A 57450-nucleotide genomic window follows, 5' to 3' on the forward strand; every position below is an offset into this window, starting at 1 on the left:
CGCGCCCACCACCGCACGGGTCAGGCGAGGGTGAGGCTCACCGTGACGTAGGAGTGCGCCGGGAGGGTCACCTCCAGCCCGCGGTCGTGCGGGCGGACGGCGTCGAGCGCCACCGGGGCGACGGCGTCGGGCGCCTCGGGGGTGTTGTGCGTGGCGAGGCCGGGAGCGCTGAGCACCCGGGCGGAGTGCCCGACGACGTCGCGACCACGCAGGTCGAGCACGACCGTGCGCCCGGCCTGGGCGTCGAGGTTGGTCAGCGAGACCAGGGCGGTGCCGCCGCGCGTGGACGCCGACGCCGAGACCAGCGGCAGCTCGCTCTTCTCCCCGGTCCGGGTGGGGACGCCCTGCAGGTGCACCTCCAGCGAGTCGGCGTCGTGGTGGCCCGTGTTCATCTCGAACACGTGATAGCTCGGGGTCCTGACCAGCGCGCCGGACTCCGGGTCGGTGAGCAGCATCGCCTGCAGCACGTTGACGGTCTGGGCGATGTTCGCCATCACCACCCGCTCGGCGTGCCGGTGGAACGCGTCGAGGTGGACGCTGGCCACCAGCGCGTCGCGCAGGGTGTTCTGCTGGTACAGGAACCCCGGGTTCGTGCCCGGCTCCACGTTCCACCAGGTGCCCCACTCGTCCACCACGAGGCCCACGCGCCGGTGCGGGTCGTAGTGGTCCATGACCTGCCCGTGCCGGGTCAGCAGCTGGTCCATGTAGCGGGCCCGCTCCAGCGCGAGGTACCACTCGTCCTCGCTGAACTCGGTCGCCGAGCCCTTGTCCGCCCACGGGCCGGTCATCGTGTAGTAGTGCAGCGAGACCGCTTGAAACGGCCCGGCAGGGGCGTCCGCCTCCTCGGGGCGGTCGAGCGCGTCGAACGACTGCATGAGGACCTCGGTCCAGTGCAGGTCGGCGTCCGAGGCCCCCGCCGCGATCCGGTACACCTCGTTGCCCGCGTGGTTGCGCACATAGGTCGAGTACTGCCGCGCCAGCGACGCGAACTGCTCCACGCGCAGGTTGCCGCCGCAGCCCCACGCCTCGTTGCCGATGCCGAAGAACGGCACCTTCCACGGTTCGTCGCGCCCGTTCCGACGCCGCAGGTCGGCCATCGGCGAGTCGTCGGCACGGGTGAGGTACTCGATCCACTCGCTCATCTCGGCCACCGAGCCCGAGCCCACGTTGCCCGAGATGTAGGCGTCCGTGCCGAGCAGCTCGCACAGGTCCATGAACTCGTGGGTGCCGAACGAGTTGTCCTCGACCACGTCGCCCCAGTGCGAGTTGACCATGCGGGGCCGCTGGTCCCGCGGGCCGATGCCGTCACGCCAGTGGTAGTCGTCGGCGAAGCACCCTCCCGGCCACCGCAGGTTCGGGATGCGCAGCGCGCGGAGGGCCTCGACGACGTCGGTACGGATGCCCCGCTCGTTCGGCACGTCGGAGTCCTCGCCCACGAAGAAGCCGCCGTAGATGCACCGGCCCAGGTGCTCGGCGAAGTGCCCGTAGACGTGCCGGGAGATGCGCGGGCCCGGCAGGTCGAGGTCGATGATCGCTGTCGTCTGATCCATGGGCAGGAGTTTATCGATATAATCGCGCTGGACGGAAGGGGTTGACCGATACCGTGACGGGCGTGAGGCCGACCATGAGCGACGTGGCGCACGCCGCGGGCGTCTCCACCATGACCGTCTCGAACGTCCTCACCGGACGGCGCCGTGTCAGCACGCAGACCCGGACCCGTGTGGAGCGGGCCGCCGCCGACCTCGGCTACGAGCTCAACCTCACCGCCCGCCACCTGCGGGCCGGGCGCACGCACACCGTGGCGCTCGCCGTGCCCTTCTTCGACCACCCGTACTTCGGCGAGCTCGCCGCCCGGCTCGCCCGGCTCCTCGCGCCGGAGGGCCGCCACCTCGTCGTCGAGCAGACCGGACCCAGCCGCGAGGCCGAGCTCGCCGCCGTCACCCGGGCGCGCTGGCAGCTCTACGACGGCGTGCTGCTGTCGGTGGTCGGGATGACCGCCGCGGACCTCGACGACCTGCGCACGTCCGTGCCCCTGGTGCTCCTCGGGGAGCAGCAGATGCCCGCCCGCTACGACCACGTCCGGATGGACAACGTCGGCGGCGCCCGCCTCGCCACCGCCCACCTGCTGGCCACCGGGGCACGCCGGATCGCCGTCGTCGGCGGCGCCGAACCCTCCGCCGACGCCGGCATGATGCCGGCGCGCACCCTCGGCTGGGCGCTCGCCCACGAGGACGCCGGGGTGGCGGTCGAGCCCGGGCTGGTCGTCCGCGCGCCGGCCGACCTCGCCTCCGGCCGCGAGGCCGTCCGCCGGATCGTGCGGGACGGGATCGCGTTCGACGCCGTCCTCGCCGTCACGGACACGCTCGCCGCCGGCGTCCTCGCGGGCCTCGCCGAAGCCGGCCTGCGGGTGCCCGACGACGTCCAGGTGGTCGGGTTCGACAACCTGGCCTCGTCCGAGCTCACCGTGCCCGCGCTGTCCACGGTGGACCCCGGCCACGAGCACCTGGCCACCGAGGCGCTGCGCCTCCTCGACGTGGCCGTCGCGCGCGGCCCCGGGCGAGGGGCCGACGGCGCGGCGGACGCTCCCCGGCACGTCACCGCACCGGCGGAGCTCGTCCTGCGGGCCACCACCCGGGAGCGGCGCGGCTGAGCGCGGAGTGCCCCCACCGGCCGGTCAGGTACCGGCGGGCTGCTCCTGGCGGATGATCGGGATGCGGCCGCCCATCCCGACCATGTCGAGGACCTCGGTCACGGCGGCGGAGGGCTCGAGCAGCTGGACCGGCGAACCGGTCTCCTGGCCGAGCATGTAGATCTGCAGGATGAAGGCGACGCCCGACGAGTCGAGGAACGTCACGTCGCGGACGTCGAGGACGATGGGGATGCCCGGCGGGCGAGCCACCACGGTGGACATCGCGTCGCTCGCCGCCTCACGCAGCGCGGCGTCCACCTCGCCCCACAGGGTCAGGTAGGTGCTGTCCTCCTGGTGCTGGCAGGAGATGCCGGACCCGGGATCGTGCTCGAGCTCGGTGGTGTGGTCGGTATCCATGGGGTTGCTGGCTCCCGTAGTGCCGTCGGCGACCGATGTGGCTCTTCTACCCCCGTCGAAGGCCATGGTCGAGTGTTCACCGGTCTGATGGATTCGTCCAGTGCTGCCGGACGATCGTTACCCGCGGTCCTCCGACCCGGGTGGTGGGTCCGGGTCGGTGACGTCGGCGACCTCGGCGCCGAGCACCCGGACCAGGTCGTCGGCGTCCAGCGTCGCGGCGACGCCGTGACCCCCTGCGCCGACGGACACGCGCCCCGCACCGGCGACGGACGCGTCGGCGACCACCGGCCAGTCCGTGGTCGCACCGAAGGGAGTGATGGTTCCGCGCTCGTATCCCGTGACCTCCCGGGCCACGTCGGCGTCCGGCATCGACAACCGGTTCGCACCGAGCAGCGACCGCAGCTTCGGCCAGGCGATGGTGCGCCCGCCCGGGACGAGCACGAACAGGAAGTCGCCGTCCCCCCGGCGCACCACGAGCGTCTTGAGGACCTGGTGCGGCTCCAGCCCACGGGCCGCGGCGGCCTCGGCGAGCGAGCCGACCCGGCCGTGCCGCGTGATCTCGAAGTCGACACCGGCCGCCTCGAGACCGCGGCGGGCGCGCTCCTGCGCCTCCGGCCCGGTCAACGGTCCTCCCCCAGCACGCGCTGCGCCGTGGCCGCGGCGTCCGACGGTCGGTCGTGCTCCGTCCGCTCCGTGCGCCAGTACTCGGCGCCGTCCCGCGTCCGGGAGACCACGCCCAGGTCCACCATGGCACGGCGCAGGCCGACCGGGTCGTCGGCGAGGTCAGCGAGCCGGTCCGTCAGCTCGCGCTCGGTGAGCGGCTCGAGGAGGTGCGGCATGGCGAGCGTCGCGAGATAGCGCGTGACGGCCTGCTTGTCGCGCCATCGCCGCGGGCTGCGCCGCAGGCGCCCCTCGTCCAGGAACCGGCGGGGGTCGCCGGAGGACTGCTGTCCGGTCACTGGTCGCCCGGTTCCTCGTCCGCGCCGGAGTCGCCCTCCGGGTCGTCGTCCTTGGCACCGAGCAGTTCCAGTGCCGGGTCGAGAAGGGCCGTGGACGTCGGCTCCGGTTCTGGCTCCGTCGTCGTGGGCGCAGACTTCGTCGGTTCCGGGGCCGGCTCCTGGGTCGAGTCCGCCGGCTCGGTCGGCTCCGCCGGTTCCGTCGGCTCGGGCTCCGGCTCGGACGGCTCCGGTGTCGGCTCGGGCGGCGTGCTCGGCGACGGTTCGGGCGACGGGCTCGGCGACGGCTTGGGCGTCGGGCTCGGCGACGGCTTGGGCGTCGGGCTCGGCTCCGACGGGTCCGGGGACGGCTTCGGGCTCGGCTTGGGGCTCGGCGACGGCTTCGAGTCGCCACCGTCCTTGCCACCCTTGCCGCCGGTACCGGTCTTGTCGCCGGTGCCGTTCGTGCCGCCGTCCTTCTTCTTGCCGTCCTTGGAGTCCGCCGAGCTCCCGCCCGCGCCCTGGCCGTCGCCCGAACCGCCCTTCGAGCCGCCGCCGGACGACCCACCGGTGGAGGTCCCCCCGGTGGACCCTCCGCCGTCGGTGTCGAAGTCGTCGGTCGACGTCGCACGGTCCGGGATCGGGCCGGCGGCGAAGAACTCGAAGTGCCACGGCTCGGGCTTGCTGCCGTCCAGCCGTGCCCACGCCGGGTTGTCCCAGCCGTAGTCGGGACCGTTGACCCGCAGCCACGCGTACTCGGCGGACCGGCCGCCGGAGATCGGGGTCGAGAGGTCGAGCGCCAGTCCCCAGCCGTGGTTCGACGTGCCCGGCACCGCGGCCAGGTGCGGCTTCGCGGCCCGGACCGCGACCTGGGCGGCGTAGGAGCGGTAGGAGTCCGTGATAGGGATGTCGGTGCCGAACCGCGCCCGGTACTCCTCGTTGAGCGCCTCGAGCTGGAGGGCGGCGTCGCACCGGAGCATGTGACCGGGCGCCCACGGGATCGCGCACAGCACCGAGGCCGGGATCATGCCGTTGCTGTAGCCCGCCGTCGAGGACGCGTGCTGGTCGACGACCGAGCGCAGCGCCGCCGACAACGAGCTCGTCACGGCGTCCAGCGGCAGCCCGTCCGCGGTGGCCGGGGTGCCGTCGTTCAGCACGAACGTCCCGTCGGCCAGCTCGGTGACCGGCGGGCGGATGTCGACGACGTAGCCCGCCGACGCCGGGTCGAGGAGCGTCGACAGCCGCGTCGCCGCGACGACCACGTCGTCGAAGGTCACGGCATCGTGCACGTGCTCGTGACCGGCGCCGTCCGGGGCACCGTGGGCCTCGTCGTCGGGGCCGTCGGTGGCGTCGGGGCCGTCGGTGGCGTCGGGGCCTGCCGAGGGTGTCCCTGGCACTTCCGGGGCGCTCGCGCGGTCGGACGGGTCGCCGTCGTCCGCGGCGCCGGCGTCGTCCGGGAGGACGGGGCTCGCGACGCGGAGCGCCTCGTCACCGTCGCCCGTGCCGTCGCCGTCGAGGAGCTCGTCCAGCGTGGGGAGCTGCAGGCTCGGCACGTCGACGGGCTCGATCGGCTCGAGCTCCGCCGTCGGCCGCGGCTCGTCGGCGTCGTCCTGCGTGGCGTCCGAGTACTCGACCTGGGGCGTCCCCACGTCTGCGACGTCCTGCGGGCGCACCGAGCCGCCGTCGTCGCCCGCGGGCTCGTCGGCCTCGGCGGGCGGGCGCAGCTCGCCGTCGCCGAGGTCCGGGTCGATGAGCGGCTCGCCGCCGTCGGGCTGCCCGGGCTCTTCCGCCGGGTCCGGCGCGGCGGGGTCGTCGGGCTCGGCGGTGTCGCCCGGCACGGGACCCGCGACGTCCTCACGCTGCTCCGGCGCACCGACGCGCGGCGCGACGGCGGCGTCCCGTTGTGCGACGTAGATGCTCAGCAGGGAGCCCAGCTCGGCCGCGGCCTGCTGCACCTCGGGGTCCAGCGCACGGCCTGAGTCGACGGCGGCCAGCTCGGCGCGCTCGACGATGTCGAGGAGCTGACCCAGCGTCGTCGGGCCGGTCGAGGTGGAGGCGCCGACGACGCCCACGACGACGGGGTCCGCCTCGACGGGCGCGGAGAACGCGGGGTGCTCGGCGAAGTCGTTCCAGGGCAGGTCCGCCACCGAGCCGGCCATGATGCCGGCCGCCAGCGTGAGCGCCGCCGCGCCTGCGCCGAGGGTGCGGAGCACCGGGTGGACGCGCTGGGCGGGCGTGGCGCGTCGCGGCACGGAGCCGTCGACGCCGTGGGCGTCACGTTCTCCCAGGTCACCGTTCTTCTCGACCGCCACGCGGAAACCCTTCTACCAGCCGCTGTGCTGCACGACGCATCCTTGCACATCCACGTGTCCAGATGCTGCGGGCAACGTCCCCCGGGGTCCACTCTGCGGCACCGCGGCGTGCCCCGCCAGTGCTCCGGAGCAAGTCCACCCGGTCACCTCGAACCGGCGGGCAGCGGGCAGACTGGACCCATGACGGTCCACCCTGCGACGACGCCTCCGCGCATCGACCTGAACAGCGATCTGGGCGAGAGCTTCGGGCGGTCGAGCCTCGGCGACGACGCCCGGATGCTCGCCGTCGTCTCCAGCGCCAACGTGGCGTGCGGGTTCCACGCGGGCGACCCGGCGACCATGCGCAGCACCGTCCGCGAGGCGGTCGTGCGCGGGGTCATGGTCGGGGCGCACGTCGCCTACCGGGACCTCGCGGGCTTCGGTCGCCGGGCGATGGACGTCCCCAGCGACGAGCTGCGCGCCGACGTGGTCTACCAGCTCGGCGCGCTGCAGGCCGTCGCCGCCGCCGAGGGCACCCGGGTGCGGTACGTCAAGCCTCACGGGGCGCTGTACAACACGGCGGCCACGGACGAGCGGGTCGCGGTGGACGTCGCGGCGGCGGTCGCCGCGGTGGACCCGGGCCTGGTGATGCTCGGCCTGCCGGGCAGCGTCGCCCTGGCCGCGGCGGCCGCGGCGGGCCTGCCGACGGCGGCCGAGGCGTTCGCCGACCGCGCGTACACCGCGGCCGGGACGCTCGTGCCGCGCGGGGAGCCCGGTGCGGTGCTCGACGACGCCGAGGAGGTCGCCGCGCGCATGCTGCGGATGGTCACCACCGGCCTCGTCACCGCGGTGGACGGCACCGACGTGGCCGTGCGGGCCGACTCGGTGTGCGTGCACGGCGACACCCCCGGTGCGGCCGCCATCGCCGAGCGGGTGCGGGACGCGCTCGTCGGCGCCGGCGTCCGGCTCCGGCCGTTCGTCCACGACGCATGAGCGTGCGGGTGCGGGTCGCCCGGGACGACGCGCTCCTCGTCGAGGTCGACGACCTGCGCGCCGCCGCCGCGCTGGACCGCTCGCTGGCGGCCGACCCGGTGCCCGGCGTCGGGCAGCCGGTGCCGGGCGCCCGGACGGTGCTGGTGCCGTTCGACCCGCGGGTCGTGCCGGCCGCCACGCTCGCCGCCGAGCTGCGCGCGCGGGCTGCGGTCCTGCCGTCGGGCGCGGAGGGTGCAGGGCACCTGGTGGTGGTCCCCACGGTGTACGACGGCGCCGACCTGGACGACGTCGCGGCGCACCTGGGGTGCAGCCCGGCCGAGGTGGTGCGCCGGCACACCGACGCCCGGTGGACGGTGGGGTTCGTGGGGTTCGCGCCCGGGTTCGGCTATCTGGTGAGCGACGACCCGGGGCTCGTGGTCCCGCGCCGGACCACGCCCCGCACCCGCGTGCCGGCGGGTGCGGTGGCCCTCGCCGGGGAGCACTCGGGCGTCTACCCGCGCGAGAGCCCGGGCGGGTGGCAGCTCGTGGGGCGCACCGGCGTCGTCACCTGGGACGTGCGGCGCGACCCGCCGGCGCTGTGGGTCCCCGGCGACCGGGTGCGGTTCGAGGCGGTGCGGGAGTCGGTGCGCGGCGCCGGTGCCGCGTTCGGCACGTCCAGCCCCGTTCGGCAGCTCGAGGTGCCGAACCAGACAGGAAGTGCCGAACGCGGCGGCCTCGAGGTGGTCGAGCCAGGCCTCCAGACGCTCGTGCAGGACCTCGGCCGGCCCGGCCACGCCGACCTCGGCGTCGCGGCCTCCGGAGCCGCCGACCCCCGCAGCCTGCGCGCCGCCAACCGCGCCGTCGGCAACCCCGTCGGTGCCGCCGCCCTCGAGACGCTCGGTGGCCTGCGCCTGCGGGCCCACGGCGCGGTCGTCGTCGCCGTCACCGGCGCGCCGGCCCCGCTAAGCACGGTGCCCGACGGCGGAGGTCCGGCCCGGCCGCACCACCTCGGCCGGGCGTTCGCGCTCGCCGACGGCGACGAGCTGTCGATCGGGACCCCGCCGCGCGGGCTGCGCAGCTACGTGGCCGTGCGGGGCGGTCTCGACGTACCGGCCGTGCTCGGCTCGCGCGCCACCGACGTCCTCGCCGGGCTCGGGCCCGACCCGCTGCGTGCCGGGACGCTGCTGCCGGCAGGACCGCCGCCGTCGGCCGCCGTGGAGACCGGGGAGACCGGGGCGCCCGACCCCGCCGCGCTGCCGGCACCGGGAGAGGTCGTGACGCTGCCGCTGGTGCTCGGCCCGCGCGACGACTGGTTCACCGCCCAGTCGCTGCGACTGCTCACGCAGCAGGAGTGGGAGGTCACGGCGCGGTCCAACCGGGTCGGGCTCCGGCTGGCCGGCGACACCCCGCTCGACCGACGACCCGCTCTCGCGGACGCCGAGCTGCCCAGCGAGGGCTGCGTCACCGGGGCCCTGCAGGTGCCGCCCGACGGCCGGCCGGTGCTCTTCCTCGCCGACCACCCGCTCACCGGCGGCTACCCCGTCGTGGCGGCGGTGCCAGCGGCCGCCCTGTGGCTGGCCGGCCAGGTGCCGCCCGGCGCCCGCCTGCGCTTCCGTGTGACGTGAGTGTGCGCAAGATCTCCACCGACTCTGTGGCCACGACCACACACAATGCGCGACTCGCCGGGCACAATCGGGGCATGACGTCAACGACGACCAGCACCACGACCGGTCGAGCACCGGGCCGCGCCGCCGCGGCAGGACTGCTCGCCGTCACCCTCACCCTCGGCGCCTGCTCCGTCCCGCACGACGTCGAGCAGTACATCGCCGACGCCCAGGTCCAGGCCGACAGCCTCGACGCAGACCTCCAGCAGCTCGCGGACCAGACCTCCGAGCTCACCTCAGGACTCGGGGAGGACGTCACGAACGCCGTCGACTCTGCACAGGCCGCCACCGACGAGGCCCGCGCGGCCCTGGACAAGGCCGCCGAGTCGTCCGACGGTGCCGTCGTGGCCCTCGCGGACGCCCAGGTCGCGCTGGAGGCCGCCTCCGCCGAGGTGAGCTACGTCATCGAGAACGCCGACGCCAGCCCCGAGGTCGTCACCGCGCTCACCGAGCTGCACGAGCAGATCGAGGCGCTGCGCGGCCAGACGGAGAACGCCGGCGAGTAGGAGCTCAGGCCGGCCGCTGCCGGCCGAGCCACTCCCGCGCCGCGGCGACGAGGAGGTCCACGCCCAGCTCGAGCGTCGGCGCAGGCACCGGCGCGAAGAACGGTGAGTGGTTCGGCGCCACCGCCTCGGGCAGGTTGCCCATGCTGGCCGTCAACGGGTCGAACCCCTCGAACAGCGCGGCGTCGGACCCGCCCAGGAACCAGTACACGAGCGGGACGCCCGCCGCGGTCGCGAGCTCGCCGACGTCCTCCGAGCCGGCCAACGGCGGGAGCGCGACGACGGCGGGACGGCCGCCCGCCGCCTCGATCGTCGTCCGGCGCGCCTCCAGGGTGCGCTCGAGCGCGGCTCCCGTCCGCGCGGCGGCCCCCGGGTCGTTGACCGTGGGCCCGAACGTCGAGACCTGCTCGTACTCCGGCGACCGCGGAGCGCCCGACGCCACCGCCTCGGCGTCCACGATGCGGTGGATGGCGGCCAGCACGCGCTCGCGGACCGCCTCGTCGAACGTGCGGACGTTGACCAGCAGCTCCGCGCGGTCCGGGATGATGTTGGCCTGCGTGCCCGCACGGACGGAACCGACGGTGACCACCGCCGCCTCCCGTGCCCCCACCTCGCGGGAGACGATGCCCTGCAACCGCTGGATCGTCGCGGCCGCCATCAGCACCGGATCGACCGCACCCTCCGGGCTGGACCCGTGGCCGCCCTTGCCGTGGAGCACGATCCGCATCGAGTCGGCGGCCGCCATGGCGGTACCGGGCGTGAGGTTGACCGTCCCGACCGGGAGCGGCATGACGTGCTGCCCGAGCACGACGTCGGGCGTGCCGACGCGCTCGTAGAGGCCGTCGTCGACCATGGCGGCCGCGCCGGCGCCGACCTCCTCCGCCGGCTGGAAGAGCACCTGGAGCGTGCCCGACCACTCCTCGCGGTGCGCGGCCAGGTGCGCGGCCGGCAGGGTGGCGGTGTCCGTCGAGGCGTACGGCAGGCCGGTGCGCTCGGCGACGGGCAGCCCGTCCATGTCGGCGCGGAGCAGCACCGTCGGGCCGTCGCCGTTCGCCAGGACGCCGACGACGCCGGTCCCGCCGATCCGCTCGTGCACCGCGAAGCCCGCCGCGCCCAGCCGCTCGGCGACGATGCCCGCCGTGCGGTGCTCGGCGAACGCGAGCTCGGGGTGGGCGTGCAGGTCGGTGTAGACCGCGGTGAGCTCGGCGGCGGTGAGGGTGCTCATGCCGCCCATCCTGCCCCCTCGGATGCGTCCAGGAAGGTCGACGGCGAGAGTGGGAGCATGCCCGACGACGACCACAGCCTCCGCCTGCGTCTCGGTGGCGACGAGCTGATCGTCCGCCACCGCTACGAGTCCGCCAGCATCGCCAACGACATCCTCATCGGTCTCTGGTTCGTGGTGGGCAGCGTCCTGTTCTTCAGCCCGTCCACCGAGACCGTGGGCATCGTGCTCTTCCTGCTCGGGAGCCTGCAGATGCTGGCCCGGCCGATGATCCGCCTCGCCCGGCGCGTGCACCTGCGGCGCATCGGCTCCTCGGACGCGGAGACGGCCCGCGACTTCTGAGCGCCGTCCCGCGAGCCCCGGGGCGGACGGCGGACCGTCCGCCGTGGGCGAACCCGGAAATTGAGTCGGCACGACTCAAGTTGAACCCCTCAGCAGCACCCACCCTGAGGAGGAAGCATGATCACCACCCTGAACCGTCCGACGTTCGCCGACGTCCGGATCCGCGACCCGCGCCGGCTGCCGCTGGCCACGGCGGAGCGCCGGGCGCCCGAGCGTCAGACCGCACCCGCCGACGTCTACCGCGAGGGCGAGGACCTCGTGGCCCGCTTCGACCTGCCGGGCATCGACCCGGCCGAGGACGTCACCGTCGAGGTCGAGGGACGCCAGCTCGTCGTGCGCGGCGAGCGCAAGGACCACCGCGACGAGAACGCCGAGGGCCGCCGCTACTCGGAGGTCCGCTACGGCGAGTTCCGCCGCGTCGTCCCGCTGCGCAAGGCCGTGGACGGCGCTGCCGTGACGGCCTCCTACGACGCCGGTGTCCTGACGGTCACCGTCGCCGGCGTGTTCGCGGGCACGACGCCGCAGCGCATCGAGGTCACCACGGCCTGAGCCGCCCCACCCCGCCGCACGCGGGCCGAACGTCACGGTTCGGACCGGTATCGCGCCCCAAACCGGTCCGAACCGTGACGTTCGGCGCCCAGGGTTGGCCGTGCTCAGTCGAAGTAGCGGGGCACGTCGATCGCGCCGCCGGCGGCCGCGAACTCCGCGTCGACGGCCTCGCGCAGCGCGGCATCGCACAGGTAGTCGAGCGCGGTCTGCGCGAGCCCCGCGGCGCCGTCGACGGCGGCTCGTTCGGCGGCCGGCCCGCCCGCCGCCGCGGCGAACGCCTCCGTGTGCAACGCCACCGAGGGGTCGGACACCTGGATCAGCGGGTGGATGCCCGGCACGCGGAAGCTGACGTTGCCGAAGTCCGTCGACGCGGCCAACGTCTCGGACACCACGCCACCCGGCAGCACGTCGCGGCCCCGCGCCTCCTGGGCCGCCACCCACCGCCGGGTGAGCGTTTGGTTGGTGCGCACGGGCAGCGACGGGTGCGCACCGTCGTCCCACTCGATCTGCACCTCGGTCCCCGTCATGAGCGCGGCCCCCCGGGCGACGTCGTCCAGGCGCCGCGACAGGTCGCGCAGCGTGTCCGGGTACTTCGAACGCGCGTACAGGTGCATGACCGCGCGCTCGGTGATGATGCTGGGCCGGGTGCCGCCCTCGACGACGGTGGCGTGCACGCGGTCCGACGGCGGCATCTGCTGCCGCAGCAGGCCGATGCCCTGGTAGGCCAGGTTCGCCGCGTCCAGGGCGTTGCGCCCCATGAACGGCTGCGCCGAGGCGTGCGCCGCCCGGCCGGTGAAGGTCCAGGTCAGCAGCCGGCGACCCAGCCACACCTGGTCCGCGACGTCGACGCCGTACGGGTGCACCATGATCGCGGCGTCGACGTCGTCGAACGCCCCGGCACGCGCCATGACCTCCTTGCCGCTGCGCCCCTCCTCAGCGGGCGTGCCGAGCAGCACCACCCGGCCCGACGGCGCGTCCGGGCCGGACATCACGCCGTGCAGCGCGAGGAACGCCCCCACCCCGGCGGCCGCGATGACGTTGTGGCCGCAGGCGTGACCGATCACCGGCAGCGCGTCGTACTCGGCGCAGATCGCGATCGTCGGCCCGCCGGCCGGGCCAGGGCCCGTCAGCTCGGCGCGGAACGCGGTGTCGGCGCCGTGCACGCCGAGCTGCGCCGCGATGCCGTGCTGCGCGAGGAGATCCACGAGCAGCCGGGCGCTCTCGTGCTCCTGGAACGCGGTCTCGGGGTTCGCGTGCAACGTCTGCACGACCCTGGCCAGGTCGTCCCCCAGCGAGGCGACCGCCTCCTCCACCGCGGCCCGCAGCGCGGGCGGCGCCCCGCCGTCGTCCACGGACACGGGGTCCGCGGCCTGCGCGGCGAGGGCGACGCGACGGCGCTCCTCGGTCTCGTCGACGACGTGGTCGAGGTACGCGGTGCTGGGCGGGGGCGGTCCATCCACAGGCATGCCGTCATCGTACGGATCCGTCCACCGGCGGGCTTTCCTCTGGTCTCGATTGCCGGTCCGGCTCCACGCCCAGTTCACAGGACTCCGCCGCCCGGACGCCGCACTCCCACACAGCCAGCTCCACGCGCGATGCCACAGCATCCCGAAGACACCTGCCGTACCACGTCATGCCTGTACGACAGAGAGTGGCTGTAGTAGTTTGTAGTGCATGTGGTGATCCTCCCCGACTGGCGGCACGCAACCGAGCACATCCGCGACCGCCAGGGCCGCAAAGGCCAGACACGGGAAACGAACATCGAGCCTGACTGGGCGAACGAGGCATACAGCGATCCCGAGGCCGTGTGGTTCGTCCCTGACCCCAAGGGGAGGAAGGGCATGTCGAACCGGACCATCGGGTGGTCCGAGACCGCGGGGTTCGTCATCACGGTGGTCACCGTTCCTGACCCTGAGGGCTCCGGGTTCGTGTGGGGCGCGAGCGCGTGGCGCTCGAACCCCGACGAGGTGGCCGTGTACGAGAGCAAGGACCGAGAGGTAAACAAGGAGAAGCGATGAGCGACAACGTGCGCGACCTCATCAAGGAGGTAGCAGCCGAGGCTGAGCAGACACGCCACGAGCCGCTGCCTACCGATGCCGTGGGCGCCCGCCCGCACAGTGAGGGCATCGCTCCACGCGTGCTGTCGGTGCGCCTGAGCGGCGAACAGTTCGACGAGTTGTCCGCCGAGGCGGAGAATGCGGGCCTCGCGGTCTCGACGCTCGCGCGGGTGTTGATCCTGCGGGGCCTGGCCTCTCGCACGGCGGATGCTGCGGAACTGGAGAACCGGCCCGAGATCCTGGAGCACCTGTACCTGTTGGTACGCGACACCCTGGGTGCGGAGATGCAAGGCGTGGTGCGTGCGAGCCTGCACGACGAGCTGACCAGGGTTGTCCGTCCAGAGTTTCTCCGAGAGCCGGCGTGAGTCCTGGAAGCCATCAATTGCCTGGCCAGGACGCGGCGCAGCCCGAGCACGGTCGGTCGGCGGCGCCGGGGGGCCGCGACGAGAGCGACGCTTGCCGGTCCGGCAACACCGTTTCCTCGCTGCGGGTCCGCAGAGGAGCATGGGACCGCCCGCACCCTCTGGAGGCCTGATGCCCCGCGAAGTCCGCATGCTCGACGACGTCCGCCCGGACGAGTCCGACCACGAGTTCCTGCCCGGCATGTCCCGCGGCTGGCTGATGCCCTGGTACGACCTCACCGCCCGGTTCCGCCGCCTGGACCGTCTGTACCGCCGGACGGTCGAGCTCGCCGCGATCGGCCCCGGTCAGCGAGTGCTCGACGTCGGCTGCGGCACCGGCAACCTGTCCCGCGCGGTCCTGCGCGCCGTCCCGGACGCGGCCGTCACGGGGCTGGACCCCGACGGCGAGTCCCTGCGCCGCGCGGCCCGCAAGCTCCGCCGTCGGCGCAGCGGCGACGTCACGCTGGTGCGCGGGTTCGCCCACCGCCTGCCCGTGCCGGACGCCAGCCAGGACCACGTCGTCTCGTCCCTGGCGCTGCACCACGTGCCCGCGGAGGAGAAGGAGCGTCTCGCCGCGGAGGTCGCTCGGGTGCTACGGCCGGGCGGGCGCGTGACCGTCACCGACTTCGGTGGCGACCACGCCAGCGCGCACGGGCACGGGCCCTCCTCGGCGCGCGACGGCGCGCACGACGGCGGCGCGCACGACGGGCACGAGGCGCACCGGTCGGGCCACGGTCACCGGCACCGGCCGGGCACGCACGGACGCCGGCCCGGCCACGGACCGGGCAGCGGCACCCACGACGCGGACAACGCCGACGGCGGCATCGAGCGACTCCTCACGGAGGCGGGACTCGCCGACGCGCGCACGCTCGAGCGGATGTCGATCCTGGGCGACTCGGTGGTGTTCGTGCAGGCCCGTCGCCCCTGACGGACTCCCGGCTCAGGCGCCGTCCGGCGCGCTGAACTGCGACAGCACGAGCACGGCACCCTGTGGGTCGCGGACCTCCGCGTCCCTGGTCCACGGCGTCTCCGTGGTGGACAGCACGGTCGCCCCGGCGTCCTCGGCCACCGCCACGGCGGCGTCCCGGTCCTCGACCGCGAACGCCACCGACCAGCGGGCCGGGCCGTCGTCGGACTCGATCGGGGCGACGGCGTCGGCGAAGCCGGGCGGGGCGAACGCCTGCCGCTCGAAGATGTCGGGGTCGCTCGTGCCGGCCAGGTGCCGGCCGTACCCGGGCACCCGTGCCATGCCCGCCGCCAGCTCCGGGTCGACCTCCCAGCCCAGCAGGGGCCCGTAGAACGCGAGCGCGGCGGCCGGGTCGGGCGTGATCAGGACGCTGAAGTTCCACGTGCCCGGGGCGTTGACCACCTGCGCCCCGAGCCGGGTGCCGGCCTCCCACAGCCTGCTCGGGAGGCCCTGCGGGTCGCGGACGCGGGCCATCCGGCCGGCGGGCCGGTCCGGCGGGCCGACCGTCTCCGGCGGCGTGACGACCGTCCCGCCCAGCTCGGCCACCCGCGCCGCCGACGCGGCCACGTCGTCCACCGCCAGGTAGGTGTTCCAGGCGAGCGCGCCGTCGGCGGGGACGTCGGGCGTCGCGACGGCGGCGACGGCGGTGGCGTCCGTCCCGTCGAGGGACGCGACCACGTAGCGGCCGGGCACGCCGGGCGGCAGCTTCTCCGTGAAGGTCCAGCCGAACAGCGCGCCGTAGAACGCGAGCGCCGCGTCCACGTCCGGCGGTTCGAGATCGATCCAGCAGGGCACGCCGTGCGGGTACGTGCGTGGTGCGGTCGAGTGCTCCATGCCTCCAGCATGCGGCCACCCACCGACACCCGCCGTGCGCCCGGTCAGTCCGGGTCCGCGGGGTCCAGCGGCTGGTCGTGGTCGAGGTTGACGGTGCCGCGGCGCCAGTACCCGGCGATCACGAGCTGGTCCGGGCGCGTGCCGGCCTCGTACCGCAGGTGGCGGCGCACGGGCACCAGCTCGCCCGCCTCGCCGAGCGCGACCAGCAGCTCACCGTCCTCGAGGCCGCCCAGGGAGCGCACCGCCTCCGCGAGCTGGCCCGGGCCGTCGGTGCGGTAGAGGATCTCGACGTCGGCGTGGCCCAGCTCGGCCTCCACGAAGGACTCGTCGACGTCGTCGCCGATCTCCACGACCGCCGTCGCGCGGACGTCCGGCCCGAGGGCCGCCACCCAGCGGGCCGCGGCGGGCAGGCCGGTCTCGTCGACGACGACGGTCAGCCGGTCGACGCCGTCCGGCACGCCCGTGCTGACGCTCGGGCCGACGAGCACCACCTCGTCGCCGACGGCGGCCCGGGACGCCCAGGCCGACGCCGGACCGTCGTCGCCGTGGAGCACCCAGTCGACGTCCGCCTCGGCGACCCCGTCGACCGTCCGCTGGGCGCGCACGGTGAGCTCGCGCGAGATCGACACGACGCCGGCCGGGCGCTGGATCCCGCCGTCCGCGGCGACGGTCGGCGGGTGCAGCCGGCCGGTGGCAGGGTCGGGCAGGAAGACCTTGACGTGGTCGTCCGGACCGGGCGCTCGCAGCGCGGCGAGGGACGACGGCGCCGCCGGGTCCGCGCCGTCGACGTCCCGGAACGTGGTGCGCACCATCGAACCGGTGAGCTGCCGGACGGCGTGCACCCGGACACGGCGCGGGATCAGGTCGAGCGGGGTGCGAGGTCGCGAGAACACCCGTCGATCCCATCACGGATGTGCTGAGTGGTGAAGACTGCCCCTGGTGCGCGCGCCCGCGGTCCGGGAGGATGGCCTGATGACCGACCCGTACCAGCCGCCGCAGCCGTACTCGACCCCCGACTCCTCGGGCACGCCCGCCGGGGAGCCGCAGGGCGGCACACCGCACCACGACCCGTCGCAGCCCGGCACCGAGCAGGGCTACGGGCAGCAGCCCGGATACGGCCAGCAGCAGCCGTACGGCCAGCCCGGCTACCCGCCTGAGGGCTACGCGGCGCCCGGCTACCCGGCGGGGTACCAGCCGGCCTACGCCCCGGACCCGCCCGGCAAGACGATGGGGATCATCGGGTTCGTGCTGGCGTTCGTCATCGCGCCCGCCGGGATCGTGGTCTCGGCCATGGCCCTGTCGGAGTCGAAGAAGGTCGGCTACGACAACGCCCTGGGCAAGTGGGGGCTGTGGCTGTCGATCATCTTCACGGCGCTCGGCGTCCTGGCGGTCCTCGCCTACGTGCTGTTCTTCGTCTTCTTCATCGGCGCGATGGGCCTGTCCGCCGGCAGCTACTCCTACTGAACCGCCCGCCTCAGGCGAAGAACGCCCGCAGGTCGGCGACGACGTCGTCCGGCACCTCGAGCGCTGCGAAGTGGCCCCCGCGCGGGAGCTCCGACCAGTGCTCGATGCGGGCGTTGTCCCGCTCGGCGAGGCTGCGGATCGTCTGGAAGTCGTCGGCGAACACGGCCACCCCGATCCGGCCGGTGCTGACCACGGGCTCCGCCTGGGCGCGCTGCTCGGCGTGGTACTGGCGCACCGCCGTCGCGTAGGTGTTGGTCAACCAGTAGAGCGTCGCCTGGGCCAGCACCTGCTCGGGCCGCACGAGCGACGTGCCGTTGCCGAAGCTCTCGAAGAGCTCGCGGTAGGCCAGCACCGCGACCGGCGAGTCCGCGAGACCCGCGGCGACCGTCTGCGGCCGCGACGCGTTCATGGTGTTGTAGGCGCCCACCGACCGGAACCACTGCATGTGCTCCAGCGCCGCGTACTCCCGCGGGCCGAAGGAGTCCATCTCGCCCTCGACCCCGGACGGGAACGAGAAGAGCTGGAGCACGTGCGCCCCGAGGAACCCTTCCGGGTCAACGACGGCGAGCTCGCGGCCGACGAGCGCGCCGTTGTCGCTGCCGTGCACGCCGTAGGCGTCGTAGCCGAGCGCCCGCATGAGGGTGTCGTAGGCCCGCGCGACCCGCGCCGTCGTCCAGCTCTGCCCCACCAGGGGCGTCGAGAAGCCGAACCCGGGCACGGACGGGATCACCAGGTGGAAGGCGTCCTCGGCGCGGCCGCCGTGGGCGACCGGGTCCACGAGCGGGTCGATCATGTCGAGGAAGTCGAGCACGGAGCCGGGGTAGGTGTGGGCGAGCAGCAGCGGCGTGGCGTCCGCGTGCTCGGAGCGGACGTGCAGGAAGTGGATCGGCTGGCCGTCGATCTCGGTGCGGAAGCCCGGGTAGGCGGCGAGACGAGCCTCGACGGCGCGCCAGTCGAAGCCCTTCCACCGCTCGACCATGTCGCGCAGGTAGGACTCGGGCGTGCCGTACTCCCACGAGTCGCCAGGGGCGGCGGGGGCGAAGCGGGTGCGCTCGAGGCGCTCGTGCAGGTCGTCCAGGTCCGCCTGCGGGACCTCGACGGCGAAGGGGCGGACGGTGAGCTGAGCGGTGGTGTCCATGGCGGTTCTCCCGGTGTCGGTGCGGGGCTCGTGCCCTGCTGCTGTCTCCGACGCTAGGAGTAGTTCAGGAACATTTCGCTCCGGTATTCTGAGCCGGTCGCGACGACGTCGGAGGAACCTCATGACGGCCACCTCGGCCCGCCTGCTCGCGCTGCTCGGCCTGCTCCAGTCCCGCCCCGACTGGAGCGGCGCCGAGCTCGCGGCACGCCTCCACGTCACCGACCGCACCGTCCGCCACGACGTCGCCCGGTTGCGCGACCTCGGCTACCCCGTGGACTCGGTGCGCGGCCCCGGCGGCCGGTACCGGCTCGGCGCCGGCGCACGCCTGCCCCCGCTCCTGCTGGACGACGCCGAGGCCGTCGCCGTCGCCGTCGGCCTCCGCTCCGCGACGGGGACCGCCGGGTTCGAGGAGTCCGGGCAGTCCGCCCTGACCAAGCTCGAGCAGGTCATGCCGGACCGCCTGCGCCGCCGGCTCGCGGCCCTGCGCTCGGCCAGCACGGCCGGTCCCGCCAACACCGACTCCGACGTCGAGGACCCGCCGGTCGATCCCGACACCCTGACCGCCGTCGCCGACGCGATCCGCGACCACCAGGGGCTGCGGGCCTTCTACCAGGGCGAGCCCGTCGAGCTCGAGCCGTACCACCTCGTCGCGTGGCAGCGGCGGTGGTTCCTGGTGGCCCGCGCCGCCACCGGCGAGGGCTGGGCCCCGTACCGCGTCGACTGGCTCCGGCTGCGCACCCCCGGCGGGCGCAGGTTCACCCCGGCACCGTTCCCGGGCGACCTCACCGAGTTCGTGGTCCGCGAGGTCGCCCGGACCGGGTGGGCCGTGCACGCCCGCATCGTCGTGGACGCCACGGCGGAGCAGGTGCTGGCCCGCATCAACCCCGCGGTCGGCACCGTCGAGGCGCTGCCGGACGGGCGGTCCGTGCTGGTGACCGGCGGCGACAGCGTCGAGACCGTCGCCGTGTGGAGCGGCATGCTCGGGTTCGACTTCCACGTCACCGAACCGCCGGAGCTGGTCGAGCACGTGCGCGTCCTGGCCGGCCGCTACGCCCGGGCCGCTCCCGGCACCGGCTGACGAGGCCGGTCCCGGCGGGCCACGAGCCAGACGGCGGCCGCGCAGACGAGTGCCCCCGGCACGGCGAGCAGCCCGGGGACCTGACCGAGCTGCAGCCCCGCCCAGGCCGCGGTGACCGGCGGCGTGAGGTAGAGCAGGGTGCTCGCGGCCTGCGGCCCGCTCCGCCGCAGCACCACGAGGTAGCACCCGTACCCGCCCACGGTGGCGAGGAGCACCAGCCACACCACGGCCACCCAGAACCCCGGCGCACTCTCGGGCGGTGCCATCCGCCCGGTCACGGCCGCGATGCCGACGAGCGCCGCTCCCGCCGCGAGGGTGTGCACGGCCAGGTCACCCAGGAGGTCCCCGCCGCCGGGCGCCCGGCGTTCCAGGACCGTCCCGACGGACATCGACAGCATGCCGCCGAGCGGGAGCAGGTACGCCCACCACGGCGCGGTCCCCTGTCCCAGGTCACCGAGGACGACGAGCAGCACGCCCATCAGCCCGAGGGCGAGACCGACGCGCTGGCCCGACGTCGTGCGCTCGCCCCAGGCCGCGTGGGCGAGGAACGCCACGACCAGCGGCTGCAGCGCGGCCACGAGCGCCGCCGTCCCGGCGTCGACACCGAGGGCGACGCCTCCGACGATGCCGCTCAGGTAGCCGGCCTGGGTCAGCAGGCCGACGACGACGGCGTGGCGCGCGCGCCGGTGGGTCACGCGGCGCCGGCGCGCGGACAGCACGGCGAGGACCGCGACGGCCAGCACGCCGGCGAACAGGTAGCGCCAGGCGAGCAGCGTCAGCGACGACGCGTCACGGGTGCCCAGGTCCGCCCCGATGAAGCCGGAGCTCCAGAACACGACCAGTCCGACGGCTGCCACGGTGTCTCGTCCCATGCCAGCGACGTAACCACACCGGTCTGTATACTCGCAGTACCCTCTTCTCCGGGAGCGCACCATGACGACCACGACCGAGACCCCCGTCCCCGTCTTCGCCGAGCCCGAGCTCACCCCGGCCGGACACAGCCTGCTCGACGCGGCCAGCGAGCTCTTCTACGCCCGCGGCATCCGCGCCGTCGGCGTCGACCTCGTCGCCCTCGAGGCCGGCACGACGAAGAAGACGCTCTACGACCGGTTCGGCTCCAAGGACCGGCTCGTCGCGCAGTACCTCACCCGCCGCGGTGCGCGCTGGCAGCACCACGTCCTGGAGCTCGTCGCGGCACAGCCCGACCCGCGACGTCGCCTCCTCACCGTCTTCGACGCCCTCGAGGAGTGGCACGCCGGGCAGGACCGCGGGTGCGCCTTCGTCAACGCCTACGCCGAGGTGGGTGCCGGCGACCAGGCGACCCGCGACGTCGTCCGCCAGGAGAAGGACTGGATGCGCCGGCTGTTCGTCGCCCTCGCCGCCGGCGCGGGTCTGTCCTCGCCCGAGACGTCCGGAGCGTCGGTGCACCTGCTGTACGAAGGCGCGCTGGTGCTCTCGACGGCTGGCGGCCGCCCGTCTGCAGTGACCGAGGCCCGCGCCACCGCGGCGGCGCTGCTCGCGCCGTCGGCACCGACCGCCGAATGAGGTTGCGGGGGCTGGGAGAATGAGACGTCGTGAGCACTGAGCCATCCCCCGCCCCGCAGCCCGCCGACGACGGCGGCGCTCGCGGCGACCGCGCGGACCGTCGCGCCGGCCAGCAGGCCGGGCAGCGCACCGGCCAGGACGGCGCCCGACGGCGGCGCGGCCGCGGGGCGCGGAAGTCCGGCGCGGCGCGGAACGGCGGGAACCGGGACCGTGGCGCGCGGAACGGCCGTGGACCGGCGCGGGTGAGCCGCGACCAGCTCGAACGGGCAGCGGCCGCGCGAGCCGCCGTCGTCGTCCCGCCCATCACGTACCCCGAGCAGCTACCCGTCTCCGCCCGGCGCGAGGACATCGCCGCCGCGATCGAGAAGCACCAGGTCGTGGTGGTCGCGGGCGAGACCGGCTCCGGCAAGACGACCCAGCTGCCCAAGATCCTCCTCGAGCTCGGCCGGGGCCGGGCCGGCCAGATCGGGCACACGCAGCCGCGACGCATCGCGGCGCGGTCGGTCGCCGAGCGGGTCAACGAGGAGATCAACGGAGCTCGGCCCCAGCCTCTCGGCGGCGTCGTCGGCTACCAGGTGCGGTTCACCGACACCTCCAGCGCGGACACCCTCGTCAAGGTCATGACCGACGGCATCCTGCTCGCGCAGATCCAGCGCGACCCGGAGCTGCTCGCCTACGACACGATCATCATCGACGAGGCGCACGAGCGGTCCCTCAACATCGACTTCCTGCTCGGGTACCTGTCCCGGCTGCTGCCGCGCCGCCCCGACCTCAAGCTGATCATCACCTCCGCGACGATCGACTCGGAGCGGTTCGCGGCGCACTTCTCCCCGGCGTCGCTGGCGCGCGGCGGCGGGGCGCCCGACGCCGTCGTCGACGTCCTGCCGGACCACGCCCCGGTCATCGAGGTCACCGGGCGCACCTACCCCGTCGAGATCCGCTACCGGCCGCTCTCCCCCGACACGGACCCGGACAAGCCCCAGAAGAAGAAGGGCGAGGAGAAGGACCTCGTCACCGGCATCGTCGAGGCGTGCGACGAGCTCATGCGCGAGGGCCCCGGCGACATCCTCGTGTTCCTCTCCGGCGAGCGGGAGATCCACGACGCCGCCGACGCCCTCGAGGGCCACCTCAAGGAGCGCGCCCGCGACCCGAAGCACCCGCAGCACGTCGAGATCCTGCCCCTGTACTCGCGGCTGTCCGCCGCCGAGCAGCACCGCGTGTTCCAGCAGCACTCCTCGCGACGGATCGTGCTGTCCACGAACGTCGCCGAGACCTCGCTGACCGTGCCCGGCATCCACTACGTCGTCGACCCGGGCACCGCGCGCATCTCCCGGTACTCCAAGGCCACCAAGGTGCAGCGGCTGCCGATCGAGCCGATCTCGCAGGCCTCGGCGAACCAGCGCTCCGGCCGCTCCGGCCGCGTCGCCGACGGCGTCGCGATCCGCCTCTACGCGCAGGACGACCTCGAGAGCAGACCGGAGTTCACCGAGCCCGAGATCCTGCGCACCTCGCTCGCGTCGGTGCTGCTGCAGATGATCTCCGTCGGCGTCGTCACCACGCCCGACGACGTCGCGAAGTTCCCGTTCGTCGAGCCCCCGGACACCCGCGCGGTGCGCGACGGCGTCCAGCTCCTCACCGAGCTCGGCGCGCTCTCGGTGCAGGAGCGCGACGGCAGCGGGACGAGGGAAGCGCGGCTGACCGACGTCGGACGCACCCTCGCGCAGCTCCCCATGGACCCGCGCCTGGCCCGCATGATCATCGAGGGCGCGAAGCACGGCGTCGCCCGCGAGGTCGCGATCATCGCCGCCGCGCTGTCCATCCAGGACCCGCGCGAACGCCCGGCCGAGTCCCGCGCGCAGGCCGACCAGCTGCACGCCCGGTTCACCGACCCGACGTCGGATTTCCTCACCTACCTCAACCTGTGGGAGTACCTGCGCTCGCAGCAGCACGCGATGGGCTCCTCCGCGTTCCGGCGCACGTGCCGGGCCGAGTACATCAACTTCCTGCGCGTGCGCGAGTGGCAGGACGTCGTCGCGCAGCTCCGGCAGATGTCCGGCCCGCTGGGCATCGACCTGTCCCGCCCGGCACGAGCGGCACAACCTGCCGACCCCGAGAACTCGGAGGACTGGCGGCACGTCTGGGACGGCGACACCGTCCACCGGTCGCTGCTCGCCGGGCTGCTCTCCCAGGTGGGCATGCAGGAGACCAGCGACGTCAAGGCGTCCTCCGTGGCGCACCTGCGCGGCGAGGCCCGCGCCCGGGCGCTGCGGCAGGCCGCCAAGCGCGCCCGCAACGAGTACCTCGGGGCGCGCGGCGCGCGGTTCGCCATCTTCCCCGGCTCGCCGCTGAGCAAGAAGCCACCCGCCTGGATCATGGCGGGCGAGCTCGTGGAGACCTCCCGGCTGTGGGCCCGCGACGTCGCCCGCATCCAGCCCGAGTGGGCCGAGGAGCTCGCCGGCGACCTCGCCAAGCGCACCTACGCCGACCCGCACTGGTCCAGCAAGCAGGGCGCCGCCATGGCCACCGAGAAGGTGCTGCTCTACGGCGTGCCGATCGTCGCCGACCGGCCCGTCCTGTTCGCGAAGGTCGACCCTGAGGCAGCCCGGGAGATGTTCGTCCGGCACGCCCTCGTGGAGGGGAAGTGGACCACACACCACCGGTTCTTCGCCGAGAACCGCCGCCTGCTCGCCGAGGCCGAGGAGCTCGAGGCCCGCTCCCGACAGCGCGGTCTCGTCGCCAGCGAGGACGACCTCTTCGCGTTCTACGACGAGCGCGTGCCGGCGTCCGTGGTCAGCGCCCGGCACTTCGACACCTGGTGGAACAAGGCCCGGCGCGACGACCCCGACCTGCTGACCTTCACGCTCGACCAGCTCGTCGACGCCGCCGCCGTGGACACCACCGAGTTCCCCGAGACGTGGACGCAGGGCGACGTCACCCTGCCGCTCACCTACCAGTTCCAACCCGGCACGGACGCCGACGGCGTCACCGTCCACGTCCCGCTGTCGATCCTCAACCGGGTCGCGCCCGAGGGCTTCGACTGGATGGTCCCCGGGCTGCTCGACGAGCTCTGCGTCGCCACCATCCGCTCGCTGCCCAAGGCCGTGCGGCGCGAGCTGGTCCCTGCGCCCGACGTCGGGGCCGCCGTCGCGCACTGGCTGCGGGAGAACACGCCCGCGTGGGAGGACATGACGCGGGCCGGTGACATGGCGTCGCCGTTCCACGTCGAGTTCTCGCGCGCCGTGCGCGAGCTGCGCGACGTCGTCATCCCCGACGACGTCTGGGACGCCGAGCGCGTCGAGCGGCTCCCGGGCCACCTGCGCATGACCTTCCGGGTCGAGGACGCGTCCGGCTCGCCGGGTGACGGCCGCGGGCGCAAGGGCGGGAAGGCTCGGGGGAAGCGCTCGAAGCCCGTGACGCCCGTGCCGCTCGACGAGTCGAAGGACCTGCTCTCGCTGCAGAAGCGGCTGGCCCCGCAGGCGGAGGCTGCGGTGCGGGCGGCCGTGAAGGGGGCTGTCGGGGTCGCGCTCGAGGAGGCCGCGCGGGCTGCTTCTGGGTCGGGATCGGGGCCGTCGGGCGCGGATGCTGGTGCGCCGCCTCGCTCACGGGCCCCAGGGGGCCCTCCGCTACGGCTTGACGGCGGCGCACCAACCTCCGTGCCCGACGGCGGTACGTCCGGTGCCGCTGGCCCGTCCAGCACCACTCGGGGTTCGTCGGGCGTCTCGGGCGCTGTGGTGGCGGAGGAGACCGGGCTGTCGACGTGGCCTTCGTCGTTGGTCGACGGGGGGCTGCCTCGGGTGGTGTCGACCGACCTCGGAGGCGGGGTCGTGGTGCAGGGATATCCGGCGCTGGTCGAGGAGCGGGGTGCGCAGCGCGACGGGCGGACCGGCCCCTCGGTGGCGCTACGGGTGCTGGCCGACGCCGCTGCGCAGGACGCGGCGCACGAGCGCGGGGTGCGGCGGCTGCTGCTGTCGGAGACGGCGCTGGCGACCGCGCGCATCACCTCGCGGTGGACGTCGAAGCAGTCGCTGACGCTCGCCGCGGCGCCGTACCGCAACACCGAGGCGCTCGTCGCCGACCTCCAGCTGGCCGCGGTCATCGCGCTGACCAGCCCGGACGGGGACAAGGCACCTGGCACGCCGACCGGCGGACCGGTCGCTGTACAGATCAGGGACGCCGAGTCGTACAAGGAGGCGGTGGCGTTCGTGCGGCAGCACCTGGAGGACGAGGTGCACCGGATCGTCGGCCACGTGGTGGCCGCGCTCAGCGCATGGCGGACCGTCGAGGGCGAGGTACGGGCGTCGTCGTCCCTCGCGCTGCTCAACACGCTGCAGGACATCCGCGACCACGTGGCCGGGCTGGTCTTCGACGGGTTCGTCGCCGCGACCCCGCCCCGCCGCGTGCCGCACCTGGTGCGCTACCTGCGGGCGGCGTCGTACCGGCTGGAGAAGGCGCAGTCGAACCCGCACCGCGACGCCGAGCTCGCCTGGAAGGTGCACGACGTCACCGAGGCGTACGACCGCGCCCGGGCCGCGTACGCCGCCGGCGGCGCGGACCCTGCGCGGGAGGCCGAGCTCGCCGAGGTGCGCTGGCTGCTCGAGGAGCTGCGCGTCTCGCTGTTCGCGCAACAGCTCGGCACCGACGGCGCGGTCTCCGAGAAGCGGATCCGCAAGATCCTCAACCCCGGCGGCTGGTGAGCCCGTTCGGCACTTCCTGCCTCGTTCGGCAGCTTGAACTGCCGAACGAGGCAGGAAGTGCCGAACGATGACCTATCCGGCGGGCTCGAGCTCGCGTGGCGGCACGACCGCGGCGTCGCGCACGACCCGGTCGCCCAACGGCGCGTCCAGCTCGACGACGAACGGCGTCGCCGGGTTCGAGGGACAGCTCTGGTCGCCGCCCCTGGGCGCGACGACGACGACCAGGTCCACCACGTCGCTCGACTCCGTCAGCTCGACCAGCATGACCCTGCCCTCCGCGTCCTCGCCCGAGTTGCAGCTCTGCTCCGTCACGAGCACGGCCACCTGCGTCGACGCCGGGTCCGGCGCGTGGTCCGGATCCAGGGTCAGCGTCGCGACCCCCTCCCCGACATCACGCCGGAGGGTGCACTCCCCGGACATGCTCAGCCACCACGCAGAGGCCGCGTCCGCCGCGACGTCCCGCTGCACGGTGAGGATCTCGTGCGTGCGGACGTCCCCGGCACCGCGGTCCTGCGGCGCGTCGAGCTCCCGGATCAGCGCGACCCATCGGTCCGACTCCGACACCACGAGCCAGTCCGCCGGCTCGATCGCGGGTACCTCCTCGCCTCGGAGCGCGGCCTGTCCGTGCTCGCCGAGCGTCGCGGCCGAGCGACCACCGTCCAGCACGGCCGGCGGGACCGGCTCGTCGGCACACCGGTAGTCGGGCACGTCCGCGGGCTCGGGCGTGCCCGTCGCGCCCGGACCCGCGCACCCGGCCACCGCCAGCGCCGACACGACGGCGACGACGACGGCGGCGGTGGCGGTGGCGGCGAGCCCGCCGGTGTGCGCTCTGCTCCCCATGCTTTGACTGTGTGCCCAGCCGGCGCGATCTTGCACGCGCGAGTCCCGCCGTCGGCCCCGTGCCGGTGCCAGGATGAGATCCTCGGGGTGCCCCGCACCCGACACCAGGAGATCCGCCGATGCTCGACCCGCTCGGAGACCTGCTCTGGCTGACCCCGACGGAGGCGCTCGCCGTCGTCCTGGCCACCGTCGGGATGTATCTCGCGATGGTGCTCCTGGTGCGGGTCCTCGGCCCACGGATGCTCGGAGCGATGTCCAGCTACGACCTCGTGGCGATCATCGCGTTCGGCGCCGTCCTGGGGCGCGCCGCGCTGGGCGAGGTCGCGGTGCTGGGCGGCGGACTGGTGGCGCTGCTGACCCTCGTCGGCCTCCAGGCCGTCGCCGGGGGGCTGCGGGCGATGCCGTTCGGCGCCCGGGCAGTCTCCTCCGAACCGGTGCTGCTCCTGGCCGACGGCCGCGTGCTGGAGAAGCAGCTGCGCCGCGCCCACGTCTCCCCCGCCGAGCTGGCGTCCCGGCTCCGGCTCGCGGGCGTGGCGCGCTACGACGACGTCGCGGTCGCGCTGCTGGAGCCCACCGGCGCGATCAGCGTGCTGCGCCGGGGTGCGCCGATCGATCCGGAGCTGCTCAGCGGGGTGGTCGGAGCGCACCTCGTCCCGGAGGACCTGCTGGCCCGCCGGCCGGTCGTCGGCGAAGCCCGACCCGACCACTGACACGTTCAGACCGGCACTTCGTGTTCTGACCGGCAGTTCGGAATGCCGGTCAGAACACGGAGTGCCGGTCGGATCGGCGACCTCAGGGTGACCCGGGGTCGAATCCGGGGGTCACCGGATACCGAGGTACCGCCGTCGTGCCTAGCGTGGAGGCATGAGCAACCCTCAGACCGTCCAGCAGCCCCGTAAGTTCTACCGCCCCAGCAACGGCCGCGTGATCGGCGGGGTCTGCGCCGGCATAGCCGACTACTTCGGCTGGAGCCGGGGCCTCGTGCGCCTCCTGACGGCCCTCTCGATCCTCATCCCCGGCCCGCAGGTCCTGGCGTACATCGTGTTCTGGATCCTCATGCCGGACGAGCGCAAGGTCTACGGGGCCTGACCACTACCTCGGCGCGCGACCCCCTACCTCGGCGCGAGCGGTACTACCTCGGCGCGAGCCCTACTACCTCGGCGCGAGTCCCACTACCTCGGCGCGGGCGGTACTCCCTCGCGCCGAGGGGCGTTCCCTCAGCGGATGTCCGTCGGCGGCACCGCGTCCATGTCGGTGAAGTCCTGGTTCTCCCCCGCCATGGCCCACACGAACGCGTACGACGACGTCCCCACGCCCGAGTGCACCGACCAGCTCGGCGAGATGATCGCCTGACGGTCTGCGACGACGAGGTGGCGCGTCTCGGTCGGCTCGCCGCACAGGTGCAGCACCCGGGCGTCGGCGTCGAGGTCGAAGTACAGGTAGCACTCGGTGCGCCGGTCGTGGGTGTGCGCGGGCATCGTGTTCCACATGGAACCGTCGTGCAGGCGCGTGACCCCCATGACCACCTGGCAGGACTGCACGCCGTTCGCGTGGACGACCTGCTCCAGGGAGCGACGGTTCGACGTCACCTGGTCGCCGAGCTCGAGGGTGTTGCCCTCGCCCGGGAGCGTCAGCACCGTCGGGTACGAGGTGTGCGCGGGGGCGCTGAACAGGTAGAACGCCGCCCCGTCGCCGGCGAACGACACGTCCCGCGTGCCGCTGCCGATGTACAGCACGGCGCAGTGCGGCAGCTCGTACGTCTCGCCGTCGGTGGTCACCGTGCCGGTGGAACCGACGTTGACGATCCCCACCTCGCGCCGCTCCAGGAAGTACTCCGCGCGCAGCTCGTCGGGGTTCGGCAGCGCGACCGGCTCGCCCGCCGGCAGGACGCCGCCGAGCACGATGCGGTCGTGGTGGGTGTACACGGTCCGTGCCTCGCCGGGCACGAAGAGGTCCTCGACGAGGAACCGCTCGCGCAGGCCCTGCGTCGTCAGGCCGGGGATCTCGGTGGGGTTCGTGGCGTAACGCTGTTCCATGGTGGTGCTCCTTCGGTCGTTTCTCAGCGCACGAGCCAGCCGCCGTCGACGGGGACGACGGCGCCGTGCACGTAGGCGGAGGCGGGCGAGGCGAGGTAGACGAAGATCCCGGCGAGGTCCTCGGGGGTGCCCCACCGGCCGGCCGGGATGCGCGCCGAGATCGACTGCTCGCGCGCCTCGTCGGCGCGGATGGGGGCGGTGTTGTCGGTGGCCATGTACCCGGGCGCGACGGCGTTGACGTTGACGCCGCGGCCCGCCCACTCGTTGGCGAGCGCCTTGGTCAGGCCGACGACGGCGTGCTTGGACGCCGCGTAGCCCGGCACGAGGATGCCGCCCTGGAACGACAGCATCGAGGCGACGTTGATGATCGAGCCGGCGCCGCGTTCGAGCATGCCGCGGCCCACGGCCCGCGAGAGGTGGAAGACGGCGTCGAGGTTCACGGCGAGCACGGTGTCCCAGTCCTCGGCCGGGTGCTCCGCGGCCGGGGCACGGCGGATCGTGCCCGCGTTGTTGACGAGCACGTCCACCTCCCCGAGCTCCGCGACCACCTCGGCCACCGCCGCGTCGAGCTCCGCCGGCGTCGCCGTCGCGAGGTCGCGCCGCACGCTGAACGCCCGGCGGCCGAGTGCCTCGATGCGCGCGATCGTCTCGGTGGGCTCGCTGCGGTCCAGCAGCGCGACATCGGCACCCGCCTCCGCGAGCGCCACCGCGGCGCCCTGCCCGAGGCCACGGCTGGTGCCGGTGACCAGGGCGGTCTTCCCGTCGAGCCGGAACTGGTCGAGGATCATGCGTTCCCTCCGTCGGTGCCGTCGTCGGCCGGGGTGGCGGGCCACCAGGGCGAGACCCAGCCCGGCAGCGTGAGGCGGGTCAGCGCCTCGAGGTAGTAGTAGTCGCCCCACAGGCAGCCCTCGTCGACGCCCTTGCCCTTGGGGGCGTCGTAGACGGCGTGCAGCAGCAGCGCGTCGGACGCCTGGTCCGGCCCCGGGGTGTACCCGGCGACGAGCGCCGCGAGCATCTCCCGTCCGGCGGCCTCGTAGCGCGCCGCGGTCCCGGCGTCGTGCGACACCGAGGCCAGCTCGAGGAGCCCGCAGGCCGCGATGGCGGCGGCCGACGAGTCGCGCGGTGCGTCCGAGCCGTCGGTGTAGACGAGGTCCCAGAAGGGCACGCCGTCGGCGGGCAGGTGCGCGAGGAAGTAGTCGGCGCAGCGCTCGGCGGCACGCAGCGACGCCACGTCACCCGAGGTGCGGTGGTGCAGCGCGAACCCGTAGATGCCCCACGCCTGGCCCCGGGCCCAGCAGGAGTCGTCGCCCGCACCCTGCTCGGTGGCACCGCGCAACGGCTGCCCCGACTCCGGGTCCCAGTAGAACGTGTGGAACGTGGAGTCGTCGTCCCGCAGCAGGTGGGTGCGCACCTGGACCACGTGGCGGGCCACGACGTCCGCGTACCGCCCGTCACCGGTGGTCTCGGTGGCCCAGGTCAGCAGCGGCATGTTCATGAGGCTGTCGACGATGGTGCGCCCGCGCTGGGCCGGGTCGGACAGGTCACCCCACGCCTGGATGATCCCCGCCGACGGCAGGAACCGCGTCATGAGGTGGTCGGCGGCCGCGAGGGCCGCGTCGCGGGCGGCGGCGTCGCCGGCCAGCCGCCACGCGTTGACGCTGGACAACGTGTACAGGAAGCCGAGGTCGTGGGTGTCGAGGTCCTCCCCGGCGTGCACCCGCCGGGCGAAGTCGGCGGCGTGCGCCAGCGCGGAGGCCCGCAGGTCCGCGTCGCCGGTGAGCTCCACGGCGAGCCACTGCATGCCCGGCCAGAAGCTGGTGGTCCAGTCACGGTTGGCACCCTCGGCGAACTCGGCGGTGGCGGGGCGCAGCGGGTAGAGGTTCTCCCGGGTGGTGGAGTCCGGGTACCGCGTGCCGAAGGCCGCGGCGTTGCGTCGGACGGTCGCCACGGCAGCGGCGACGGCACCGGCGAGGTCACCCGGCGCGGGCTGAGCCGCACCGGACGAGGAGTCGGTCGCCGCGGCGCGGACGTCGATGGAGGGCATGGGTCGATCTCGCTTTCCGGCGCACCAGGATGCGCCGTCGGGGTGGTTCAGGAGGCGGCGACGCCGGGCGCCCGCCGGGCCTCGCCGTCGGGCAGGGCGGACCGCAGGGCGAACCGGCACCCGCCCCAGACGACGAAGAGCAGCGGGGCGGCGACGAACCCGAGGCCGACGGCCGGCCGGGTGGCGACGATGCTCAGGAGCATGCCGAGGACGGCCAGGGCGGCGACGCTGAGATACCAGCGGCGCACCGCCAGGTAGAGGCTGGTGCGCAGCAGGTCGCGGAGCCGCACCGTGGGCAGCTCGGGCACGGCGACGAGCGCCACCAGCGCGGTGAGCACCGTCAGCACCAGCAGGGTGACGAACACCGGGATCGCCGCGGCGCCGATGCGCGCACCCCAGACGGCAGCGACGTCCACGGCGAGCACGACGACGACGGCGCTGGTCATCGCCCCGATCGCCAGGGCGCGCCGGGCGTGCCGCCGGTACGCCTGCCAGAAGGTGCGGACCGCCGTCGTCGAACCGTCGGCCGACAGGGCGGAGAAGACGGCGAACGCGGCGACGAGGGCGGGCGCCACGAGCGGGGCGACCACCGCGAGGGCAGGCCAGGACGCGCGCGGGTCCGTGGTGGCCAGCAGCACGAGGACCGGGAGGCAGGCCACGACGAGCATCGCGTTGGTGGCCAGACCGACGTACACGGTGCCGAACACCGTCTCGTACGTCTCCTGGCTGACGAGCCGACGGCGCGGCGTCCCGGCGCGGGGGCTCCTCGCGCTCATCCGGTGCCCCTCTGGGCTCGCGCTCATCCCTTGACCCCCGCCGTGGCGATGCCCTGCACGAAGAACTTCTGCCCGAACAGGAAGATCACGGCGATAGGCAGCACGGAGATCACCGAGCCCGCCATGATGAGGGCGTGCTCCGCGTTGTACTGCCCGACGAACGTCTGCAGGCCGAGCTGCAGCGTCCACAGGTCGGGGCTGCGCAGGTAGATCAGCGGTCCGAGGTAGTCGTTCCAGGTGTTGACGAAGGTCAGCAGCGTCAGGCTCGCGATGGCCGGCGTGGACAGCGGCAGGATGATCCGCCGCCAGATGCCGTACTCGCTCATGCCGTCGATCCGGGCGGCCTCGCTCAGCGACTCCGGGATCGACTCGTAGTACTGCTTCATGAGGAACACGCCGAACGCGCTGAAGGTCTGCAGCGCCAGGATCGACCAGAGGGTGTTGGACAGCCCGACGTTCGAGAGCATCACGAACTGCGGGATCATGTACGCCTGCCACGGCACCGCGATGGTGGCGACGTACAGCAGGAACAGCGCGTCGCGTCCCGGGAAGCGCATCTTCGAGAACCCGTAGGCCGCGAAGCTTCCGGTGAGGACCTGCAGGAACGTCACGCTCACCGACAGGACCAGGGTGTTCTTGATCCACGTCGTCATGTCGGACTTCGCCCAGATGTCGACGTAGTTCTGCCACACGAACGGGTCGGGGATCCATTGCAGCGGCACCGTGAAGACCTGGTTGTTCTCCTTCAGCGAGGAGATCACCATCCACACGAACGGCAGCAGGATGCCGGCGGCGGCCACGGCCAGGGCGGTGTAGCCGGCCACGCGGGACGCCTGGCGCCGCCACCGGGCGCGCACCTGGGCAGGCCGCAGCGGGGTGGCCGACGCGCCGGCCGCGGGCGGGGAGACGGCAGCCATCAGGCGTCCCTCCTTCGGTTCCAGAGGAACTGGACGATCGTCACGGTGATGCAGAGGAAGAACAGCGTCACGGCGACGGCGGAGGCGTACCCGAACTGGTTCTCCTCGAAGCCCTTGGCGTAGATGAACTGGCTCAGCACCAGCGTCGACTGGCCGGGGCCGCCGTCGGTCATCACGAGGATGAGGTCGAAGACCTTGAGGCTGTTGATCGTGAGGATCACGGTGACGAAGAACATGGTGGGCCGCAGGCACGGGAGCGTGACGTTCCAGAACCGGGACCACGCCCCGGCGCCGTCGACGCGCGCGGCCTCGTAGAGCTCGGGGGGCACCGTCTGCAGCCCGGCGAGCAGGAGCAGCATGTAGTAGCCCATCTCGCGCCAGACGCCGACGATGATCACGGCGGGCATCGAGGAGTCGGCCGACGTGGTCCATCCGGGCGGGTTCTCGACCCCGAGGAAGGACAGGAACTGGTTGATCGGCCCGTACTCCGGGCTGAACAGCATGTTCCAGACCACCGCGATCGCCACGATCGAGGTGATGTACGGGAAGAACGCGACCGTGCGGAAGAACGCGACCCCGCGCAGCTTGCGGTTCAGCAGCAGCGCCAGGCACAGCGACGCCACCAGCGTGGCCGGGATGTGCACGGCCGAGTAGTAGATCGTGTTCCACAGCGCGGTGCGGTAGCTGGGGTCGCCGACCAGCCGCGTGAAGTTGTCGAGACCGACCCACTCGGCCCCGCCGAACACGTTCCACTCCGTCAGGGACAGGTAGAACAGCGTCACCACGGGGATGAGGGTCAGCAGCGCGAACCCGATGAAGTTCGGCAGGATGAAGCTCCACCCGATGAGGGTGTTGCGCCGCTTCAGCCGGCTGCCCGGCCGACGTCGGCGGGGACCGGGCGGCGCGTCCGGGAGGGGGCCGGGTGGACCGCTGCGGCGGTCGTCGACGGCGGTCGTCGCCATGAGGGACTCCTGTGTCTGGCGGGTGGGCCCGGGGGTGCCGCGGTGGGCGGCGGCACCCCCGGGGAGGTGGGGACCAGTGCGGGACTGCTCCCGTCCGGGCCGGTGGCTCAGCCGACCTCGGCGGCGGCGCGGGACTCCGCGCCCTCGATGGCGTCGGCCACGGACGACGACTCGGACATGATCTCCGAGTGGGTGTCGCCCAGGATGTTCTGCAGGGCGGCGGTGTCGGCGTCCACCGGGTTCTCCGGGCGGGTGTCGTGGGTGGCGAACGCGAACTGCGACAGCTCGTCGGTGGGCACGCCGTCCAGGCCGAAGTAGGTCTCCACGACGCTGTCGCTCAGCAGCGCCGGCGTGATGCCGATCTCGGCGAGCGCCTGTGCGCCGCCCTCGCCCGCGGCGAAGGCCAGGAAGTCCTTGGCGGCGGCGACCTTCTCCTCGTCGAGGGCCGGGTTGATCCCCAGACCGGTCGGGTCGCCGAAGGTCACCGGGGTGGCGTCGGTGCCGGTGGTGGAGGCGTCGACCTGCGGGATCGGTGCCATGCCCCACGCGAACTCGTCGGCCTCGCCGGACTCCTGCTGCGCGAGCAGGGTGGCGACGTACCAGGAGCCCATCGGCATCATCGCGGCCTGCTGGGTGCCGAACTGCGCCTGGTAGGTGAGCTGGTTCGTGGTGACGGTGCCGAAGTCGGCCTGCGCCCCGGCGTCCTGCAGCGCGACCGCCTGGTCGTAGAACGGCTCGAGGTAGCCGAAGTCACCGCTGGTGAGGTCGGCCCCCTCGGTCTGTGCCAGGGCGAATCCCTGCACCACCGACTGCCACGAGTGCTGGTAGGTGCCGAGGGCGTCGCTGCCGGCCTCCTCGAGACCGCTGGTGAGGTCCTCGGCGGCGGTGGCGTAGTCGTCCCACGTCCAGGAACCGTCGGGCTCCGCGACGCCGGCCTGCTCGAACAGGTCCTTGTTGTAGTACAGGACCCAGGAGTCCTGCCGGTACGGCACGGCGTAGCTGGAGCCGTCGACCTCGTAGAAGTCGACGCCGCCGGTCGCCGGGTCGAGCCCCTCGGTGACGTCGGAGACGTCCATGAGCTGGCCGCCGTCCTGGTACGTCCAGAAGTTCTTGAGGTTCTTCTGCACGTAGATGTCGGGGGCGGAGCCGGCCGCCAGGTCGGCGATCATCTGCGTGTCGTACTCGGTGGCGTCGTACTCGGCGAGCTCGACGGTGACGTCGGGGTTCTCCTCGTGGTACGCGTCGGCGAGCGTCTGGAACTCGGGCGTGGTCGACAGGCTCCACCCGGCCAGGGTCAGCGTGACCGGACCCTCGGCCGCGGCGGCGGGCTCGTCGCCGCCGCTGCCGCTGCTGCAGGCCGTCAGGGCCAGGACGACCGCGGCGGTGCCGGCCGCGGTGGGGATCATGCGCTTCATCGGTGCTCTCTCCTTCGAGTGGACGGCCCGCCGTCGGGCCGTCGTGGCAGGAATGCGGGGTCGTCAGTCCAGACGGGTCGACGTGGTGACGCCGTCGGGCCAGCGGACGACGGCGTCGGTGCCGTCGAGCGTCAGGGTGGCGGGATCGTCCGCCGCGGTGAGGTCGGGTGCGGGCACGGGGTCGGGCGCGGTGCCGCGCAGGGTCAGGAGCACGGCGAGCCGCCGGCCGGGCTCGACGGCGGCATCCAGCACCGGGACCCGGGCGTGCTCGCCGAGCGGGCTCGCGCCGTCGCGCTCGAGCGTGCCGGCGGTCCAGTCCCCGACCAGCGGTTCGAGCCGCGAGTCGAGCCCGTCGCCGGCGACGGTGGGCCAGCCGGACACGCGCAGCGTGACCGGTGCCGCACCGTCGGGCACGTCGTCGACCTGGACGCACCGCACCTCCCACGGGCCGCGCACGAGCGAGACGGTCGTCAGGGTGCCGGCTGGTGTCGCGGCACCGCGGCGGCCGGAGCCGTGGTCGCGCTGGCCGGGCTCGGGGTCGAGCCAGTGGGCGGCCGCGCGCGACGCCGCGACCGCGACGGCGGAGTCGCCGTGGCCGCGCACCTCGGGCCCGCACAGCACCTCGAAGCCGGTGCGGTGGGTGGCGCGGCCGTCGGCGTCGAGCAGGGTCACGGACTGCTCGGCGGGCGAGTCCCAGCTCTGCTCGTCGAGCCACGGGCTGGTGGCGGTCGAGTAGCCGAGCCGCGCGTACAGCGGGGAGTCGCCCCCTTGCGCGCCGGGCAGCGCGTGGTCGGTGCCGTGGTTGACGACGCGCACGACGCCGTCGGCCCGGGTGCCGCTGACGATCCAGCCGGGTGCCGCGACGGTGCGCAGCACGTCGCCGGTCTGCACGGGCAGGGGTTCGGCGGGCGCGGTCCACACGGGGTGGTCGGCGGGCAGCGCGAGGCCGAGCATGCCCTTGCTCGCCCAGTACGGCGAGCCCGGCCCGGAGTAGGCCTGCGCGATCCGCGGCCAGGCGTGGTGCCAGCCGAGCGTGAGCAGGCCGTCGTCGTCGGGCGCGCCGCGGCCCGCGAAGTGGCCGACGACGGCGCTCGCGGCGTGGCGCAGACGGCCCGGCGAGTGACTGGGCACCTCGGCCATGGCGCCGACCCAGAAGGGTGCGGCGGCGGCGAAGCGGTAGGCGAGCGAGCGGCCCTGGACGAGCGGCGAGCCGTCGCCCCCGACCAGGGCGAGCGCGTCGCCGAGGAACCGGTCGAGCTGCGCGACGTCGTGCTCGCGGCGCTCGGCGGCCAGGTCGTGGGCGCCGGCCATGCGTGCCCACAGCGTCGGGTAGAGGTGCAGCGCCCACCCGTTGTAGTGGTCGAAGGAACGCTCGGCGCCGTCGGCGAGCCAGCCGTCGGCACGGGCGAAGGTGTCGTGGGTGGCGAGATCCTGGCGCATCTCGGCGAGGGCGTGCGGGCCGCCGGCGCCCCGCAGGAACGTCTGGACCACGAGCCGGAACCAGACCCAGTTGATGCGCGGGTAGGTGTCGTCGCCGACGGCCTCGGCGAGATAGTCCACGACCTGCTCCTGGACGACGGCGTCGAGCCGGTCCCAGATCCAGGGGCGGGTCAGGTCGAGGATCAGCGCGATGGAGGCGGCCTCGACCTTGGCCTGCCCGTGCTCGGCAAGGCGCGGCCAGCGCTCGGGCGAGGCCGGGTCCGTCCCGGTGGCCAGGCCGGCGGCGAACCGCTCGGCGTAGCCGTGGGGGTCGTCGCCGCGCTCGCCCGCCAGGCGGAAGCCGCCGAGCAGGAACGTGCGGGCGAAGCCTTCGAGCCCGTCGATCGCCCGGCCGTAGCCGCCCTCGGGACCGGGCAGCGTCACGCGGGCGCCACCGGGGGACGTGTACGGCGCGACGGCGGCGAGCAGGTGGTCGGCGTGGGCGGCCCACCGGTCACGGTCCCAGCTGTCCACGGCAGCCGGCGAGCCGTGCACGCCGGTGGCACCGGGCATCCCGTGGATCGTCGCTGACTCGCTCATGCCGTCCTTCTCCGTCGACTGTCGATCGCCGTCGTGGCGATCGCCCGGTCCGCAGTGACCGAACATGTTCGAAGTAAAGAGGTCAGGTTCTGGCCATGTCAACCGCGTTGCTGTACCGTGATGATCGTTTCCGATCGTTTTGCTGTGCGTATGACCTGTGACTGATCTCGATGGGGAGAGATGGGGACCGACCGATTCACCGGGCCGCTCGCCGCGGCCCTCGCCCCGGCGCTGCGCCGGACCACGCTCGCCGACGCGCTCCGTGCCGCCGACCACGCGTTGCCCGTGGCCCCGGCGACCGACCGCTCCGTGTGGGAGCCGCGCACCGGCGTCGTCCACCCGACCGCCGGTGCCGTCGTCGCGCGCGCCCGGGCCGACCTCGGCACACCGTGGCCCCAGCCGCTGGCCAGCACCGCCGCCCGGCTGCACCGCGACGGCGACCGCGACACCCACGAACAGCTCGTGTTCGCGCGCCAGCACCGGCTCTCCCGGGCCGTCCTGGCGGCGGCGACCACCCTCGAGGACCGCTGGGTCGACGAGGCGGCCGACGGGATCTGGCAGCTCTGCGAGCAGAGCTCCTGGTGCTGGCCCGCGCACGACGACACCCGGGCGGTCCACGGGGCCGTCCTGCCCACCGTGACCGACCCCTACCTCGACCTCGGTGCCGGGGAGGCGGTCGGCCAGCTCGCCTGGGCGGACCACGTGCTCGGCGCGCTGCTCGACGAGCGGTACCCCGGCCTGCGCGGGCGCGTCCGGCACGAGGCCCGGACCCGGGTGATCGAACCGTTCCTGCGCCGCCGCGACTGGCACTGGCTCGGGCTCGACGGGCGCGTGCACAACTGGAACCCGTGGATCCACGGCAACGTGCTCGTCGCGGCGCTGCGCCTGCTCGACGGCCCCGACGACGCCACCACCCGCCTGCGGACGGTGGAGCTCTGCGTCGAGGGCATCGACCGGTACGTGGCCTCGCTGCCCGACGACGGCGCGATCGACGAGGGCTACGGCTACTGGTGGAACGGCGCCTGCCGGGCGCTGGAGGCGCTCGACCTGCTGCGCCACGCGACCGGGGGCGCGCTCGACGCGCTGGCCCCCGGCGTCGTGCCGCCCGCCCTGCGCGAGACCGTCGCGTTCCCGCACCGCATGCACCTGGGCGGCGACTGGTACCTCTCCGTGGCGGACGCCCAGGCGCGCCCCACCGACGTCCACCCCTGGCACGCCCTGCACCGTGCCGCCCGGGCCGTCGGGGACGCCGACGCCGCGGCCTACGCGGTCTCCCGGCTCGCGTCGGGGCCCGGCGCAGCCGCCGCGCCGGCCGCCCAGGCCGAGGCCGGGCTGGGCCGGCTGCTGCGCGGGCTGACCGACACCGCGTGGCGCGACGCCCTGGCCGCCGGGGCGACCGCGCCCCTGCCCCGCACCGCCTGGTGGGCCTCCACCCAGGTGCTGCTCGTGCGGCCCGAGGCCGGCACCCCCGCCGGGCTGACGCTCGCCGTCAAGGGCGGCCACAACGGCGAGGCGCACAACCACAACGACGTCGGTTCCGTCGTCGTCGCCTCCGACGGCGTCCCCGTGATCGTCGACGCCGGGCGGCCCACGTACACGGCGCAGACCTTCGGGCCGGACCGCTACGACCTCTGGACCATGCAGTCCTCGTGGCACTCGGTGCCGCAGGTCGCCGGCGTGGCGCAGGGAGCCGGGCACGAGTTCGCCGCCCGCGACGTCGAGCTGGTCGGCCCGGCCGACGACGCCACCGGTCTCGCGCTGGACCTCGCCGGCACCTACCCGCACGAGGGCCTGCGGTCCTGGCGACGCACCGCGCGGCTGGAGCGGGTCGGCGATGTCGCCCGCGCCGTCGTCGACGACGCGTGGGACCTGGACACCCCGGACGACGGCGGCACGACCGTGCGCTTCCTGCTCGCCGGGGACGTCGACCTCGACACGGCGCGCGCCGTCGTCCGGCCGCTCGACGGCGCACCGCCGGTCGAGCTGCACTGGCCCGCCGAGGTCCCCGCCTCCCTCATCCGCCGCGAGCTGGACGACCCGATGCTGTCGGGCGTCTGGGGCGCGCGGCTCACCCGCCTCGACCTCGACGTCACCGGCCGCACCGCGCTGCGCGTGGTCGTCAGCATGGCCGACCCGACCCCGAAGGAGACGCCGTGACCCAGGACTCCCAGCGCTCGCCGCTGCCCGCGGAGCGGCACTCCCACCTGCTGGCCGCCCTCGAGCGCGACGGCGTGGTCCGCGTCGCCGACCTCACCACCGAGCTGGGCGTCACCCCGGTGACCGTCCGCCGCGACATCGCCCGGCTCGAGCGCGAGGGCCGGCTCGTCCGCGTGCACGGCGGGGCCGTCGCCGCCGCGCACGAGGTCGCGCGCGACGAGGAGCCCGCCGACCGGCACCCCGCCGGACGTTCGGCGCCCGTCGTGACGCCGGGCGCCGACGCGGCGATCGGCGTCCTGGTCCCCTCGCTGGACTACTACTGGCCCGGCGTCGTGCGCGGCATGGAGGCCGAGGCCCGCCGCCACGGGCTGCGGATCGTGCTGCGCGGCTCGTCGTACGACACCGCGGACGAGCGGCCGGCGCTGCGCCGCCTCGTCGAGGCGGACGGGGTGCGCGGCATCATCTGCGCACCCCGCATCGACGGCACCACCGTGCACGACGTCGCGAAGTGGCTCTGGGCGTCCGACGTCCCGCACGTGCTCGTCGAGCGCGAGGCCGCACGGGCGCCGCACCGGGACGCCCTCGAGTCGGTGGTCTCGGACCACGCGCTCGGCGCGCTCATGGCCGTGCACCACCTCGCGGACCTGGGTCACCGGCGGGTCGGTCTGGTGCTGTCGCGCGAGTCGCCCACGTCGCGCAAGGTCGCCGCCGGCTGGCGGGCCGCCTGCTCCGACCTGGGCCTGACCAGCGCGGAGCACTTCGAGCGCCTGGCGCCCGACCGGAACCGGCCCGAGTTCTCCGGCGTGGTCGACGAGGTGGTGAACACCGCGCTCGGCTCGGGGACCACCGCGCTGCTGGTGCACTCGGACCCGGAGGCGTCCGCCGTCGCGCAGCGCGCCATGGACCGCGGCCTCTCGGTGCCGGGCGACCTGTCGATCGTCGCCTACGACGACGAGGTGGCCAACCTGTTCAGCCCCGCCATGACGGCCGTGCGGCCGCCGCGGGACGCCGTCGGGCACGCCGCGGTGGACCTGCTGGTCAAGCGGCTGGCCGACCCGTCGCGGCCGGTGCACCGCATGGCGATCAGCCCCCGGCTGATGGTCCGCGAGTCCACCGGCCCCGTGCGTCGCTGAGGAGGTCCGCCTCCGGGCCCGCCCGGGCCTGCCCGGATACGCGCGAGCGTCCCGGTCCGTCCCGCATCGTGGCTCGAAGCGGGACGGACCGGGACGCTCGTGGTCCAGCGGGTCAGTCGACGACGGTCCAGGGGCCCCACGGCGAGCCGCCGGGCTCGGCGTTCCGCGTCCACCACTGCGCCTCGTACCGGACGCCGTCGTGCTCGACGACGTCACCCGCGACGAAGATCCGCGACGGGGTCCACACGGCCGTGCCGTCCGAGGTCTCGGCGACCTCCTGCCACGACCCCCACGGCGAGGTGCCCGGCTCCTGGTTGCGCGTCCACCAGGTGGCCTCGAACACGGCCCCCTCGTGCGTCACCCGATCACCGGAGTCGTACACGGCCGTCGCGTCCCACGCCGGGTGCTCCGGAGCCGGCTCCCCGACCGCCGCGGCCCAGGAGAGCATCGGCGACTGGTTGTTCGTCGCCCGCAGGGTGATCGTCACCGGGCCGGGCTCCGCCAGCTCGACGTCGTAGGACAGCACCTCGCTCGGGTTGCCCGCGTCGAGGGTGACCGAGCCGACCGGGTGGCTCGCGCCGTCGTAGTCGAGCACCACGTCGGCGCTGCGGCCGTTGCCCGGCCACCACGAGTGGCTGCCCGCCACGACGGTGTGCGGCCCCGCCGGCAGGGTGAACGTGTACGACACCTCGGCCCCGACCTGGTTGGCCGTGTACATGCCGGTGGTGGTCGTCTTCGAGTAGTCCCCCGCGACGATCCCCTTGTACTGGATGTCCCGCGTGCCGGCTGCGTTCTGCGCCCAGTGCCCCCAGGCCTCGCCGTCGGCACGCACCTGGTCGGGAGCCTCGTTGGCGAGACCACCCACCAGCTCGTTGATCGCGAGGTACGACGGCGAGTCCTCGCCGAGCGGACCGCCCGCGGTGCCGTTGACGTCGGCGAACGCCACCGTGCCCGCCGGGACCACCTCGACCCGCGCCGTCGTCGTGGCCGACCCGTAGGATCCCGGCACGGCGGCCGTCGCCCACGCCTCGTCGAAGGAGACCCCGTCGAGGTCCCACGTGATCGGGACCTCCCGCGTGGTGCCGTCGGTGAGCTCGGCCTCCAGCGTCGTCGGCAGGTCCGACGGCGCGTCCCCGGCGTAGGTCGCCGTGGACACCGGCTCCAGGCCGACGATCCGCGCGGCCACCGGCGCCGACGCCGTGCGCAGCCGCTCGACGAGCTGTGCCGCACCCTGCCCGTCGAGCCGGTAGCCCGCCGGGTCGGCGACCGCGTCCCGCCCGGCGGCGATCGTGGCCTGCAGCAGCGCCCAGTCGGCGTCGGTGAAGTCGGCGTCGCGCTCCACGTCCTCCGCCGCGGCGACGGCGCCCGCGAGCGCCTCGGTACCGGCGGTGTCGGTCGCGGGGGTGGAGGCCACCCCGACGGCGTCGACCAGCAGCGTCCCGGAGATCACCGTGAGGGTCACGGTGTGCTCGCCCCAGGGCAGGCCGCGCAGCTCGTAGGCCTGCTGGAACTGCCCGGAGCGCCGTGTCGGCTGGTTGCGGGCCACGGGCTCGCCGTCGACCGTCACGTCGAGCCGCGCGGACCCGTCGTTGGGGCCGAGCACGTCCAGCCCGGAACCGGTGAAGGTGTACGTCAGCGACGCCCCCTCGCCCTGGCTGGTGGAGGTGGACCGCATGTACTCGTACATGGAGCCGCCGTTGGCGTGCTTCCAGGGGCCGTCGTAGACGAGCTGCGTGGCCGGCGGGTCGGCGAGGTCGGTCATCTCGAGACCGTCGAGGTACTCGCCGTAGTACGGCAGCTCGTCGGCCACACGCTCGACGCGCAGGTCGTCGAACTGCGTCCAGTGGAACCCGCTGGCCAGGTCCACCCAGCCGGACCCGATCGGCGACGGGTCGCTCCAGCGGAACACCCGCTCGCCGTCGACCCAGCCCGTGATCTCGTCGCCCGCCACCCGCAGGGAGAGCTCGTGCCACGCCGCGGCGTCGAACCCGTCGAGGCTGCCGCTCTCGACGACGGAACCGAACCGCACGAGCCGCCAGCCGCCGTCGGACCCGAGCCGGAGCCCGTAGGGCGTGCCGTTCAGGTTGTGCGAGCTGCCGCCGCCGCTGGAGCGCGCGCCGAGCACGGCGTAGTTGTCGCTCGCGGCCGCGCGCTCGAAGCGCACGTCCACGGTGGCCCGGTAGTTGGTCCAGCGGCGGTCGCCGACGGCGGTGATGGGGTCGCCGCCGTTCCACGCGCCGCCGACGCCGGTCCCGGCGCGGTCGACCTGCTGGCGAAGCACACGCTCGCCGTCGTCCGCCAGGTAGGCCTCGAAGGAACCGTTGCGGTCCCACGTGAACAGCGGGATCGCGCCGGTGTCGCCGCCGCGGGAGGCGGTGAAGTCCTCGGTGGCGCCCGTGGGCTCGCCGTCGGCGCCGATGACCGGGACGGTCCGGTCCGTGTAGTCGAAGTCGTCCGACCACAGCACGCCGTCGTCCCGGCCGTCCTGCGCACCGGCGTCGAGCACGGTGCGCTCGCCCTCGACCGGCAGCGGGGTCGTCCAGGACGCGTCGCCCGTGACGTCGAGGGAGGTGACGGTCATGATCGAGAAGGGCTCGACCGTCACGGTGTACCCGCCGTCGTCGTCCGCCGTGAGGTCGGCGACCTGCTGCTTGTAGCGGGCGTCGAACGCCTCGCCGTCGTCGGCGGCCCGGGTCTCCCAGGCGGCCAGCGTGGGTTCGGTGCCGAGCTCCAGGTCCTGCGGGGTGATGCGGTAGGTGCGCGGCTCCTCGGAGTCGTTGACCAGCACCGTGGAGAAGGCGGAGCGGTCGGGCGCGGCGAGCGTCAGGTAGTTCGGGCCGCCGTTGCGCCCGACGACGGGGTTGGTGCCCGTGGCGGTCGTCGTGCTCGCCTGCGGCACGGCGCGCCAGACGCCCGCCGTGTTGTCCTCGTTCTCCCAGCCGGTGTCCGCGAAGCTGGTGAAGTGCTGCAGCACGGCGAGCCCGGCGTCGTAGTGGAGCCAGCCGGACCACGGGTCGCGGGCGCTGACGAGCTCCTTGAAGGAGTACTGCCCGCCCTCGTAGAACGCACCGATCGCCGGCTGGTACACGAAGTGGGTGCGACGCGAGTTCACGAAGCCCTTGACGATGGTGTTCGCCATCTCCAGGGAGCTGCCGGTGCCGCCCAGGCCCGTGCCCTCGACCGTCGGGTCGGCGGTGTTGTTGTGCGGCCGGAACGCCGAGTTGCTGAACGTCGCCTGCGCCTCGGAGTTCCAGATCTCGGTGTCGAACTCCTCCGCGAGCCGCGTGAAGTTCCCCGCGCCGTCGTCGTTGGTGTTGTAGTGGAACCCGGCGACGTCGACGGCGTCCCGCAGCGAGGCGTCGGCGACCATCTCGTCGCCGAAGGTGCCGGTGCCGACCTCGTCAGAGATGACCACCTCGATCTGGTGGAACAGGTCGGCCTCGCCCGGGCGGAACCCGGCCAGGTCGGCGTCGTCGCTGACGTAGCCGGTGGAGTCGGTGCGCACGCGCTCGGCGTACTCCGTGGTCCAGGCCAGGTCGGCGGCGTGCTCGTTCACCCCCGGGTTCACGTAGTCGACCATGTAGCCGTACTCGCGGTAGGCCGCGAGGATCGTGTTCTTGTACCAGTCGTAGATCTTGTCGTTCGTGTCCGCCCACGGCACGGCGTTCCACCGCAGGATCGACACCTTGAGGTCGGGGTTGATCTTCTTCGCGTCGGCCGCGAGCTGGAACCCCGGGTGCCGCCGCACGTTGGCCGGCTCGTCCGGCGTGCGCATCGTGGCGACGTCGGAGCCGGTGGAGTTGTTGCGGTCGTCGCCCATCTCGATCTTGACGTGCCCCATGATCGGGCGGTCGCCGCCGAACAGGACCTGCAGCATCTCGGCGTACTTCTCGGGGTGCTCGGACTTGTAGTCCAGCAGCACCGCGCTCGTCGAGTTCGCGCTGAGCACGCCGAAGCCCTTGAAGGTGAGGCCGTTGACGTTGTCCGCGGCGACGTCGTCGCCGTCGACGACGATCTCGGTGGCGTCCGTCGGGACCGGTTGCTCGGCCGCCGACGCCGTCCCGACCAGGGCGAGCGACGGCGCGAGGAGACCGCAGACGAGCAGTCCCACCAGGCCGGCGCGTGGCACGGATGGTGATCTCATGGTTTTCCTTCCCCGTTGAAGTACGCACCCGGCCGATGATCGCTGTTGATCGTTTCGGGCCGCTCATGGCGCGTTCACCCGTGAAGATACGGTCGACGAGGCGCGACTGTCCACGGAAGAGTCGGGAGCGATCACAAGCGATCACGCCGACGGGCTGAGCGGCATGGGACCCTGACCACCAGCACCGATGCCGGCACCGAGGAGGATCCGTGAGCACCGAGCCCGCACCCCGAGCGACCCTGCCCGCGGAGCGTCGCGCCCGTCTGCTCGCGACGCTCCGGCGCGACGGCGTGCTCCGGGTGGCCGACCTGACGACCGAGCTCGACGTCACCGCGGTGACCGTGCGCCGCGACATCGCCCAGCTCGAGCGGGAGGGGTTGCTGCGCCGGGTGCACGGCGGGGCCGTGCCGCTGGAGACACCCGGCGGTGCTCCCGGGAGCGCTCCGGTCACGACACCGCCTGCCCGTCCCGGCGACGAGCGCCCCGGCGCGACGGGGCAGGTCGGGGAGCAACCTGTCACCACGAGCACCACCGGCACCGTCGGCGTCATGGTGCCGTCGCTCGACTACTACTGGCCCGGGGTGGTGCGGGGCATGGAGGACGAGGCACGGCGCCACGGGCTGCGCGTGGTGCTGCGCGGGTCGTCCTACGAGGCCGCCGACGAGCGCCCCGCCCTGGAGCGTCTCGCGCAGACGGAGAACCTGCGTGGGCTGATCCTCGCGCCCCGGGTCGACGCCGGCCACGGCTCCCAGGTGGCGCGGTGGCTCGTCGACTCCGGGATCCCGCACGTGCTGGTCGAGCGGGAGGCGACCCTGGCGCCGCACCGCGAGGCGCTCGAGTCGGTCGTGTCCGACCACGCGCTCGGCGCGCTCATGGCCGTCCACCACCTGGCCGACCTGGGCCACCGGCGGGTCGGGCTGGTGCTGTCGCGCGAGTCGCCGACGTCGCGCAAGGTCGCCGCCGGCTGGCGGGCCGCCTGCGCGGACCTGGGCCTGACCACCGACGAGCACTTCGAACGGCTCGCCCCCGACCGCCACTCCCCCGAGTTCCCCGGGGTCGTGGACGAGATCGTCGCCACGGCCGTCGGCTCGGGCACGACGGCGCTGCTGGTGCACTCCGACCCCGAGGCGTCGATCGTGGCGCAGCGGGCGATGGAACGCGGGCTGGCCGTCCCCGGCGGCCTGTCGATCATCTCCTACGACGACGAGGTGGCCGGCCTCTTCAGCCCGGCCATGACCGCGGTGCGCCCGCCGCGCGACGCCGTCGGGCGCGCCGCCGTCGACCTGCTCGCCAAGCGCCTCGCCGACCCGGACCGGCCCGTGCACCGCACGGCGATCAGCCCGCAGCTCATGGTCCGCGAGTCGACGGGTCCGGTGCCGGACGGGCGCGAGACGCACTAGCGTCGACAAGGAACGCACCGGCCGACCACCCGGAGGACGACATGCGCATCGACGTCGAGCAGAACGACATCACCACCACGACGGTCGACGCGATCGTCAACGCCGCGAACAGCACGCTGCTGGGCGGTGGCGGCGTCGACGGCGCCATCCACGCCGCGGCCGGACCCCGGTTGCTGGAGGCCTGCCGCGCGCTGCGTCGCACCACGCTCCCGGACGGGCTCGGCGTCGGCGACGCCGTCGTCACGCCGGGCTTCGACCTGCCCGCCGCCTGGGTGGTCCACACGGTCGGCCCGAACCGCCACCGCGGGGAGACCGACCCGGGCCTGCTCGCCTCGTGCTTCGGCGCCTCGCTCGGGGCCGCGGCCGACGCGAAGGCCCGCAGCGTCGCCTTCCCCGCCGTCGGTGCCGGCGTCTACGGCTGGGCGGCCGACGACGTCGCGCGCGTCGCCGTCGACGCCGTGCGGACGTGGGACGCGGAGAATCCGGGCGCCGTGGACGAGGTCCGGTTCGTGCTCTTCGACGCGGTCGCGCTGACGGCCTTCACCGAGGCGTGCGAGCGCTGACGCCGGTGGCGTGACCCGGCGGGCGCCCGCACGCCCCGGAGCAGGATCAGCAGAGGCGGCCCCGCTCGCTCTGCCCGTCCGACTGGACCGTCAGGCGGAACTCGCACGGGTCGTACCCGGCGTCCGTCACCGCGGTCCGCGCCTGGTCGAGCTGCGCCTCGGTGAGGTCGGGCGTCCGGGACAGGATGAACCCGCTCGTCCGGTCAGGGTCCCCCACGACCGCCCAGTCGTAGTCCGCCCCGAGGCCGGTCACGACGTAGTTCGCGCCGCCGAGGTGCACGTACCGGCCACCGAGGCGCAGGAACGAGACGTTCAGCTCCGAGTTGTCGGGCGAGTTGAGCACCTTGGCCTCGCCGGTCACCGAGCTGGTGCGGCCGAACCAGGTCCGGCACTCGTTGCGCACGCCGACCACGCCCTCCCGGACGAGCGTGTACTCCGCGGTGACGTCCCGGCGGCACTGCAGCTCGAAGACGGCGGGGACGGCGGCGATCTGGTACCAGGTGCCGAGGTAGCGCTCGACGTCCAGCCCGGAGACCCCGACCACCTCCCCGGCGGCCGCCTCCGCGCTCCCGGGCGACGGGTCCGAGGTGGCCGCGGCGGGCTGGGCGAGCAGCCCCAGGGCGAGCCCGAGGGACATCACGAGCGCGGTCAGGCCGCGGGTCGTACGACGACGGACGATCATGCTGAGCACCTCCTGTCCACACGCCGGGCACCCTGCCCGGCGGGAGCGGCGACCCGGCGGCCGCCGACACTCCCCTTGTTCGCCCCGAGCACCTCTCGCGGATGCGTCCGAGCAGGTGGCGGGACGCTGTGGCGCCCGCCCGTTGCCCGTGAAAACATGCGCACCATCGCGCAGGGGGCGCCTGACGACAACATGGGGAGCACACGTGCGACGAGCAGTCATCACCGGGATCGGGGCGGTCACACCCCTCGGCCTGACGGCGACCGAGACCTGGACCGGCCTGCGTGACGGCGCCAACGGCGTGTCGGCGCTCAAGGAGCCCTGGGCCGAGGGACTGCCCGTGCACGTCGCGGCCCGCGTCGACGACGTGTTCGCCGACGCGCTGCAGGTGCGCGAGGTCCGGCGCACGGACCGCGTCGCACAGCTCACCCTGGTCGCCGGACGCGCCGCGTGGGCCGACGCCGGCAGCCCGGACGTGGAGCCGGAGCGGCTGGGGGTGGCGGTGGGCACCGCCAACGGCGGCTACGGCACCACCCTGGCCCAGCACACGCTCCTCGACGAACGCGGGCAGCGGGGCGTGTCGCCGCACGCCGTGACGATGGTGATGGCCAACAGCCCCGCGGCGTGGCTGTCCATCGACCTCGGCGCCAAGGCGGGCGCCCGTGCCCCCGTCACCGCCTGCGCCGCCGGCTCGGAGGCGATCGGCATGGGGCGCCAGGCCATCCTCGCGGACGAGGCGGACGTGTACGTCTGCGGTGGCGTCGAGGCGAGCGTCCTCGACCTGGTCATCGCCGCGTTCTCGCGGGCGCGGGCGATGTCCTCGCGCACCGACGACCCCGAGACCGCCTCGCGCCCGTTCGACGCGACGCGCGACGGGTTCGTCATGGGCGAGGGCAGCGCGATGGTCGTCCTCGAGGAGGAGTCGCACGCCCGGGCGCGCGGCGCCACGATCCTCGGCGCCGTGGAGGGGTTCTCGCTCACGTCGGACGCGCACGACATCGTGGGCGGCGAGCCCGTGAACCAGGCCCGCACGATCGGTCTCGCACTGCGCTCGGCGCAGGTGACGCCGTCGGACGTCGGCCTGGTGCACGCGCACGCGACGTCCACGCCCGCCGGCGACCTCAACGAGGCGCGCGCCCTGCGCTCGGTCGGCGTGGCAGCGCCGGTGACGGCCACCAAGGGGGCGACGGGCCACCTGCTCGGCGGCTCCGGCCCGCTCGGTGTGCTGGCAGCGCTCGGCGCGATGCGCGACGGCGTCGTCCCGCCCACGCTGCACACCACGCGCCTGGACCCGGAGGTGGACCTGGACGTGGTCACGGCGCCCCGGGCGACGACGGCGGACGTCGCCCTCGTGGACGCCTTCGGCTTCGGGGGGCACAGCGCGGCGCTGGTGCTGACCCGGTCCTGACGGCTGCCGTACGACGCCCGGAGGGTCCGGCCCCTCGAGCTGGCTGCTCGAGGGACCGGACCCTCCGGGCGTGCGACCGGGTCAGCGGCAGCCGACCGCCTCGTGCGCGTGCGCGGTGGTGACACCGCCGGCCGTCACGGTGACCTCACCCGCCTCGACGGTGCGGCCCGCCGCCGCGAACGGCAGCTTCCAGGACTTCCCGGGCTTGAGCACGTCCCGGGTGCGGACGTCGCCGCCGACCGTGACCGTGACGTCCGTGCGCGCGTCGGACGTGTTGGTCGCGGTCACCACGACGAACGGCTTCCTGCCCCGGCACTCGGTCGCGACGTCGACCGCCACGGGGCTCGCCGGTGCGGCCGCCTGCGAGCGGGCGAGCGGCGAGACGGTGATCCGGTCGACGATCGGCGCCCACTGCGAGCGCAGCAGGTAGTCGGCCGGCCAGGTCTCGGACGCGTAGGTCTCGCCGTCCCAGTTCGGCATCTCCTCGGCACGCAGGGAGATCGTGTTCTCGCCCTCGGCGAGGTCGAGCACGACCGTGCGCTCCCAGAAGTTGTTCTCGTGGAACGTGGGGACGAACGCCACCCGGCGAGCCTCGCCGTCGTTCACCGAGATGTCGGCGTACCGGGCGACGGGGTTGGGGTTGTAGTGCGTCCCGTCGACCTGCTCCGGGTTGGAGTAGCGCACGACGACGGCGTGCTTGCCGGCCTCGGCGGCGTCCACGCGGAACGTGAGCGTGTTGCCGTTGCCCGGCTCGCCCCCGACGCCGGTGACGGCGGAGCCGCCCTCGGCCAGGGAGTACTCGGCGACGGTCGCCTCGCCCGCGAGCTCCGCGTCCTCTGCCTGGTACGCGGTGGCCTCCAGGGCGCCGGTGCCCGGCGCCACGGTCAGGCGGTCCAGCACGAGGCCGTCGGGACCGGCCGTGACGACGACCTTGTTGACGCCCCCGGCCAGGTGCACGGCGACCTGCCGCGACGCGTTCAGGTCGAGCACGTCCTCGTCGTTGACGGTCAGGGTGCCGTCACCGGCGGCGCCGACGACGTCCGCCCCGAGGAGCGCCTCGCCGTCGACGGGCGAGTAGACCCAGAACGTCGCGGAGTCGCCCTCGGCCAGCTCGACGGCGCCCGGCCCGGAGACGTCGGCCGCCTCGTAGGTGGTGGTCCCGCCGTCGATGACCGCGGTCTCGGCCTCGTACACCGAGGTCTCGGCCTCCGGGTTCGGCAGCGCCAGCGTGATGCGGTCGATGAGCGCGTCACCCTGCGTGGCCCCGGACCCGTCGAGGCTCTGGGCCGCGAGCGAGATGGTGTGCGTGCCCTCGGTGAGCTCGACGGTGGTGTCGGCGTGGTCCCAGACCACCCACTTGTAGCCGAGCGGCAGGAAGATCTCCTGCTCGGCGTCGCCGTCGACCCGCAGGAACACGTTGGTCGGGCCCTGCTCGGCCACGAGCTCGTAGGTGTTGAGGCTGGAGGCGAAGACCGACAGGTCGTAGGTGCCGTCCTGCGGCACCGTGACCTCGAAGTCGAGGACGCCGTCGGAGCCGGTCCGCAGGCCGCCGACGTCGAAGCCCCCGGAGGTGTAGAACTTGCCGACGTCCTGCGGCGAGCCCTCCGGACCGTTGCGCGAGTAGCCGTCACCGGTGTACTCGGCGTCCTCCGCCTCGTAGCTGCCCTGCCACAGCGTCGGGGTCGACGCGGTGGTCTCGGAGGCACCCACCGGCGTGATGATCAGCTCGTACGCGCTGGACTCGTCCAGCTCGGGGAGCTGCGCGCCGTCGAAGGCCACCGTGGCGGTGCCGTCGGCGACCGGGACGGTGAGGTCGGCCAGGTGCCGCGGCTGGGCGGAGTCACCCAGCTGACCGGTCCACGGGATCTCGCGGACCGTGACCCGCACGTCGTCCCCGAAGACGTCGGACGGCACGTTCACCAGGTCGATCGGGGCCGTGCCGTCCTGGCCACCGAGGATGACGCGCGCCTGGCGCTGCTCCTCGTCCAGCGTCGCCACACCCTGCAGGCTGTAGTTCTGGCCCGGGTAGGGCGGGGTGACCTCGACGGTGTGCCCCGTCATCCGGCTGTAGGCGTTGTACAGCCACCACTGGCCGTTGCCCCGGTTGGTCTGCACCGCGGAGTCGGACAGGTTGCCGTTGATGTTCCAGAACGCGATCATCGCCTGGACCTTGGCGTCCTCGATGGCGGACATCCACTGCACCATCTGGCCGGGGACCGAGGTGTGGTAGTTGAACGCGTACTCGTTGACGTTGACCGGCAGCTCGGTGCCCTCGAAGGAGGTGCCGGCGAAGATCTCGGCCTCCCACTCGCGGTACTCCGCCACGGACTCACGGATGGCCTGCGGGTGCGTCAGCTCGTGCCAGGTGATGATGTCGGGCACGGTGTCCTCGGCCACGGTGTGCTCGAGGAAACCCTGGACCTGGGTGTACAGCCGGCTGGTGCCGGGGCCCGCGATCCGCATGTCCGGGAACCGCTCCTTGATGGTGCGGTAGGTCTCGTCCCAGGCGGCGAAGTAGTCGGTGGGGTCGGTCAGCCACGAGGTGCGGTCGTAGCTCCACTGCCCGGTGCCGAACATGTTGCCCTCGGGCTCGTTGTACGGCTCGATGACGAGGTGCTCGCGGGTGTCGGCGTCGAGGGTCTCGATCATGTCGAGCTGCTCGTCGAGCACCGAGCGGTAGCTGTCGAGCTTCTCCGCGGGCGAGGCGTCCGGCTCGTCGGGCGACGGCCACTGGTAGGGGAAGCCCCGGTACCAGTCGGTGACGCGCAGGTACACGTCCCCGCCGGTGGTGCGGGCCAGCGGCTCGAGCACCTCGAGGGCGTCGGAGCCGGGGTGCTGGGCGCCGTCCTGGGCCTTGGTGGCCACGGACTGCACGCCCATGCCCTCGACCAGGTTGTCGGTCGGCATGCCCTCGCCGTACAGGCCGTACAGCAGGCCGGACGCGCCGCCCTGGAACTCTCCGGTGTCGGTGCCGAGGTCGACCACCAGCTCACCGCGGGTGACGGTGACCTCCGCGGTCACCGGCGTCCCGGCCGCGTCCCCGGCGACCGTGAACGACCCGGAGGTCTCGTACTGGGCAGGGTCGACGTCGTCCCACGCGATCGGCACGTCGCGATCGTAGCCGTCGGACCAGGACGCCCGGACGGCCGCGGGCAGGTCCGGCGCGGTCCCGGCCGAGGTGCGCACGTCGAAAGTGTCGGTGCTCAGCGACCCCAGCGTCGGCACCGTCCCGCCGAGCTCCTCGGTCAGCTCGCCCACCTGGGCGGCGGTCAGCGCCGAGCGGTAGATGCGGAAGTCGTCCACGGCGCCGTCGAACGCGGGGTCCGGGTAGAAGGACTTCCCGATGTAGCCGGCCTGCGCGGCGGCGTCGGTGAGCAGGTCGGTGCCCGCCACAGAGGTGTCGGCCGAGCCCACGGCGACCCCGTCGAGGTAGGTGGTGAGCGCGCCCGCCGCCGTGTCGAGCGTGACGGTCAGCGTGACCCAGTCCCCGGCCTCGAGGGGGCCGTGGCCGGTCACCTGGGCCTCGCCGCCCGCGCCCCCGCCGGTGACCGCGGTGCGCAGGTCCCCGCCGTTCGACGGTGTGGTGAACAGGTAGCGGCTGGTGTCGGTGCCGAGGTCGAAGACCCGCTGCCAGGGTCCGCCCTCGCCGTCCCAGCGCACCTGGGCGGAGACGGTCAGGTCCGCAGCGCCGGCGAGGGCGTCGCGGGGGATGACGACGTGCCCGCCGAGCAGGTCGAGGGCGGCGGTCCCCCCGGCACCCTCGACGACGGCGGTGTCGCCGGAGATCGTGCCGTCGAGCCCGTTGCCGGAGGCGTCCGGCACCGTGCCGTCGGTGACGTCCTCCATCGTGTAGTGCAGGTCGGGTGCCGGGACCTCGTCGGCCGCGGCGGGGAGCGCAGCGGCTCCGGACCCGGCGGCGAGCGCCAGGACGGTGGACAGCGCGACGGTGGTCCGTCGTGGTCTGCCCCGCGAAGGTGTCGTGCTCATCATCGAGTGCCTTCCTTCTGGTGGTGCGTCCGCGCCGTGCTGCGCACGCTCGGACGTCGTCGTTCGAGCCCGCCCGACGGGCGGTGGCGTTCCTGCCTCCTTTCGCGATCGAACCGGTTCGACGACGGCCGGCAGGCGGCCGTCGTCCGCTGAGGTCTAGGCGGTCAGCCGCCCGCGCAGCCCGGCGGGGGTCACGTCGTCCCCGCCGTCCGCCCGACGAGGTGCGTCAGCGCCCCGTCGCGGAAGAACACGGGCACGACGTCGAGCGGGGCGTCCACGACGACGGAGGCGCCGCCGTCGTGCACCTCGCCGGTCGCGGCGTCGGCCCACGACGCCCCGGCGGGCAGGTACACCTCCCGCTCGCGGGCCCCGGGCTCCAGCACGGGCGCCACGAGGACGTCCGGCCCCAGCAGGAACTGGTCGTCGACCTCCCACGCGTGCGGGTCGTCGGGGAAGTCGTGGAAGAGGCCGCGCATGGCCGGCTGGCCGTCGAGGTGCGCGGCGCGCATCACCTCGCGGACGTAGGGGCGCAGCGCCTCGCGCAGGTGCACGTAGCGCTCGAGGACGCCGTACACCGCGTCCCCGAAGCTCCACAGCTCGTTCGGACCACCGGAGCGGAGCCGCCGCGAGCCGTCGGCCGCCGTGACCTCCTCGTACGGCAGCCGGTCGCCGTGCAGCCGCATGACCGGGCAGAACGCGCCGAACTGGAACCAGCGCACCAGCAGCTCGTGGAAGGCCGGATCCGTGACGTCGCCGTGGTGGAAACCGCCGATGTCCGTGGTGAACCACGGGATCCCCGCGACGCCCATGTGGATGCCCGCGGTGACCTGCCGGGCGAGGTCCTCCCACGTCGAGGAGATGTCCCCCGACCAGACGAGCGCACCGTAGCGCTGGCTGCCGGCCCACGCGCACCGCACCAGGTTGACCACCTCGGTCTCGCCGTCGGCCCGCTGGCCGTCCGCGAAGGCCCGCGCGAAGTGCTGCGGGTACACGTTGCCGACCTGCAGGTACGAGCCCCGGTGCGTCCGGAAGGCGTCGTAGTCGTAGACGCCGAACTCCGGCTCGGCCTCGTCCAGCCAGAAGGTGCGGACCCCGTGCTCGCCGTAGTTCCGCCGGCACGTCTCCCACAGCCAGGCCCGCGCCTCGGGGTTCGTGACGTCGAGGAAGACGCTCGGCCCCTCGAAGGACATCTGCACGTCGAGCCCGCGCTCCGTGCGGACCAGGAGGTTGTTCTGCCGCAGGAACGCGAAGTTCTCCGAGGACAGCGCCACCTGCGGCCACACCGACACCATGAGCTCGACGCCGAGCTCCCGGAGCTCGGCGACCATCGCCGCCGGGTCCGGCCAGAACTCGTCCTCGAACCGGTAGTCGCCCATGTGCGGCCAGTGGAAGAAGTCCGCGACGATCACGTCGAGCGGCAGCCCCCGCCGGCGGTGCTCGCGCGCCACCTCGAGCAGCTGTTCCTGGTGTGCGTACCGCAGCTTGCACTGCCAGAACCCGAGTCCGCGCTCCGGCATCATCGGGGCGTGCCCCGTCGCGTCGGCGTAGTTGCGCGAGATCGCGGCCGGGGTCGGCGCCGCCGTCACCCAGTAGTCGAGCTGCCGCGTGGACTCCGCGTGCCACTCGGTGCGGTTGCGGGCGAACGTCGCCCGCCCGATCGCCGGGTCGTGCCACAGGAACCCGTACCCCGCGCTGGAGACCACGAACGGCACGGAGGCCTGCGAGTTGCGGTGGGCCAGCTCGAACGTCGAACCCTTGAGGTCCAGCACGTGCTGCTGGTACTGCCCCATGCCGGCGAGCCGCTCGTCCGGGTCCGCCTCGAACGCCACCGTCAGCTCGTGCCCGTCGCCCCCGGCGCGCGGCCGGAAGTGCCGGGCCCGCAGGTCGAGCGACCCGCCGCGCCCCAGCTCCCGGAACAGCAGCCGCCCCGCGGCGTCGTAGAAGGCCAGGTCGCACCGGAACACCTCGTAGCCGACCGGCTCGTGGAACCACGACGACGTCGTGAGCTCGACCCGCAGCCCCCCGTTGACGAGGCTGGCGCCGTCCGGGCGGATCTCGACCCGCGCGTCGTCGTGCGCCTCCGGGTCCGGGGGCAGCAACGCCCAGTCGGTGTCCTCGACGTCGCCCAGGACGGTGGCGCGCACGCGCACCGAGTCGCGGCCCCAGGGTTCGACGACGAGGACCTCGCCGCCGCCGCGCCAGACGAGGCGGTCTCCGTCCGCCCGGACGGGCGGCGTGGGGTGGTCGGTCACTGTGGATCTCCTTCCGGCACGAAGACGCGCATGGTGGACGGGCCGCGCTCGGCCCAGCGGTGGTACGGCACGAGCGGGACGTCGAACCCGTCCGCCGTCGCGCCGTCGGGCTGCGGCCGGGACGGCCCGGACGTGAACGGCGGTGCTCCCGTGCCGTCGTCGGGCAGCGAGAGCCTGCGAGCCCGCACGAGCGCGCCGTCGGCGTGCGGCCGCACGCCCGCCGCCACGTCGATCCGGACCTCGTCCAGCGCGACGCCGGCGGGCAGGTCCACCGACTCCAGGCAGAGCACGAGCGGTCCCCGCTCGACGGCGACCGTGCCGCGCGCGGCGTCGACGCGAGGGTCCGGCCAGGTGAGGCGGGGCGCCACCGGCAGCTCGAGCACGACGACGTCGCCCACCGCGAGCGCCCCGGACGCCTCGGCCCAGCCGGGGGCCACCGCGCGCGGCACCCCGGCATCCGCTCCGGGGAGCGGGCCGGACGACGTCGCGAGCGTCGCGCCGTCGGCCCAGGCCGGGACGCGCAGGCGCAGCGTCACGGGACGGTCGGGCACCTCGAGCACCGTGACCCGCATGGTGCCCGACGCGGGGTAGGTCGTGTCCACCCGCAGCGCGAGCTCGCCCTCGCCCACCGCCACGCGCACGTCGCCGCTCGCGTACTGGGCGAGCGTGACGGTCGTGGTGCCCGCAGCGTCGCCGTCGGCGTCGTCGACGAACGCCGCGTAGGTGTGCCACGACGCGAGCGTCCGCGCCACGTTGGTGGGGCAGCAGGACACGTCGAACCACGGCGCCCGGGCCCCGCCCTCGGCGCGCGGGTTGACGGCGTCGGGCTGCATCGGGGCGCCCTGCTCCCGTTGCTGCAGCGGGTTGGCGTAGAAGAACGCGCGGCCGTCGGCCCGCGGCGACGTCGCGACCACGTTGTACAGGGTGCGCTCGACGAGGTCGGCGTACCGGACGTCGTCGGACGCGAGCAGGAGGCGCCACGACACCATGACCGAGGCGATGCCCGCGCAAGTCTCGCAGTAGGCGCGGTCCGGCGGCAGCTCCCAGTCGTCGCCGAAACCTTCGTCCTGGTGCCGCGAGCCCATGCCCCCGGTGAGGTAGGTGCGGCGCTCCACCGAGCGCGTCCACTGGCGCTCGACGGCGGCACGCAGCTCGTCGTCGCCCGTGTCGACCGCGACGTCGACCGCTCCCGCCGCGAGGTACAGCGCACGGACCGCGTGCCCGCGCCACACGTCCGCCTCGCGCACGGGGACGTCGTCCTGGAAGTACGCGGGGCTGAGCAGGGCGATCGGGGCGAGCGTCCCGTGGCCGCGGCGCTCGACGAACAACCGGGCCTGCGCGGTGTAGCGGGGCTCGTCCAGCGCCCGGCCCAGCTCGGCCAGGCCGACCTCGATCTCGGGGTGGCCGCAGATCCCCGGGCGGCCGTCCGGGCCGAACTCCCGGCACACCTGGTCGGCGGCCCGGCGCGCCACCTCCACCAGCCGGTCCTCGCCATGGGTGCGCCACCGGGCGACGGCGGCCTGCAGCAGGTGGCCGGTGCAGTACAGCTCGTGCCCCGCCGACAGGTCGGACCAGCGTGCCGGCTGGCCGCCGTGGCCGTAGCAGGTGTTGAGATAGCCGTCGTCGTCCTGGGCGGCCGCCACCCGGTCGACGAGCTCGTCCCACAGCGCGCCGACCGCCGGGTCGCCGGTGCGCCCGAGCTCCCACGCCATCGCCTCGAGCAGCTTGTAGACCTCGGAGTCGGAGAACTGCCACCCGGGCCGCGGGACACCCGACGTCCCGGCTGTTCCGTCACTGACCCGGTCGAAGTTGGCGAGCCAGCCGAGGCGCTCCATCCAGTCGAGGCAGTGCTGCAGGGTGGCGCGGGCGTTGGTCTCCTGGAGACGCCCCCAGAATCCGCCGTCGAGCAGCAGCTCGCCGATGCCGAGCCCGCGGCGGGTGCCGCCGGGGGCGACCGGACGGGCCCGGACGCCGCTGCTGGTGAGGGTGTTGGTCACGAAGAAGTCCTTGTCAGTCCTTGACGGCGCCGGCGGTCACGCCGGCCGCGACGTAGCGCTGGGCGACCACGAGCAGGATCGACGCCGGGATCGAGGCGACGACGGCGGTCGCCATGATCGCGTTCCACTGCGTGGTGTTGTTGCCGATGTAGTTGTAGATGCTCAGCGTGATCGGGATGAGGTCACCGTTGCGGTTGAGCGTCGAGGCGAAGATGAAGTCCGACCACGCCCACAGGAACGCGAACAGCGACACCGTGAGCATCGAGTTGCGGCTCACCGGCAGCACGATCGAGACGAACGTGCGCCACGGCCCGGCGCCGTCCACGCGTGCCGCCTGGAGGAGCTCGCGCGGGATGCCCGCCATGAAGGCGGTGAAGAGCAGCACGCCGAACGGCACCGCCACCGTGGAGTCCGCGACGATCAGCCCGGGGACCGTGTTGAGCAGGCCCAGGTTGTTGTAGACGGCGTAGAAGCCCATCGCCATGACGACGGCGGGGATCATCTGGGCGACCAGCAGCAGGAAGTTCAGCGTGCGCCCGCCCCGCAGGTGCAGCAACGCCAGCGCGTAGCCGGCGGGGGCGGCGATCACCACGGTGAGGACCACCGAGCCGAGCCCGATGAGCAGGCTGGTGCCCAGGGCCGGCAGCTGCTGGCTGAACACCGCCTCGTAGCCCTCGAAGGTGGGGTCCCAGGGGAACCAGTGCGGCGGGTCGGCCCGCAGGTCCCGCGTCTGGGTGAACGAGACGTTCACCATCCAGTAGACGGGGAACAGCATCAGCGCGGTGAAGACCAGACCCAGGGCCGTCTTCCACCAGACCTTGCGCTCGGTCATGACGAGGCCTCCTGTCGGTGCTGGAGGCGCAGGTGCAGGAACCCGAACACCAGCGCGATGACGATGAGCAGGTTGCCGACGGCGGCGGCCGGCGAGAAGTCCGGCTGGCCGGTGCCGAAGGCCTCGCGGTAGGACCAGATCGCCAGCGTGGTCGACGAGTCGCCGGGGCCGCCGGTGGTCATCA

47 protein-coding genes (1 of these 47 only partly in view) are annotated in these 57450 nt (G+C 73.9%); 20 read left to right on the plus strand and 27 right to left on the minus strand.

Translation table 11 applies throughout. From position 1 onward, the window contains the following. Positions 1-20: 20 nt before the first annotated feature. Positions 21-1550, minus strand: a complete 1530-nt coding sequence (locus MWU57_RS11935) for an alpha-N-arabinofuranosidase (protein WP_246909408.1) — start codon at positions 1548-1550, stop codon at positions 21-23. Positions 1551-1612: 62 nt separating this feature from the next. Here MWU57_RS11935 and MWU57_RS11940 point away from each other — a divergent pair, with 62 nt between their 5' ends. Next, a complete protein-coding gene (locus MWU57_RS11940; RefSeq protein WP_246909409.1) occupies positions 1613-2650 on the plus strand; it encodes a LacI family DNA-binding transcriptional regulator in 1038 nt (345 codons plus the stop codon). 24 nt (positions 2651-2674) lie between these two features. Here MWU57_RS11940 and MWU57_RS11945 read toward each other — a convergent pair whose 3' ends face one another. From MWU57_RS11945 to MWU57_RS18440, 4 genes are all read right to left on the minus strand, one after another. Further along, positions 2675-3046 carry an STAS domain-containing protein gene (locus MWU57_RS11945; protein WP_106265546.1) on the minus strand — a complete coding sequence of 124 codons (372 nt, stop codon included), beginning with the start codon at positions 3044-3046 and terminating at the stop codon, positions 2675-2677. Between the two features lie 117 nt (positions 3047-3163). Further along, on the minus strand, positions 3164-3670 hold the full coding sequence (locus MWU57_RS11950; RefSeq protein ID WP_106265548.1) for an aminoacyl-tRNA deacylase: 507 nt from the start codon (positions 3668-3670) through the stop codon (positions 3164-3166). Beyond that, positions 3667-4005, minus strand: coding sequence for a DUF2087 domain-containing protein (locus tag MWU57_RS11955; protein ID WP_246909410.1), 339 nt, complete (start codon positions 4003-4005; stop codon positions 3667-3669). Before MWU57_RS11955 ends, MWU57_RS11950 begins: the two co-directional genes overlap by 4 nt. After that, a complete protein-coding gene (locus tag MWU57_RS18440; RefSeq protein WP_246909411.1) occupies positions 4002-6293 on the minus strand; it encodes a D-alanyl-D-alanine carboxypeptidase family protein in 2292 nt (763 codons plus the stop codon). The genes MWU57_RS11955 and MWU57_RS18440 overlap by 4 nt, the downstream gene beginning before the upstream one ends. A 180-nt stretch (positions 6294-6473) precedes the next feature. Here MWU57_RS18440 and MWU57_RS11965 point away from each other — a divergent pair, with 180 nt between their 5' ends. From MWU57_RS11965 to MWU57_RS11975, 3 genes are all read left to right on the plus strand, one after another. Further along, entirely contained in the window at positions 6474-7265 is a 792-nt protein-coding gene (locus MWU57_RS11965; protein WP_246909412.1) for a LamB/YcsF family protein, read from the plus strand. Continuing rightward, complete coding sequence (locus MWU57_RS11970; RefSeq protein ID WP_246909413.1) at positions 7262-8869, plus strand: urea amidolyase family protein; 1608 nt, start codon at positions 7262-7264, stop codon at positions 8867-8869. The genes MWU57_RS11965 and MWU57_RS11970 overlap by 4 nt, the downstream gene beginning before the upstream one ends. A 74-nt stretch (positions 8870-8943) precedes the next feature. After that, positions 8944-9414, plus strand: a complete 471-nt coding sequence (locus MWU57_RS11975; protein WP_246909415.1) for a hypothetical protein — start codon at positions 8944-8946, stop codon at positions 9412-9414. A gap of 4 nt (positions 9415-9418) precedes the next feature. On the opposite strand, the gene MWU57_RS11980 is transcribed toward MWU57_RS11975, so the two are convergent. Then, the gene (locus MWU57_RS11980; RefSeq protein WP_246909416.1) at positions 9419-10636 is read right to left on the minus strand and encodes an amidohydrolase; all 1218 of its coding nucleotides are present in this window, start codon (positions 10634-10636) and stop codon (positions 9419-9421) included. 57 nt (positions 10637-10693) lie between these two features. Between MWU57_RS11980 and MWU57_RS11985 the strand changes: the two genes are divergently transcribed. Then, positions 10694-10975, plus strand: coding sequence for a YrhK family protein (locus tag MWU57_RS11985; RefSeq protein WP_106265560.1), 282 nt, complete (start codon positions 10694-10696; stop codon positions 10973-10975). 117 nt (positions 10976-11092) lie between these two features. After that, positions 11093-11524, plus strand: a complete 432-nt coding sequence (locus tag MWU57_RS11990; protein ID WP_246909417.1) for an Hsp20/alpha crystallin family protein — start codon at positions 11093-11095, stop codon at positions 11522-11524. Between the two features lie 104 nt (positions 11525-11628). Here the strand turns inward: MWU57_RS11990 and MWU57_RS11995 are convergent, their stop codons facing one another. Next, positions 11629-12990, minus strand: coding sequence for a M20 family metallopeptidase (locus MWU57_RS11995; protein WP_246909418.1), 1362 nt, complete (start codon positions 12988-12990; stop codon positions 11629-11631). A gap of 213 nt (positions 12991-13203) precedes the next feature. Here MWU57_RS11995 and MWU57_RS12000 point away from each other — a divergent pair, with 213 nt between their 5' ends. The 3 genes from MWU57_RS12000 to MWU57_RS12010 all read left to right on the plus strand — a co-directional run bounded on the left by MWU57_RS12000 (position 13204) and on the right by MWU57_RS12010 (position 14910). Further along, positions 13204-13542, plus strand: coding sequence for a transposase (locus MWU57_RS12000; protein WP_125206458.1), 339 nt, complete (start codon positions 13204-13206; stop codon positions 13540-13542). Beyond that, on the plus strand, positions 13539-13946 hold the full coding sequence (locus MWU57_RS12005) for a hypothetical protein (protein WP_106265567.1): 408 nt from the start codon (positions 13539-13541) through the stop codon (positions 13944-13946). The genes MWU57_RS12000 and MWU57_RS12005 overlap by 4 nt, the downstream gene beginning before the upstream one ends. A 169-nt stretch (positions 13947-14115) precedes the next feature. Beyond that, positions 14116-14910: a methyltransferase domain-containing protein gene (locus MWU57_RS12010; protein WP_246909419.1), complete on the plus strand. Its 795-nt coding sequence runs from the start codon at positions 14116-14118 to the stop codon at positions 14908-14910. A gap of 12 nt (positions 14911-14922) precedes the next feature. Here the strand turns inward: MWU57_RS12010 and MWU57_RS12015 are convergent, their stop codons facing one another. After that, positions 14923-15783 carry a VOC family protein gene (locus tag MWU57_RS12015; protein ID WP_246909420.1) on the minus strand — a complete coding sequence of 287 codons (861 nt, stop codon included), beginning with the start codon at positions 15781-15783 and terminating at the stop codon, positions 14923-14925. Positions 15784-15827: 44 nt separating this feature from the next. Continuing rightward, complete coding sequence (locus tag MWU57_RS12020; RefSeq protein WP_246909421.1) at positions 15828-16676, minus strand: siderophore-interacting protein; 849 nt, start codon at positions 16674-16676, stop codon at positions 15828-15830. A 79-nt stretch (positions 16677-16755) separates the two neighbouring features. Here MWU57_RS12020 and MWU57_RS12025 point away from each other — a divergent pair, with 79 nt between their 5' ends. Beyond that, on the plus strand, positions 16756-17247 hold the full coding sequence (locus MWU57_RS12025; protein ID WP_181340711.1) for a DUF4190 domain-containing protein: 492 nt from the start codon (positions 16756-16758) through the stop codon (positions 17245-17247). Between the two features lie 10 nt (positions 17248-17257). On the opposite strand, the gene MWU57_RS12030 is transcribed toward MWU57_RS12025, so the two are convergent. Next, a complete protein-coding gene (locus MWU57_RS12030; protein WP_246909423.1) occupies positions 17258-18385 on the minus strand; it encodes an epoxide hydrolase family protein in 1128 nt (375 codons plus the stop codon). Between the two features lie 121 nt (positions 18386-18506). Here MWU57_RS12030 and MWU57_RS12035 point away from each other — a divergent pair, with 121 nt between their 5' ends. Next, entirely contained in the window at positions 18507-19463 is a 957-nt protein-coding gene (locus tag MWU57_RS12035; RefSeq protein WP_246909426.1) for a YafY family protein, read from the plus strand. Here the strand turns inward: MWU57_RS12035 and MWU57_RS12040 are convergent. Then, the gene (locus tag MWU57_RS12040; protein WP_246909428.1) at positions 19433-20335 is read right to left on the minus strand and encodes a DMT family transporter; all 903 of its coding nucleotides are present in this window, start codon (positions 20333-20335) and stop codon (positions 19433-19435) included. The genes MWU57_RS12035 and MWU57_RS12040 overlap by 31 nt on opposite strands. Before the next feature lie 61 nt (positions 20336-20396). Between MWU57_RS12040 and MWU57_RS12045 the strand changes: the two genes are divergently transcribed. Both MWU57_RS12045 and hrpA read left to right on the plus strand, forming a co-directional pair. Beyond that, on the plus strand, positions 20397-21008 hold the full coding sequence (locus tag MWU57_RS12045; protein WP_246909429.1) for a TetR/AcrR family transcriptional regulator: 612 nt from the start codon (positions 20397-20399) through the stop codon (positions 21006-21008). Between the two features lie 29 nt (positions 21009-21037). Further along, positions 21038-25702, plus strand: a complete 4665-nt coding sequence (hrpA, locus tag MWU57_RS12050) for an ATP-dependent RNA helicase HrpA (RefSeq protein ID WP_246909430.1) — start codon at positions 21038-21040, stop codon at positions 25700-25702. A gap of 72 nt (positions 25703-25774) precedes the next feature. Here the strand turns inward: hrpA and MWU57_RS12055 are convergent, their stop codons facing one another. Next, on the minus strand, positions 25775-26542 hold the full coding sequence (locus MWU57_RS12055) for a hypothetical protein (RefSeq protein ID WP_246909431.1): 768 nt from the start codon (positions 26540-26542) through the stop codon (positions 25775-25777). Between the two features lie 119 nt (positions 26543-26661). Between MWU57_RS12055 and MWU57_RS12060 the strand changes: the two genes are divergently transcribed. Next, a complete protein-coding gene (locus tag MWU57_RS12060) occupies positions 26662-27252 on the plus strand; it encodes a DUF421 domain-containing protein (RefSeq protein ID WP_246909432.1) in 591 nt (196 codons plus the stop codon). 154 nt (positions 27253-27406) lie between these two features. Beyond that, on the plus strand, positions 27407-27631 hold the full coding sequence (locus MWU57_RS12065) for a PspC domain-containing protein (RefSeq protein ID WP_246909433.1): 225 nt from the start codon (positions 27407-27409) through the stop codon (positions 27629-27631). A gap of 128 nt (positions 27632-27759) precedes the next feature. On the opposite strand, the gene kduI is transcribed toward MWU57_RS12065, so the two are convergent. The 8 genes from kduI to MWU57_RS12105 form a co-directional block, all read right to left on the minus strand. After that, complete coding sequence (kduI, locus tag MWU57_RS12070; protein ID WP_246909435.1) at positions 27760-28578, minus strand: 5-dehydro-4-deoxy-D-glucuronate isomerase; 819 nt, start codon at positions 28576-28578, stop codon at positions 27760-27762. Between the two features lie 23 nt (positions 28579-28601). Then, positions 28602-29366: a 2-dehydro-3-deoxy-D-gluconate 5-dehydrogenase KduD gene (gene kduD / locus MWU57_RS12075; protein WP_246909436.1), complete on the minus strand. Its 765-nt coding sequence runs from the start codon at positions 29364-29366 to the stop codon at positions 28602-28604. Then, positions 29363-30622 (minus strand): glycoside hydrolase family 88 protein, encoded by a 1260-nt coding sequence (locus MWU57_RS12080; protein WP_246909437.1) that lies wholly within the window; start codon positions 30620-30622, stop codon positions 29363-29365. Before MWU57_RS12080 ends, kduD begins: the two co-directional genes overlap by 4 nt. 47 nt (positions 30623-30669) lie before the next feature. Continuing rightward, on the minus strand, positions 30670-31398 hold the full coding sequence (locus tag MWU57_RS12085; protein ID WP_246909438.1) for a DUF624 domain-containing protein: 729 nt from the start codon (positions 31396-31398) through the stop codon (positions 30670-30672). A 23-nt stretch (positions 31399-31421) separates the two neighbouring features. Beyond that, a complete protein-coding gene (locus MWU57_RS12090; protein WP_106265594.1) occupies positions 31422-32315 on the minus strand; it encodes a carbohydrate ABC transporter permease in 894 nt (297 codons plus the stop codon). Further along, entirely contained in the window at positions 32315-33277 is a 963-nt protein-coding gene (locus MWU57_RS12095) for a carbohydrate ABC transporter permease (protein WP_106265596.1), read from the minus strand. Before MWU57_RS12095 ends, MWU57_RS12090 begins: the two co-directional genes overlap by 1 nt. A 107-nt stretch (positions 33278-33384) precedes the next feature. Continuing rightward, entirely contained in the window at positions 33385-34692 is a 1308-nt protein-coding gene (locus MWU57_RS12100; RefSeq protein WP_246909439.1) for an ABC transporter substrate-binding protein, read from the minus strand. 63 nt (positions 34693-34755) lie between these two features. Then, positions 34756-36711: a DUF2264 domain-containing protein gene (locus MWU57_RS12105; protein ID WP_246909440.1), complete on the minus strand. Its 1956-nt coding sequence runs from the start codon at positions 36709-36711 to the stop codon at positions 34756-34758. A 180-nt stretch (positions 36712-36891) separates the two neighbouring features. Between MWU57_RS12105 and MWU57_RS12110 the strand changes: the two genes are divergently transcribed. Further along, positions 36892-38868, plus strand: coding sequence for a heparinase II/III family protein (locus MWU57_RS12110; RefSeq protein WP_246909442.1), 1977 nt, complete (start codon positions 36892-36894; stop codon positions 38866-38868). After that, complete coding sequence (locus MWU57_RS12115; RefSeq protein ID WP_246909444.1) at positions 38865-40001, plus strand: substrate-binding domain-containing protein; 1137 nt, start codon at positions 38865-38867, stop codon at positions 39999-40001. The genes MWU57_RS12110 and MWU57_RS12115 overlap by 4 nt, the downstream gene beginning before the upstream one ends. Before the next feature lie 112 nt (positions 40002-40113). Here MWU57_RS12115 and MWU57_RS12120 read toward each other — a convergent pair whose 3' ends face one another. Continuing rightward, entirely contained in the window at positions 40114-44145 is a 4032-nt protein-coding gene (locus MWU57_RS12120) for a carbohydrate-binding protein (RefSeq protein WP_246909445.1), read from the minus strand. Between the two features lie 209 nt (positions 44146-44354). On the opposite strand from MWU57_RS12120, the gene MWU57_RS12125 reads away from it, so the two are divergent. Beyond that, positions 44355-45545, plus strand: coding sequence for a substrate-binding domain-containing protein (locus tag MWU57_RS12125; RefSeq protein ID WP_246909446.1), 1191 nt, complete (start codon positions 44355-44357; stop codon positions 45543-45545). A gap of 41 nt (positions 45546-45586) precedes the next feature. Then, positions 45587-46108, plus strand: coding sequence for an O-acetyl-ADP-ribose deacetylase (locus tag MWU57_RS12130; RefSeq protein ID WP_246909447.1), 522 nt, complete (start codon positions 45587-45589; stop codon positions 46106-46108). 46 nt (positions 46109-46154) lie between these two features. Here the strand turns inward: MWU57_RS12130 and MWU57_RS12135 are convergent, their stop codons facing one another. Continuing rightward, on the minus strand, positions 46155-46790 hold the full coding sequence (locus MWU57_RS12135; RefSeq protein WP_165799909.1) for a lipocalin family protein: 636 nt from the start codon (positions 46788-46790) through the stop codon (positions 46155-46157). Positions 46791-46995: 205 nt separating this feature from the next. Here MWU57_RS12135 and MWU57_RS12140 point away from each other — a divergent pair, with 205 nt between their 5' ends. Next, positions 46996-48198, plus strand: a complete 1203-nt coding sequence (locus MWU57_RS12140) for a beta-ketoacyl synthase (RefSeq protein WP_246909448.1) — start codon at positions 46996-46998, stop codon at positions 48196-48198. Positions 48199-48279: 81 nt separating this feature from the next. Here MWU57_RS12140 and MWU57_RS12145 read toward each other — a convergent pair whose 3' ends face one another. The 5 genes from MWU57_RS12145 to MWU57_RS12165 all read right to left on the minus strand — a co-directional run. Further along, positions 48280-52185, minus strand: coding sequence for a LamG-like jellyroll fold domain-containing protein (locus MWU57_RS12145; protein ID WP_246909449.1), 3906 nt, complete (start codon positions 52183-52185; stop codon positions 48280-48282). A gap of 191 nt (positions 52186-52376) precedes the next feature. Next, complete coding sequence (locus MWU57_RS12150) at positions 52377-54437, minus strand: TIM-barrel domain-containing protein (RefSeq protein WP_246909450.1); 2061 nt, start codon at positions 54435-54437, stop codon at positions 52377-52379. Continuing rightward, the gene (locus tag MWU57_RS12155) at positions 54434-56434 is read right to left on the minus strand and encodes a beta-L-arabinofuranosidase domain-containing protein (RefSeq protein ID WP_246909451.1); all 2001 of its coding nucleotides are present in this window, start codon (positions 56432-56434) and stop codon (positions 54434-54436) included. The genes MWU57_RS12150 and MWU57_RS12155 overlap by 4 nt, the downstream gene beginning before the upstream one ends. 13 nt (positions 56435-56447) lie before the next feature. Beyond that, positions 56448-57266, minus strand: coding sequence for a carbohydrate ABC transporter permease (locus MWU57_RS12160; protein ID WP_246909452.1), 819 nt, complete (start codon positions 57264-57266; stop codon positions 56448-56450). Further along, positions 57263-57450: the final stretch of a carbohydrate ABC transporter permease gene (locus MWU57_RS12165; protein ID WP_246909453.1), read on the minus strand. The gene runs 796 nt beyond the window's last position; the window shows 188 of its 984 coding nt (coding positions 797-984); the start codon falls outside the window, past its right edge; the stop codon is at positions 57263-57265. The genes MWU57_RS12160 and MWU57_RS12165 overlap by 4 nt, the downstream gene beginning before the upstream one ends.

Source organism: Isoptericola sp. S6320L, from assembly GCF_023015685.1.
GTDB classification, from domain to species: domain Bacteria; phylum Actinomycetota; class Actinomycetes; order Actinomycetales; family Cellulomonadaceae; genus Isoptericola; species Isoptericola halotolerans_A.

Coding starts and splice junctions, on each gene's coding strand:
- MWU57_RS12100 (WP_246909439.1), bottom strand. CDS start 34,692: ATGAAGCGCATGATCCCCACCGCGGCCGGCACCGCCGCGGTCGTCCTG.
- MWU57_RS11985 (WP_106265560.1), top strand. CDS start 10,694: ATGCCCGACGACGACCACAGCCTCCGCCTGCGTCTCGGTGGCGACGAG.
- MWU57_RS12145 (WP_246909449.1), bottom strand. CDS start 52,185: ATGAGCACGACACCTTCGCGGGGCAGACCACGACGGACCACCGTCGCG.
- MWU57_RS12085 (WP_246909438.1), bottom strand. CDS start 31,398: ATGAGCGCGAGGAGCCCCCGCGCCGGGACGCCGCGCCGTCGGCTCGTC.
- MWU57_RS12090 (WP_106265594.1), bottom strand. CDS start 32,315: ATGGCTGCCGTCTCCCCGCCCGCGGCCGGCGCGTCGGCCACCCCGCTG.
- MWU57_RS12080 (WP_246909437.1), bottom strand. CDS start 30,622: ATGCCCTCCATCGACGTCCGCGCCGCGGCGACCGACTCCTCGTCCGGT.
- MWU57_RS11970 (WP_246909413.1), top strand. CDS start 7,262: ATGAGCGTGCGGGTGCGGGTCGCCCGGGACGACGCGCTCCTCGTCGAG.
- MWU57_RS12040 (WP_246909428.1), bottom strand. CDS start 20,335: ATGGGACGAGACACCGTGGCAGCCGTCGGACTGGTCGTGTTCTGGAGC.
- MWU57_RS12025 (WP_181340711.1), top strand. CDS start 16,756: ATGACCGACCCGTACCAGCCGCCGCAGCCGTACTCGACCCCCGACTCC.
- MWU57_RS12045 (WP_246909429.1), top strand. CDS start 20,397: ATGACGACCACGACCGAGACCCCCGTCCCCGTCTTCGCCGAGCCCGAG.
- MWU57_RS11990 (WP_246909417.1), top strand. CDS start 11,093: ATGATCACCACCCTGAACCGTCCGACGTTCGCCGACGTCCGGATCCGC.
- MWU57_RS12035 (WP_246909426.1), top strand. CDS start 18,507: ATGACGGCCACCTCGGCCCGCCTGCTCGCGCTGCTCGGCCTGCTCCAG.
- MWU57_RS12015 (WP_246909420.1), bottom strand. CDS start 15,783: ATGGAGCACTCGACCGCACCACGCACGTACCCGCACGGCGTGCCCTGC.
- MWU57_RS11980 (WP_246909416.1), bottom strand. CDS start 10,636: ATGAGCACCCTCACCGCCGCCGAGCTCACCGCGGTCTACACCGACCTG.
- MWU57_RS11945 (WP_106265546.1), bottom strand. CDS start 3,046: ATGGATACCGACCACACCACCGAGCTCGAGCACGATCCCGGGTCCGGC.
- MWU57_RS12105 (WP_246909440.1), bottom strand. CDS start 36,711: ATGAGCGAGTCAGCGACGATCCACGGGATGCCCGGTGCCACCGGCGTG.
- MWU57_RS12005 (WP_106265567.1), top strand. CDS start 13,539: ATGAGCGACAACGTGCGCGACCTCATCAAGGAGGTAGCAGCCGAGGCT.
- MWU57_RS12120 (WP_246909445.1), bottom strand. CDS start 44,145: ATGAGATCACCATCCGTGCCACGCGCCGGCCTGGTGGGACTGCTCGTC.
- MWU57_RS11995 (WP_246909418.1), bottom strand. CDS start 12,990: ATGCCTGTGGATGGACCGCCCCCGCCCAGCACCGCGTACCTCGACCAC.
- MWU57_RS12110 (WP_246909442.1), top strand. CDS start 36,892: ATGGGGACCGACCGATTCACCGGGCCGCTCGCCGCGGCCCTCGCCCCG.
- kduD (WP_246909436.1), bottom strand. CDS start 29,366: ATGATCCTCGACCAGTTCCGGCTCGACGGGAAGACCGCCCTGGTCACC.
- MWU57_RS11935 (WP_246909408.1), bottom strand. CDS start 1,550: ATGGATCAGACGACAGCGATCATCGACCTCGACCTGCCGGGCCCGCGC.
- MWU57_RS12135 (WP_165799909.1), bottom strand. CDS start 46,790: ATGATCGTCCGTCGTCGTACGACCCGCGGCCTGACCGCGCTCGTGATG.
- MWU57_RS12010 (WP_246909419.1), top strand. CDS start 14,116: ATGCCCCGCGAAGTCCGCATGCTCGACGACGTCCGCCCGGACGAGTCC.
- MWU57_RS12160 (WP_246909452.1), bottom strand. CDS start 57,266: ATGACCGAGCGCAAGGTCTGGTGGAAGACGGCCCTGGGTCTGGTCTTC.
- MWU57_RS12095 (WP_106265596.1), bottom strand. CDS start 33,277: ATGGCGACGACCGCCGTCGACGACCGCCGCAGCGGTCCACCCGGCCCC.
- MWU57_RS12060 (WP_246909432.1), top strand. CDS start 26,662: ATGCTCGACCCGCTCGGAGACCTGCTCTGGCTGACCCCGACGGAGGCG.
- MWU57_RS12065 (WP_246909433.1), top strand. CDS start 27,407: ATGAGCAACCCTCAGACCGTCCAGCAGCCCCGTAAGTTCTACCGCCCC.
- MWU57_RS12130 (WP_246909447.1), top strand. CDS start 45,587: ATGCGCATCGACGTCGAGCAGAACGACATCACCACCACGACGGTCGAC.
- MWU57_RS12055 (WP_246909431.1), bottom strand. CDS start 26,542: ATGGGGAGCAGAGCGCACACCGGCGGGCTCGCCGCCACCGCCACCGCC.
- kduI (WP_246909435.1), bottom strand. CDS start 28,578: ATGGAACAGCGTTACGCCACGAACCCCACCGAGATCCCCGGCCTGACG.
- MWU57_RS11975 (WP_246909415.1), top strand. CDS start 8,944: ATGACGTCAACGACGACCAGCACCACGACCGGTCGAGCACCGGGCCGC.
- MWU57_RS11965 (WP_246909412.1), top strand. CDS start 6,474: ATGACGGTCCACCCTGCGACGACGCCTCCGCGCATCGACCTGAACAGC.
- MWU57_RS12030 (WP_246909423.1), bottom strand. CDS start 18,385: ATGGACACCACCGCTCAGCTCACCGTCCGCCCCTTCGCCGTCGAGGTC.